Here is a 57,671-nt window from a genome sequence, read left to right as displayed (position 1 = left end):
CTGATCAATTGCGCTGAGGCGCGAAACGACACGCACGTCAAAGTACGGAACGTCCCATCCCTGAGCTGAACCCGCGTTGGTAGGCCACGCGCCGGGCGCCGAGCCTCCGCCGGCAGCCGGATCGGTCTCCCCGACAGGCGTGCCGGCCGCCGGGTTGCCGGCTTCCGGGCCGGTGCTCACCGGCGGGTCCGGGGGATGTGGGATGTCGCTCTGGTCCATGTCATCGTCCCAGATCTCGGTCAGGAGGCTGATAAGTGCCATCAGGAGAGCGATGATCAGGCCGACCAGAAGCCCGGCGACCAGCGCGATTATCAGGGGCAGCCCGAGTATCCATGCCCACCACGGCCATTCATCCCAGACCACCCCCAGCGCCGACCCGAAAAGGACCACGAGACCAAGGCCCTCGATGTCGCTGCCAGGCTCGTACTCAAGAGGCGGCCATGGTTCGCCCTCAGCCGGTGAGGCCTCGCTCGGGTCAGCGGCAGGCAGGAAGCGGTGGGTTCCGGCCGTGGTCCAGACCCCTACGCGCCCGCCCTCGAACGAGGTCTGCTCCCCGACGCGCCACACGGTGCTGGTTGGACGTTGATCCCCGGGTTCCGAGCTCAGGACCAACCACGCCGGCTGCCCGAGGTCACGCACGTCGATGCGGCGCGGCCGATGGGTCTCATCCAGCTCCCTGCCCTCAACCGCAGCCGCATAGAAGAGGCTGATCGCCGCCCATTGCCCCTCAATCGGCCGCGAGCCCTGCGCGGCCAGCGGTTCCCGAGCTGCAAACAGAAAGTTGTAAGTAACCTGAAGATAGCCGTCGAGCCGGGTCGCTGTAGCTCCAGCAAAATCACTCAGGCCTGCGGCAGTGGCCACGCGGGCGTGTGCCCCGGCCCAGTCGATCTCACAGTAAACGGCCGGCGAGGGGGGCTGGTGTTGTCCAAAGCGCGGACGGTTTGCATCGGTGGCGAGCAGCTCCCACGGCTGCTCGTGGTTCATAGCTGACGCGAGCTCGGAAAACGCCCGGTAAAGGTAGTCGAGGTCTCCGCCATCCTGTGGCGCCGCTGGGTTGGCCCAGCCGGCGAAGTCAAGGAACAGCTCGGCATCCGGCTCCGCCGTCCCGCGGTAATCCGGATTGCCAATTGCGTCAGCGCCTCCGTCGCTCTCCGGCCGCAGCGGCGCGTCGTCAGGATTGGGCGCACCCGCCAACTGCCTGACATTGGTAACGTCGGCGTCAGCCGTGCACAGAGCGGTGCCCCGGTGGTGCGGGTCAGGCGTCAGGGCGGCGACGTCACCCGGGTGCTCCCGTCCGGCCCAGGGAGCGCTGCTCGCGTGCGTAAGCCATGACTCGGCACGGATGGGGAAATAACGCTCGCGCCTGTCGAAGCGAATGTGCGGGAGGGCACCGAAACCAAGCGCGCGCAGGTCTTTGGCAGTGACTTCGGTCACGACTGCTCCTTCCCTTTCGGTTCGTCGCGTTTACGGGGCCCTCGCTTGCGTGGCTGCCGCGGCTTGCCCTCGTCGTCGGGCGGCCTGTCTGCCGGCGGGTAGCCCGGCTGCGGATTGTCCTCGTCCACCGATTCGGTCAGCGGGTCGCCGCCACGTGGCGGACGTTCCTCCTCGTCTGCGGTTTCCGGCTGACACAGCGTCGCGTCGAGTGAGTTGAGTATTCGCCGATCACTCAGCAACGGCGCCACCAGCTCGCGCAGCGCGTGCGCGGCATCCTGCTGTACCGCGGAACCGGCGCCATCCTTGACCAGCTGACGGGCCTTCGCAGCCAGATGCCCGAGCTCGGTCCAGCGACGCCCCGCGAGGGCCGAATGGAGCTGAGCTCCCAGCGCAGGCGCAGCGGCGGCAGCGGACGGCGACAATTGCCCATGCACCTTCGCCGTGATCTTTTGAATGGCCTGCCGGAAATCCGCGAGCTTCCGGCGGTCAAAGCCGCGCTCGCGGAGCGCCCGCTCAACCGTCGCGACCTTCTGAAAATTCGTGCAGCAGTCGCGGTCCGGGGGGTCAGGTCGGTGGTGCCACAGCCACACGTGGGAGACATCACCGTCGAGCGTGTAGCCACCATCGCTCGGCTCGGGCCAGTGGCCGATACTCACGCCGTTTGGGCCCAGCGGGCGCCCCGGCCCCGGGACGTCCTGACGCACGTGGACCACCTTGCCATCCAGGGCGACCCAGCTCGTGCTGACGCCATCATGCCCGCAGTCGGCTCGGTGCCACTGTCCGTCAAAGAGCGGCAGCCCGCTCGCGGAAGCGCCACGCCAGTCACCATTCTGATCGAGGATCGTCGTCTGCAACTTGCCGCCCGGCGCTGCGAACAGTGCGAACGTCAGATGCCCCTCGATCAGGTTGTTGCGGCGAGTCTGGGCGTGCGGGTCGAGCCGGAACGTGACGCTCGCTCGAAATGCGCCGAGTTCGTACAGGGTCCCCGACGGTGGGACGTCGATGCGGGAACCGGCATGTTTGAAGCGCAGCGCGCCCGAGTTCGGCTGAACAAGCCTGGCGATGCCATGGTTGCCAAAGCCCGAGACGTCCCACGGCAGCCCGGTTGAATAGCGATGATGAAGAACGAGGCGTTTCATGACCAATACGGATCCCAGGGGGCGTCGTACATGCCGGTGAAACCGTGGCTTCCAAACTGCGCCGAGCCGAACGGCGTTTCATAAGCCGCCATCCACCACCAGCTGTCGTCGCTGGTCTCGTCGTCCTGCAGATACCGGAAAGGATCCCAGTCAATGCCGACCTGGGGGCCGACAGCGAAGGAGCCCTCCACGGGGCTTATCTGAATCTCGACCGCGAGCTCGGTCGGCCACCCGCCGACTTCCAGTCGCGCGCGGCGGCGAGCCGCCATCTTCCGATCGCCCAGCTTGACCTTGAAGATGCGGGTCGTCAGCTCTCCGCCGCTGACCGTGGCCTGGAAGTTGCTTCCGCCTCCCTCGAAGGCCTCGCCCATGGAATGCAGAATCGCCTCCACCGGCTCGGAGCCGTGCGGCGTCAGCGTCAGGTGCCAGATGTCGCTGAGCGAGTACAGAACATCGCGACCCCAGATCACTCCCAGGTCCGTGGAACCGACGTCGCCGGCGTCAACGTCCATGGCGCTGTCCCACCTGACGGAGCTCATCCGGCCGAGGCGAAGTGTTCCGGAGGCCAGGATTCGCGTCGCGTCCAGTTTCCAGCGCTTCGCATCAATCGGTCCGTACCGGATCGGGTTCGCAAGATCGCTGGATTCCAGCTCGTTGACCAGCTCCGGGTTGCGCCAGCCGCTGACGAGCACCAGGCGTGGCGGGATCTGTCTTAGCTGCGCGCGAGTATAGGCCGCCTCGACTACTTCAGCGACCCGGAACCAGACAGAGGGCTCGGCGATCATCTCGCCAATCGCATGGTCCGCGGACGGTGGCGCCGGCAGGAACTCGCCCGTCGACTCGAGCTCCACCACACCCGGGCCCAGCAGCGCGATGATGTGGTCGGGCGTTCCCGAGAGCCTGAGGTTGCTCGTGTCGCGCCCGCGGTCAGTCGTGGTCCGGCGCGAGCGGGCGATGACGGAGATGCTGCGGTTCGGGCGGTTCGGGTCGAGTCCGATGTCGAGGCGGGACCACCCGTGCAGTTCCGGGATCTCCTCGAGAACGTCGGCGCGCTCGGGCATGCGCATCGAACCAAGCACTCGCGTGAGCGGAAGGCGGGTGCGCGCCTCGGCGTCGGGGATGCCCCAGCCAGACATTGCGAACGAATTCACAGCGATACGCGCGGCGATCGCGGCTACCTTGCCACGGTCGTCGACCGCGACGGCCGGGTCCAGGTCGTCGAGCTGCTCGAGACGGACCTTCGGCCCGGCGGTCGGAGCACGCAGCCGCGTGCGGTGCTCGGCTCGATCGTCGGCAACGATCGCCACCCTCGCTCGCACGGGGCCGTCGGCCACCAGCCGGGCCCCCGCCTCGCCGCGCGCCCGATCGCCGATACGGTACCAGGCGAGCAGCGGCGGCGGCGTCGGGTCGGGCGGCGTCCCACTTTCGACGGTAATCGCCAGTTCCGTCGCCGAGCCGCCGGTCACAACGCTCCCCCGCCCTCCGCGCCAGAAGACCGGCCGGCCGGCCCAGTCGTCGCTGAACGAAGCCTCCGCGTCGACGATTCGGGTTGCGTCGGTGCCCTGGCCGAGAGTTCCCAGATCGCCGCCGAAGCGCAGCGTTACTGTCTCGGGCACGCCTGCGACGACGTCGAGGGGCTTCCTGCGGGTGTCGGAGGCGCTGCCACGCGCGCCTTCCTGTGCCGCAAGGCGAAGAAGCGCGCCGCCAGGCAAGGTGGCGGCGATGCGCGCGCCGACGCCAGGTCCCGTAGGCGGGCTCTTCCAAGCGTAGCGGTCGTTTCCAGCCACATCGACGACGCTCGGCACGGGCAGCAGGTCAATACGCGCGCCCGGGCGAAGCGCATCAATCTCCATCACCATTGCGGACGATGCGGTCACTGTGTCGATGAAGACCCGTACCTGCTCGAGGAGTGGACCGGTTGCCCCTTCCACCGCCGGCACCTCGACGTGCAGCTCGCCGGGTCGCTGCTGCGGATCGGACGCGTCCGCAAGCTGGCCCGGCTCGACGGTCAGCATCGAGATGTCGAGCTCGGTCGTGGCGGCCAGACGCCCGACGCGGGTGTTGATGCTCGTGCGATCCCCGCTTTCATCGGGGATCGTCAGGCGAATGCGCGCGGCGCAGGGCTGCGCCATCTCCAGGCGCGCAGCGAAACGCTCAACGTATCCAGGGGCCCGCCGCAGGTCGAGCCGCCGCAGCCCGGCCACGTCGACGGCGGCGAACGCCGTCTGACCGGCGGGCGGGAGCCCGATGTCGACTGTCAGTTCGGGTCCCGGACCGGCGACCGGCAGATTGGTCTTTTCCGGGGGACCAAACCGCACAAGCAGCCGCCCGATGGTGTCCGTCGCGGTCGGCTCGACTTCGAGCGCCACCGTGGGACTTTCGCCCGCGACAGGCGCGCCCTGCCATTTGCCGACCACCGCCCGGATCGGGGCGTATTTGCGAGCATCGTGAATAGCCGCCGACTCGCCCGGTATCCGGTCGCGCGGCAGGACGAGTTCGAGCGCGAGATCCGTGGGCAGGCCCTCGAGGACGACGGCCATTGCGCTGGTGGGGCCGATCTCCGGAACTGCCACAACTCTTGCGTGCAGGCTCGCCATTGCGCTCGCGCGCCAGCCGGCGAAGACGCGGCTGAATGGGGCACTGTCGCTAAGCGGTGGCGCAAGTGCCGCGAGCCCGGTGGTCGGGTGGAGCGCGAACGTCGCCTGCTCGGGCAGGCCGCCAAAGATCGTCATGCCAGCCGACGAGAGCTGTGTGGAGGTCTTCACCTCAACCGCGGTGGCGCCCGCGTCCCAGCGGAAGTGCATTCCCTCGAGGTTGCCACGCGTCGGACGCAGCTTGGCCAGACCGTTGGGCGGCAGCTCCGCAACCGTCGCCTCGAGCGTCTGCATTCGCTGCCCCGGCAGCACCTCGTCGTAGGAGTCGGTGCGGGCCAGCAGCTTCATGCCCGCAGGCGAGGGCGGGGCGAGCTGCGCCTTGTCACCCCACGTGATCTGCAGAAAGCCCGGATCGCCCGGCTCGCCCGGCACCGCCGTGTTGGGATCAGGCAGCACGTCTGAAATCGTGACGCCGGCAGCCATATCGACAACGGCCTCAGGCGTGGTCCAGCCGCCCGGCGCCAGTCGTGCGCGGTACAACACCCATTCCGTGAAATGCGAGAAGCCCGGGCTGGGCGGCGACTCCACCGACACGGATGCTCCGGTGTCCGCTGTCACTACCGCCGAAGCGGCCCCGGGCGGCGACAGCGTTCCGTCGTTACGCCGGGCAGCCACGGAATAGCGCCAGCGGCGGCTGGACCCGGAGCCACCGGTCACCCGAACGGCGGGGCGGGCGCTCGGCACCCAAGGAGTCGTCACCTGCGCTGCAAGCTTCACGTCCGGAGCCGGAAACGTGATGGCGACGCGAGTTCCGGTCACCGGCGCGTCAGTGTCGACGGTCAGAACGCCGTCGACTTCCAGCCGCGCAAGCTTGTTCGTGAGTGTGATGAGATTAACCCCCAGCAGTGAGGTGAGGCTGTTGAGGAGCGTCGCGTCCAGCTTGTCGAGTCCGGCAGTCGTGCCGAGGTACGCCTTACGCGAAGTGACAGGGCCGTCGGCGATCCAGACCACCGCCGGTGCGCCGCCGGGATTGTCAATCATGGCCTGAGCGGGCGAAAGCCTGCCATCCGGAGACGTCGGGATTTTGGCAGTCACGGTGAACTCAGCGGGCGGATCGAGGGCGCTGCCGTTCGCGGCGAGGCCGAGCGAGAGAACTATCACCGACAACCGTTCGGCGGCTGCGTCCGGCAGCACCGACCGCTCCGGGCACAGGACGACTTCTACACGAGGCTTTTCATACGACGCGACGGCTGTGGCATCGAGTTTTAAGGTGAGCTTGACCACGAGCCAGCTGCCGTCCAGCGAGACGTCCGCGCTGACGGTGTGCTGGCCGGAGACACTGCTGCCGCTGGGCGCTTCGAAGTACACCGGAGCGGGCGTCGCCGTGCCAGCGCTGAAAGGCACCAGCGTGTACTGCCAGGGCGTGGTGTCGGACGCGCGCGCACGCGCGTAGGTGGATATGACTTTGCGCGCCTCGCCGGGGGAGGGCAGCAGCGCCGCCAGCTGCTCGATGCCGCTCATGAGGCGCGATTGGCTGCGGCCGCGCCTGCAGCCGAAGTGCCAGGCATCGAAACTTGGATGAGTGGTTCACGGGCAAACCCATTCCACGGAGGAAGCGCCGCGCCGGCCAAATTCCACCCAGATCGATTCATTGGAACCGCCATCCAACAGGGAACCGCCGTCCAACAGACGACATCGGGCTCACCGACGGCCCGTGCACTGCGTGAGGCAGAGCAACAAAGTTGCCCCAAAGGTACTGCCAAAGCCTATCAGCGCGGCTTCTATCCACAGCGGCAACGTCAGGGCGGCTATGCCCCCGCTGAAATACGCTATTATCGCAAACAATAGGGCTGCGGCGGCCAGGATAAGCCACACCCACCAGGGGATGCGACGCAGGCAATTCCAAACACAGCCAAGCATGTGTCTCTCCCGGTTTCGACGTCCCCATTCGGGATACTCAGGCTTGGGTTTTTCCCAAGCATAAGCACGCCTCCCGCGAACATCGGTTCACGTTCCGAGCATCACACATCACCACAAGAACAACAGTGACGCTTTCATGCGCGCGTCACATTGCGGTTGAACGCTTCACCACAAAACTCGCTCGAGCCGGTCGCAGAATCTTAGCAGACCGACCTCCCGGCACATCCGTCAAATTTTCGACTCGGCCCGAGTAACATCCTTTGCTGCCCGGGGTGAGTCAAGGCTGGTCCTTCGCACTGTTCTTCGGGGGTAAGTTCTGAAGCCAATGCCCAGTGCGATGCTTCGTTTGGCCGCATCCCCCCGCGGATTAGCGCCAAACTGCGCCCTTCCCCAGTGACCGTTAGCCGACCGTCTCGTTCTGCCCCGTCTAACAACCAGGAGGCGAAGTGGGAGTTAGGCTATAGCCAACCTAGCTTCTTGTTCGCTCTCATTGCTGGCGTATACATTAGGCTAAGTAGGTGATGAGGAGAAAGGCTCATGGAAAACGCGGAGCCATCGCGGATTACCGCTACAGCACTTTTCTCGTCTGTGCTGCATCAAGTGTCCTTTGAGCGCGAAGGGGAACCGGTCGCGCTTAGCAGCTACGACATTCCTATGACATTCGCTCAACCTAATAACGAGCCCCGAGTCGAGAAAGTCTTACTCGATCCAACCTACTTCGAGCCAGCGCCTCCCAGCTCGGATCCCGATGACTTCACCGTCAGGATGCGCGTCGATGTCGCGGAGAGTGATACTCCCTACAGCAGCTTTTCGTTGTGCAGCTGGGAGCAGGGAAAAACGACCGCTGAGTGCGCGGTCGAGGACGACGGTGGAGTATTCACGATCCTGGTACTCAGTCGGGGTCAAACTCTTCAGACGAGCTCCTTCGTGATCCGATTGTCTGCATCACAAGATCATCATGGTTTCTACATTGGGATTGATGAAGAAGGAGAGCCTGATTCCGCCATCCTTGTCCGCACCAAAGCGGGAGATGTGAACGTTCCCATCCTTTTCGACTAGCAAGGGAGTCATGACCTCCAAGCTGTGGAAATCGACTTCACTCCGGAGTCACTCGTCCGAAGCAATGCCAATCATCTGTTATTTGCGAGGCGGCACATGGAAGAAACGCTACAATCATATCGATGCACTGCCACAAGTGAGTCCTTCGGACATGAGCGTCCCGATGCCAGCGCTCCGGTCTACCAATGGAATGGCGAGGATTGCGTTTTACAGGTGGGGGCGATCGCTTACACATCTCTTTACCCAAACGAGGATCGGAGCTGGCTGAGACTGTTCGCCGTGCCGAACGGCCATGGATCCACTTATCTCGGTTTTCATAAGGGTGTGAAATTTGACCTTGAGGAGATCGAGGAAGGCGACAGTTAAGCCCATACCTCCATTCCCTGTTCGAAGGCTTCGCGTTGCTTCGACTAAAGAGCCGCGAGCCCGGAATTTGCGGCGGCGGGACGCGTGTTGCAGTGAGGCTTTGTGAGAGCTCCGACTGTCGAATTATGGTATGGATATAACGCGAGAGAGGAGGAAGGCATGGCCTGGTCGTCGAAGCAGCAATCTTCCTACGCGGCGTTCATGCACAATTATGTGCGCAACTACAGTCAGCCGATCGACTGCGCAGATCTCGCTTTGGCCGGTCTCGCGACCTTTGCCGGACAGAATGCCTTGCCCGTGCGATTGTTCGACTATGAGGAACGTCCGAAACGGTGGCTGGCGTTCGACCCTGCAACTGATGACTGGCAGAGATACAGTCGGCGTATCAGGTCTGAAATGGGGGCGATCAACGTCATCGAAAACAGCAGGGCCATAACGCTGGAGCACGCGCGCGCGGGGGACCTAATCATGACTCAGAATCATGGCGGCGGCTCCACCGGGCACACGCGTATTATCACCTCGATCCAGCTCGAAGAGGGCCAGAATGATTATCTGGTGGAATGGTACCAAGGGAACCTGCCGCCCGTTGTCCCTGAAAGGCGCGAGGCTTTGTTTCGGACTATTCCCAACGTCTACGGTGCCTCGCCGCGTCGCTGGCGGTTCGATCAGTTTCATTGATGATGAGGCTCTTGCTGCAGCCAACTAATTGCCCGCGCCGCCTTCCTAACTCAAGATAGAACCGACGGGCAGAGAGGGGATGAGATGAAAAAGGGAATGATCTGCTGTGCTTTGCTGGCGACCGCCTCGTGCGACTCGAGCCCGCGGTCAACGGACAATCAAATGGAGATAAATTCGCCCGGCAACGCGGCAGCCCAAAACCAGGACAGCGTCGCTGTTCCAAAGGCCAACGGCGCCGACGATGTCGATCTGTCAGCCTATGTCGGAAAATATCCTCCGGAGCCAGTAAACGGCGTGCGCTTCCTAGAACACCGGCAAGTGCGTGGGCCGGTTGAGGCGGTCCTTCCCGATGTCAAGATCCGGCGCTGGATCTTCGGAAACACGGGCCCGCAGACGCCTATCGCAGCGCGTGGCACTCTGATTATATCCCATGGGTGCGAAGCGCATAATTGCTCCGATCGGAACTGGGCCGTGCTCATCGATCAGTCCGACGGCTCGGCACAGGTCTGCTATTTCGAGCTTCAGGAAATGGGTGACCAATCGCGCTGGTACACCAGCCAAGGCTCTGAGCTCAGAAATGAAGAATGTCCGTCTAAATGAGTGCCTGCGGAACCGGCCACAACTTTCCCGCCAATCCACGACTCGGCCAAATCAGTCATTTACTGCCCGAAGCGACTCAAGCGGCTGTTCCAGCACTGCGCTCCTGGAGGACAAATTCCTCCTTTGAGGGCTAGCTGGGGTCGGTGCTCAAACCTATTGTAATGGAAGTATTCCCACTGCCGAAAGCGCGAAGGCGGCGCGCTTTTCCCGGCGCGTTTCGCGCGGGAAGAAAGACTCCAGCTCTGAATCGAGCGATCAAGCAATTAGTTGAACCGGGACCAACTCACGTGCTTGACGATGGGCGCGACAATCACTGACCGCTTCGCTGTCGCCAAGCTACCTTGCATCCTTATTTCTCAGCCGTCCGGCTTCTTACATTGTCCGGCGGTTTGCACATTTACACCGGCAGCCGACGCTTGGCAGGCATTCCCGTAGGTTTTCCCGTCGCACCCGCAAACCGGGACGTATTCCTGGGTACAAACCTCGGGCGGCGTCGTACACGTGCCCTGTGCGTCAGCCACGCCACACTGGCCGGCTTCTGTCTTGCAATAGTCATTCGCGGAGGAGCATTGTGCGCCCGCTATCCCACCGCAAACACCCCCTGTTGGCACGCCCGCAGCAAGTGGCACCCCGGCGGCATTACTGGTGTTTGATCCACCTGCCGATTCCTGGCTCGAATTTGAACTCGCGTCTGTAGCGACTTCATTGTCGGCAGATCCCGACTCTTGCTGACAAGCCATCGCAGCGCAGCACCCGGCCAGGAGCAAAGGAGAAAGGCGCATGATCTTCATGATAGGACCTCCTTTTTGCTTTTCCGAGCTGGCAACGTCTTACCGCATTTGAAGGAGTGTTGACAGTCCTCAGTCATCAGACGGACTCTGACGCGCGCACGCCTTCCACTCGCGATTCTACCTCGTTGTTAACTCTCCTCGGAGATCAACCAGGGGCTCAATTACTGCACCGATGTTTTGCCTTGGCGTATGCTGCCTCACGTCGTTGATCTTGTTGTCAATCACACGAAGCAGCTGTGACCGCTGAGCCGCGTCGAGCCCACCACTCAATTCCATGTGCGACGCCTGGGCCCGAAGGACAGTTGCGAACAACCCCGGTGGTGTGGCGGGATCAGCCGTCAACAGTGAGCCGTAGGTCGCGAAGCTTCGATCGTATCGGGCCAACGAGTCCGCCGCCGCAATTCTGAGGACGACACTGGCTTTGTTGTTAAACAACACTTTATTTCGGATCATTGCTCGGTCCGCTGCTCTGGCCGCAAGGGCAGTGACTGCTGCTTTTTTTGCCGCAGGCGTCGGACTCTCCAACAAGTCAATTAGACAGGCACGCGCGAGATCTGGCTGCGCCAGTCCGCAAGCGTTCGCAGCTTCAGGCTCGGTGATGAGGTCAGAACGGATTGCCTGTGGAATTCGAGTAAGGATGCTTGCGTGAGACAGGCTTGCGAGACCTTTCAGTGCAGGCTTAGCGACCAATGGACGGGTATCGGACGCAGCTGCTTGCAGAGCAGTTTCAACCAGTCGACGTTGAGCGTCGACCGCCGCCGCCCAGGGGCTTGAGCTTGCGCCGTGGGAATGATGCCCAAGCAGGGCAACCGAAGTAAACAGAACTTCGACCGCGTGAACGGCCACTGCGTCATCAGAGTCACTAATGAGCCGCGCTGCCACGCTCAACGCTTCCTGTTCGTTGATGAGGGCAAGTTTCTTCAAATCTGCGACCCGTGATCCCGGATCCCTCGTCGGATCAGCAGCCGCAGTCCGCAGCGCCGCCACCTCAGCGGCTTGGGCCGCCTGGAATGCGGCCACTCTCGAATCGCCAACATTCTGAGACGGGGCAGACACGGGAGCGACCGTCAAACCTGCAATCATGATCACTTTACGAAGCGCCATTCTAACTCCGGGCAAGTGGGAGGCCAGTATAGCCCATATCGTCGTAGCAGTAACCAAGGTCAGTGCCACCGTGCGAGCCCATATAATCGAGCTGGGACTCAGGAGTTGTCGGCTGGACAATCGTGCCGCTCAACCCAGACTTCATCGAGTGGCCTGCTGCCGGCCAGTGGCCGTCCCCCGGCCCCGCGTACCAAGGCCACATCGTGTCTCGCACATAAACGCCGCGCGGATAATAGCCTGCATCTGGCCCCGATCCAGGATGAGTGCCTTGCGCGGAATAGGACAACTCGTTCTGTGGATCGAAGTGGGCGTGTTTCCACTGCCAGTGGGCCCAGAGACGATCAACATTGCCGTGGATCAGAAAGAAGAGCGGGTCCGCAGGTGCAGACGGACCGGCGAGCCAACCCCCGACCGAACGGTGAACGGGATTGTGAAACCGGTTCTCGAGTTGAGGCTGGAAAAACAGATAGCGCTCGTCCAGCGCGTCCGCTGAAAGACCGACATTGATCCCGTCGGCTGGTCGCTCACCCGGATCCCGCAGAAGCCGGCCAAGTTCGTCGTCCGCCCAGCTGCCCATTTGGCCGCCCGGCGAAAATTCACCTCCAACCTCGGTGACACCCATGAATTCTGAAGTGAAGATCTTGCTCGAAGGGAGATCATATCGCCAATAGGGTACTGTCACACGGGGGTCGATCTCCTGCAGCCGCCGTTCAAGGTCGAGGAGAAAGGCTCGATGCCACGGCAGGAAAAGCGGCGATTTGTGGATACCCAATCTGGCAGCCGCGCCATGCAGTCGCCAATAACTGCTATATGATGGACTTGGCCCATCCTGGTCCTTGAGCTTCGCGAGAGCAGCCATGAAAAGACTGATTTCAAAGTCCGTCAACCGATCGGCATTCTTTCTCACACGGACCATGACTGGCAGCGTTGCGAGCGTAGCGCCGGATTGGTCTCGGACCAAAATCTGAACATCCTTGGCGCCCTTGGACGCTCGCTGACCTGAAACCCAAAAGTTCGTCCAAGCGCTGGTTATCGTAACAGCAATGCTTGCGGCCGGGTTATGTGTCGCCGCTAGCGGACGATCTTGCGCGGTCTGAAAGGCAACTAGGCCGCCGTCGGGAGTCCCCCCGGCTTCAACTGAGACCTGAACGCTCGCGTTTGCATTGCCAGCGCTTGCTAGCCTTACGCGCGCTTCGACCGGCGCCCAGCAGACGTAGTCGTCTGCTCCGTCGGCAGTTCTGCGAACTTCGATTGAGACCTGTGCGGAAGACTGAACCGAATGAAAGACCGCAGTGCACACGAGAAGCAGAGCACGGCCTAACACGCTCTCTTTCACACAGGTCACAAGACTACCGTCCGACCCTGGGCATGGTCAGTTCCCGGGAGCAATGACGCTCGCTGACACTGTCTGCGCAGTCGGATCCGCAGGGCGCCTGAATCGGGTCAGCACCGCGTTGGCGGTGCCGGGAGCCGCGGAAGAAACGAAAGAGAAGTTGAAGCTCGTTCCCCAACGTATGGCGTTGGCCTTTGGATCGGCTTCATAAGCAGCAGTGCTCCAGACGAGACGACCTCCGTCTGCTCTTCCTGTCCAGGGAGAAGTCGACCAGATCTCACCTTTTGGGGCCATCGATTTGAACCAGACGGAACTCATATCTACCCCGCTCACCGGAACCGAGAATCCGTTGAACGCCAGGTCACTGTTCATGTTGTAGACGAGGTAGTCGTAACGATAACGTCCATCCGCCAGGCGAGTCGCCTTTGAGCCGACCAGTGCGAACGTGCGAATACCCGATTCAAGTCCTTCAATTTCAGTCAGCTGTGCACCGGCTTCACGCCAGGCGTGGGCAGCAGGCTGCAATCGGACCTCCTCGCTTGCGTTACGGAGCACCCAGCTTCCGTTTCTCAGAACTGGTTTTACCTCTCGATAGGTCACATTGTTTCGGCTGTTGCCGGCTACCGCATCATCGGCCGCGACGTAATGAGCTTCGACAAAAAATCGAGCTGTCGGCGCCGCAAGCGCGCTTTCTTCAACGAGAAGAATTCTCTCCGCCGGAATGCTGGATGGATAGCCGGTCAGATCCTGTGCCCTGTTGCCGTCGAAATCCCCGCTCGCTGGATTGTCTATGCGGCTGCGGGGTCCCAGGTTCGCCGGGTTCGCATTTAGGTCCTCGGTATACAGATCGGAGCACCCGGGGCGAAGGCGATTGCCACCCGATCCCGGCTGGCACGGCATAGGAACTTCGCGCAGACCGGAGCAATCATCCTGGTTGGTTGCGTAGAACCCATGCTTCACCCACGATGCAGCCATCTGTTCCATTCGACCATCCTGCAGCCGGTATAAATTGAGGGTGATCGCCGGATGGCGCTTGTCCGGCAGCCGCATCCAGTTCACCGGCTGGTCGCCGATGTTGCACGCATTCGTGGAGGCTGTGATCCCAACCTGAGTCGTTCCCAAGCGGCTGTCCTCACGCGCATCATCGACAAAACCAACGATCACATCAGGACCCGCGGCAACGCCGGGGCTCACGGAGGCAGCGCAAACAGAAACAGTCAACAGCAGTGCGAAAGCTTGCCGCATGAGTTCCCTCCTTCATTGAACGTCGATAAAGAAGACGTGATCCTTGTCGCTGAATGCTTCGACGGCACCATCGAACGTGTACCGTTTTGCCGACACTCGTATGAGGTACCGCTTGCCCGACGCAGCCGGAAAAACGAGTCTGTATTGGCGCGGCACTGTAGTTGGTGGCGGGTCCGTCCAGCGCCTGTGGCCTGCAAATGACAGGTCCCTGAAGATAACGTTCCGCCCGTCCGTAAAGATTCCCGGGGCAAGCTCGCTTGCACCGATCCCTTTCACTTCGTCGAGAGAAGGATAATCCGTCGGAGGGGGAGGCTGAGCACCTGCAGCGACGGTGACTTCCTGAACAGCAACATTGAACCGGACGTCATCGCGTTCAGGCACGGCCCCGAGACCGTTCAAGTAGGTCCAGGATAGATGGACCTCTCGATCCATCAACTGACCAGCTCCGTCACGATTGACGGTTGACGACAAAGCAAAATTGTCGGGAGCGAACGCATCCCCAATTCGTGTGGAGTCGAGCAGCGCAGACTCCGGCGCAGGCGCCGAGGTGTAAATGCGTGGCGCATCTGTGGGAGGTTGCATCATGAGCGCCTGAAGCACCGACCAGTCTGAAGTTCCCAGCTCGGTTCCCGGAGGTTCGCCTGACAGATCGTTTCCATTTGGCGGGGGCAGCATCCACGGATGAATCTTGCCGTCACCCGCGCGCAAAGCCCACGGCGTGCGGAAAGCATTTTCCGGTGCAGCATCTCCAGGAATGCTGCCCAACCGACCAACTGAATCCGAAGCGAACCTTGCCGTGTTCAGATTAGTGAGCCCGTGGCAAGCTGTGCAGTTACCGCTTGGGTCAGAGACCATACGACCGCGATCAATCGTTGCTCGATGCGCGGTGTTATAGCCTGTTCCAACGACTCGGTACGGGGCCCTGAGCCCCCTCAGGCCTTCTGGAAAAAGATCGCCGAGGCTGAACGCGGTCTGCGCAGCCTGACTTCGATAGCCCACCCGCGCCTGTTTGATATACGGGGTGATAATTCTAGGCTCTTTGTTGTCGTGGCAGGCGGCACAATCCACAGCGAAGGTCGGATCGTAAGTTCGAGCCGCTACTGCGCGGCCGGCGGCGTCCTGATACCCGCGTCCTCCGGGCGCGACCGTCGGACCGCTCCACGTAAAGGACTGGCTTGGAGCACCGTCGAAGAAAGCGACCTCACCCGTCTGTCGGTTGAATCCGATGTACCCGAGCAGTGCATATTCCGGATTATCCTGAAGCCAGTAACGGTCTGCGGCTAATGCTCCAGGACGCGGCATTGTTTTGCGGGCGAGAAGAAGCCATTCAATATTTCCGCGTACATACCTGCCAACTCGGGAAGCGGTCCCGCAGGGAGTCACACCTCCCGCAAGTGACGGCTTGTCACATTGCGGAACAGTGGTTGTCCATTTGGCCACTGACCCCGCGCTGTCGCGGTGTTCAAACTGAAGTGCATTGCCCGGTGCGCCTGGATTGGCCTTAAGTTCGACCCGGTTGCCATCCACCTCGACGAAGAGGGCGGCGACCTGAGCGGTGTAGCCATTATCGAGCCCAAAGCTTCCCAGTCGCGATACGTCGAACTGCGGGATCAGCCCGAAAACTGACCGTACTTCGTCAGCGTAGCGGAGGTTCACGTCGCTCTCTTTGGACGCCGGAGCCCAGAATATCTCGCTGTTCCATGCCGCCGCCCGCTCGGCAATATATGCCAGTCGAGGCAGCCGCCCTGAACCGGAAAACAGCTCCAGCCGTTCGCCGCTTGCAAGCTTCTGGCGATAGGTCTGATCTAGCCCTTGAAGCACTTGTTGGGCCTCGATGTGCTTACGCAGCTGCTCCCTGTATTCCTTCACCCGCGGATCGTTGTCTGGGAGCTGCTCCATCGGCCAGCGAAACGGCGCAATGACCGGAGCTACTTGAGCGCCTTTAGCAGTGAACGTTATCTTGGGCGCGGCAGGTCCCGGGGCCACGTTTTTGAGCTCACCGCGAATGAACTGCTCGTAAGTGGGAGCGGTCTGGGTTCCGACTCTTTGGGCCAAAAGGGCAGTGCCGAAAAGGAGCGCCGCGGTAACCAGGGCGAGATTCGCGCACCGGCGGACGAGAACATCGGGGCGGCCTAACTGATCAGCTTTGAGTGCCATCTGAATCCCACGCAGAACCGTTGCCGCTCACAATTGCGGTAGCTGCTGGTCAGGTGGATTCGGCAACGCTGACGACTGAATATCCGCCGAGTTAACGGCAAATGCAAGCCTGCAAGCGCTGCCGAAGCGAGATGATCTATGGGCCGCGCTGAAGTTGGCGGCCGCTGGTTGGTTCTCACTGATCGCGAGTTGCTGGCATTTCGCAAAACAAATGTATTGACTCGGTCCTGACGCTTCATAAGCTTCTGTACTTCAGGGGAATCAAAGCAACGGATGCTCGGCCGTTGCGGAGACGTCCGCAACACCAACGTCGGACTCATATGAGTCGGCGAATGGCTGCTTGCCTGCGGGGCATTTATGAATTGCTATAGTATGTTTTTGGGGGCCGTTGCCTTAGTTGGGACTGCGGATGTCGCTGCACAGGCGCCTGGTAGACCGCTTGATGAGACCCGACTTCGGGCCGCAATTGCGGAGGCGGAGCAGGCGAGGGCAGCCGCAGCCGAAGCGCTGCAGAAGGCTGACGATGCGATCGCCATCCTAAAGCGCAGTTTGCCCGCTGAACCGGCGGCGGTGAGTTCGCCAAAATCAGCTACGGAGCTTCGTGCGGCTGAGACAAAGCGCGCGCCGGTCCCTCGTCCAGCAACGATGCCAGCCTGTGATGCGGGCGGCTCGCAAGGGTCTATCGGCGACTACATGGTGCAGACGGGGGCTGCGGACCGACAGAAGAAGGAAAGCAGCTATTCAAACGAGCCCGGCACTAACGCGGGAATCAATGCCTTCGTGTACCATTGCCTTGGGCTGACCCGTGCCACTGACTACGAGACCATCACTAACCTCAGTGCACAATTCACAGGAACCAAAGGAAGTGAGCAGATTGAGGCTGTTCTTTCTCGTACGGCGCGAGCACTGAAGACCGCAGCCAGCGATCGGGAGACTGCTTACGCAGCGACCTACAACCGCTACTGGGTCGGTGGGTTTGGTCGCACTGGATCAAGTGGTGACGCGCCATTGATCGATCTTACGGAGTCCAACTTCGCTTCGGGCGTAGGCATCGTCGGAGGGTTTGAATGGGGTCGCATGCCGGCAGTGCCACAAGTGGAGCTTGTCGCTGCGGTTCACAGGGGCCTCGCGAAAGCGCGACAGGAATGTGTCCTTGCAAACAGCCTCGTCGACCCTCTGACCAACGCCGATGGGGCGCCTGGCGACCGACCCCGTCTTGCGCCTGATCCGATCTCCAGGTGCGTAGGTGACGAGCTGGTGAAGTGGATGTCTCAGCCCAAGCGAGCAAATCAATACTGGACCGACATTGTCTCGCCGCTTTGGGGTTACAAGGGAACACCAGAGGCCTTCGCAGGAGTGCAAGCCCGCTACGCCTTCCAGAAGGTGAGCTATCGTCCGGTCATTGACCCAAAAACGGGCGCAGTCATCGTGACGACGCTGCCGCCAGCAGAGGAGATTCATCCCAGGCCGTTTTCGGTCAAACTGTACGGCGGGCTTAACCGGCCGTTGATGCACAACGATGAGAAGCTGGCGACGGTTGGTCCAGCCGCTTCGCTGACCTACCGCCGAGAAGTGGACTTCATCGAGGGAACTTCCGGCAAGACGATCTGCACGCCTGCTGTCGATGGAGCTACGTTCCACATATGCAAGACCGACCAGAAGCTTGCGGCCCCGTACACCACCACCGGCTTTGTAGCCGGCATCGGACTCAACCTGCAGTTACGGCGCTATTGGTATCTGCCGGCCATCGCGATAGCTCCCCGCTTTACCTATGCCTTCGACACCGAACGTCCAGGTATTGAGGTCCCGGTATTCCTTCTTACTGACCCGGAAGGGAAGCTGAACAGCGGCGTAAAATATACGTGCCGGTTCCGCGGCGAAACAGAGGAAGGTCTGGAGCTCAAGAAGTCGTGCAACATCAATCTGTTTGTCGGCACCAGTTTTGAGATCAACAGAACGCCATAACCGACCCGGAGTTTGACAGCGGGGCCATGCAACACGTGTGGGGCGCGCCGGCGGCCACCGGTAACGAGTGGTATGTTAACCGGCGGGGGCTCCACCTGACGTTTCCTTTCGTTAGACCCACGTATCGTAACCGGGCAATTGGTTGCCAGCGACCAGCCTAAGTTTCCGGTTCGGCCTCTGATGCGTTGGCGGTTGCGGCCGAAGGACTGTCAGCGGTGGGCAACGCGTCGAGACCGCCGGGTACGCTGCCGCCGGCTGCAATGAAGCGTCTGATAATCTCACGGTGAAGGAAAAGGTTCATTCTTTCGGAGCCCTCGAGTTTTCCTTCGTAACCCCATGCGCGCGCCAGCCGTTTTCGTGCGTCCAAGCCGCTGTCCAGTCCGAACAGCTTCATCAGATCGACAATGGATTCCTGCCAGTTGAGATCCTTCGGCGCCGCACTGGCTTTTTCGCGCAGGAGCGCATCAACATTGACCGAAGTCGTTGGCGCATACTCGCGCGCGAAAAGCCTCTCCTGGGCGGCCCAGGAAATATCTTCGCGGTGTGACGTCTGCTCAAGATCGAAGATCAATGTCTGTGGCTCCGGATATCCCTCAAGATAATATTTGACCTTGAGCTGGAAGTCGCCCGGGATCTTCATCGGACGAAGGGACAGAACTGCGACACTTCGTGACGTAAAATGATGACTAACCTGCGAACTGTACGACCCCTTCTTGCCAAGTTGGATCGTCTTGCTCGAGTGCCGGTAGATCGCTTCGAGCAACCAGTTGAAAGGTGTGTAGCTAACCGAACTCGAGGTGATGTGCGGGATCGTCGGCCGGCTAGTATGAGCGGGGTCAGACGAGTAAATGTTGGCGTAGCCGGACGTGTGGATATCCCCGCTGATGACCACTACAGCGACCGGATCTTTCTTCGCATTTTGCAGGCCGAAGAGGTAATCGAGCATAGCGTCCGCCTGAGACGCATTCTCCGGGCTGCTCCAGGAATCACGGATGTCGTCGCGAATATCTCCAACTGACTTCCAGAACCTCGTCTGCAGCCCTTTTCCCCAGCGCGTCATACCGGCAACTTTATCGACCACCCACATAACATAGGGCCAGGCCTTGACCGTGTAATTCTCCAGCAGCGGACTACCGTGGGAGAAGACCACCGGACTGATCACGAAGAGCGTCGACATTGCTTCGCGGTTTGCCTCAACCCATGCTCGAATCCGCCCACTCTGCTCTTCTGTGATCAGCTGACTTCGGCGCCAATTGCGGTTGGTTCGCAGGTCAAGAAACAGAAAACCCCAGCGTCCCGCCCGAAACGCGAAGTCCAGGCCGTCCCGGGGATTTTCGGCCAGCGGCGGAGGATTCCGGCTGGCTTGCATGATGCAGAAAGTTTTGAAAGCAGCCTCAAACAGTCCCTGCCACTCTGGCTTGAAGGTGGGCGAATCTCCCTCAAACGACTTTTCTTCAGACCCCCAACCATCGGTGATGTCGTGATCATCCCAGATCATCACAGCCGGCAGACGGCACATCACGCGGCGATAGTAGATATTGCTCCAGTACAAACGATACGCTTCGAGATAGAGCTTTAGGCGACCTTCTTCCGCCGGCTCACGTAGAATCCGATTCTGCCATTCGTCGGCGTAGACCTGATCGCCCACCAACAAGGCGAAACGGACGTTGCGATTGCTGTGACGGGAAATGATCTGAGGAATGTCGGCCCAGATCGCGTGGCCGTCGAACCCGTCTTTTCCGGCAACCGTCGGGTTGTGGCAGCTCATGACTACGAAATCTATCTGCGCGTCCGGATCTTCGGACAAAGTCCAAAAGTGCAAATCGTCGTCAGTGAGCCCTGTGATTGCAAATGGGACTGAAGCGGCCGGGTTGGTCCAGAAGCGATAGAAATATTTGGTGTCCGGCGTGAGCGCTCCGAGATCAGTCCAGCCGGTGAACATTCTGTCGGCATCAAACTTGATCGGCTCCCTTGCTACTGGTTCTGCGAACGGGTTTCCAGGATGTGCTGTAACCCAAAGTTCCGGCGGCCCGCCCTCGAGGTGCAACCAGATCCGGATAGTTGACGATGTGACGTAGCCCAGAAACGGCCCCAGAAGTATCTCCTGGGCCGGAGCTGTCGTCGATTGCTCCTCTTCCACCAGCTTCTCGTTCATTACACTCCCCCCGCTATTCCGCCTCGGTCCAGCGCATTCTGTCAGCGCGTTGTGATCTCGGAGGGCGGATCAAGGGGCCGAGGTGGCGTGGTGCAGCCGACCAGCGAATCCATGCTGGACAGCACGGCAGTCCCGCGCCTCGGCAGAAACTGCAGGCGGCTTCGCAGCTCCACGTGGAGAAGCGGTACCCGATAGTCGCAGTGGTTGGCGTTGCGCGGCGTGTTCTGGTCCATTACGAACGCGCTCATCCGGCCATCTCCGAGTGCAACAATCTTCCAGTATCCTGACGGCACTCGGTGATACGTCGGCCCCGCCGGCATTGGTTTCATCAGCCGCTCGTATAGCGGGCCAGTATAAACGAAGACTGGTCCGCCCGTCTGCAGGGTAGCACTGCGTTCCCGTCCTTCGAGCCGCTGCCACGGTCCCTGATTGAGGGCCGACGCCTGCGGCGTCATGTTCGAGTTATAATTCGTGTCGTCCCATTGCGGCGTGCCGGAGAAGGCGGCGAGCGGCGCCTGGTGACCGTGGTCGATGCGAAGGGCAGATGGGGCGCCGGCATACTGGGACTCAGCGAGGGTTTCCGACGGGTCGAGCCAGTTGTCGATGCGGTAATTTCGGTCCCCCTGAGAGGTGGCGATTGTCTGTGGCGTAATCCGGTAGGCGACCCAGTCGGCCATTTTTGTAAAATCGTTTGAAGACAGCGTGTAGATTTCACGGACGATCGTGTCGTTGGTCGCCGGTGCTCCAACCGGGCATCCCCACAGGCAGTGGAAGGTATAGAGCTCGCTGTCAGCAGCGATCGCCGGAGCGGCGAAAATGAGTGCCGGCAGAATTGGCGGGAACAGATGACGCATCGATGTCTCCCCGAATAAGGGATCGTCGGCACCCCGGGACCATACACGGATCACGGCGCCTGTCACGGACTGTTTGCACGCCACTTACTGGTAGCCCCCCTCGGCGAGGGCAGACTTCATGTGAAGCGATGGTTCGACTCGTTTCCGCTCCGAATAGCGCCCACAGAGGGGCCGCTCACCAAGAAGTCACGTTGCAGTCGCCGCTCGTACCTCTCGTTCATTCATACGAACTGCGAGCTGGCCGAGCTGCCACATGATCGTGAAGAGCTCGTGATCAGCGAGAAAGGTCGTTTTCGAGAGGTTTCCGACGCGATAGAAATTCTCCGAGGCGCAGTCGCCGCCCCGCTGTTTCAAGTGATGAAAGCTCTGGCGTGCGCTCGGAACAACGGCTGGCAAAGCCTTTCCTCCGGACCGCTGGAGCGTGTCTCCCACATAACAGTCGACGTTGTGAGCCGCGAAGAAAGCGAGCTCATCCAGACCGTCAAGTAAGGCGTCCTTACCAGTGGGAAACTTGGCCAAGCTGTAGAAATCTAGCAAAACAGTCTTGTCCACTCCGACGGACTCGAACATCCTGCTATAAAGCCGCTGAAATGTTGAATCCTGAACGGCAAAAACACCGTTCATTGCGGTCGTGGCGAGAAAGCTTTTGCGCAGATCCTTCTCGCTTACCGTCTGCAAGTCGGCAGAGGTGCCAGAGTTCACAAGTATCATCGACTTCCTGATGCCTGGGGAGCGCCCCCTCTCGCTCAGCATCACCTCGTAGGCGGTCTTGTAGGCAATGTTGTCGTAAAGACCACCATCTGAGATTCTTAGAAACGACCGCGGTCCACCCTTTTGAGTCGCATGACAAAATGAACTCTCGCGCAGGTGCGAATCCTCTTTGCAAAGACCCGTGGTTGCAAAAGCAGTGTAGAATCCCGGTACCGTCCCGCTCGCTGATGCTGCGAACGCGATTGGCACATCGGCAATGCGATTCACAGGAGGCGTCCAGTCGTTCCAGCAGGCACCGAAGTGCTTCACTTGATAATAACTGAGGAATGCGTCGGTGAAGACGAAGGGCGAGTGCGCCGGCATCAGCGCCGCATTGAGATACACCCGTGGGAGAGGCACCGGATTTGAAGCAGAATACACGTTGCGAAACGTGCTTCTTCCAAACAGGTGCTCGCGCATTGCGCGACTCCAACAGGGAACCCGGCCCCGGCTCATTTTCACAAAAGCAAGCCCGAGCCGCTCACTCACGGCTTCGCGAACACTATAGTATCGATCTTTTCTCTTGGCGCGGTCGACAACGTAAGCGGCGACAGCCCAGCTGCCCCCGGAGTTGGACGAGATGAAGTCGAGTTTGTCGAGCGGGCTGGACTGCCGCAACGCCGCGGCGCGGTTATTCCCAAGTTCCTCAATACCGGTCAAAACACCCAACGTGAACGCTGCAGCGCGAGCACCGCCGCCGGAAACGGAAAGACCTACAAGCCGCTCGTCATCATCCATATCTTTTAGCGACAGACCTTCGCCGAGAATCGCATCAACAGAGGGTGTTCTCCTCAGGAAATCCATCGTCTGGACATCGTGAACGTCCGTGCTCTGCCACCAGGGAATAGACTTGATCCCAAGCTGGGCGCATCCAGCCGACAGAACGGCCATAACCAGCAGAGCTGGCCCTGCAATCTTAGGGAACACAAGCATCTCCACTGGGGGCACCGACAAGAATTGCGGCTAGCGTGGGAGGTCGGCGGAGTAGACGCATGGCGTCACCTCTAATTGTTGCCGAGCAAATGAGATTTGCTGCCGAGCGGCCTCGGAGTCAAGAAGCGCACGGTGGAGCGCCGGAGCCGCTCGGGTTCGGATGTTATGTCAAATGGAAGTTGAATCCTCAGAGCTCTAAAAGGCGTTTCGCTTCAGTATGAAGTCTCCAAGGGGCGCACTAGTTTCTCCCCGTTTCAAACCAAATGCCGAAAAGGCTATTGACCTCAGACCCTGATTCGATCAGCCTCACAGCCGAGGGGAAACTCAAAGCAACGGGTGCTCGGCCGTTGCGGCGAAGTCCGCAATGGAACGCTGGCGCATGTGCGCGGGCGAACGAGGAGCTGCGCGTGAATGAAACTGCGCGACCTACGGCAAGCCGACGCTGCGCCGCGGCGAAAGGCCTGCCCCTTGCCCTTATCATGCTCGCGGCCTGCACGCCGCAGCCACAAAATCCGAGCCCTGAATCCAAGTTCCTGCAGAGCCAGCTCGTTCCCGCAATCAATTCGTGGGCCAAGAGCAACTCACAAGAAATGCGCTTATTTGCGATCCCAGCGGTGCGCTCATTCGACTATCTCTGCATAGTCCCAGAATATCAAGACCATTCAAAAATAGAATCCGAATTACCGGTTGTCCGTGAGTATAGGGGACGGGCCGGACACCTTGTGCCCGAGATGAGAATGGCGCTTGTAGGTACCAAAGGCGCCACTGCTCACGTGGGATACATAGTTTTGAACGACCTAGATCTGACTCGCCATAGCTGGAAGTGCCATAAAACTAATAGACTGGTCGCAAAGCGGGAAAAAAGCAAGATCAGTGTTCCACTTGCGTCACTGGAGGAAGAGCTATGACTGGGACAATAGTGAGCTATGTCATCAGTAATCCAGATCAATTGAAGCAGCTTTATAGTCAGATTGTGGCCGATCTTGCAGCTGAGGCTGAGGCTATAGCCGCGGCGCATGGCGCCAACACAAACGAGACTAATGCGATCGCACACGCCTACAACAGCGCGCATTTGGCGCTCTCGGGTGGCGATACAGTAGCCACGCTGCTTGGTGCTCTGAAGGAAATGCCGGGACTCTTCGACCCGAATAGCGACATAAATAAGGACCTTTACAACAACGAGGTGGGTCGTCGAATTGCAGAGTATATCGAGTTAAACAATCTGGACCCTAGCGCCGTTGAAGCGCTCGTACTCGACGCCCTTGATAGCGGGAAGTTGGTCGTCGATCCGAATGCTACCCCGCCGACGATTCCTGATTGGCGTGGGCCAACCTGGGATCCGAACGGGCTTCCAGAGACGCCGCCGAACTACATTTCGGAAAAGTTGGAGGATCTGTTCGACGATCTCTCCCGCTTCATCGCCGACCAACGTGAGAACCTCCCTGATTGGTTGAATGATCTCTTTGATCTATTGGGCGACATCCTGTCGGACCCGATCGTTCTCGACCTCGACGGGGACGGAGTTGAACTCACAGCGCTTGCGCAAAGTACGACCATGTTTGACCTGGATGGCGACGGGGTGGCCGAGCGCACTGGCTGGGTGAGCCCGCAGGACGGGCTTTTGGTACACGACGTCAACGGGAATGGTGCGGTCGATGGCGTCGCCGAACTATTCGGAAGCGCCAACGTCGACGGCTTCGATGAGCTGAAGACGCTCGACGCCAATAATGACGGCCGAATTGACGCGAATGACGCGACCTTCGCTCAGTTGCGAGTTTGGAGGGACTTGAACTCCGACGGCCAGTCGAGTCCCGACGAGCTCCAGACGTTAGCAGAAGCAGGGATCGCGAGGCTCAACCTCGGCTTCAGCCAAGTGGATCAGGACGTGTCCGGCAACATCGTTGCTCGCACCGGCACGTATGTCCGCACCGACGGCACCGCACGGGGCCTGGCCAGCGTCAATTTCGCGCTCGAAGAGTCTCGGCCGACCATACCCGCAGGCGCCGACATGAGCGGCCTCGGATTGCTACCAAATCTGCCGGGCCTACTCGGCTTACCGGATCTCCGGACTGCTATGTTCTTCGACCCGGTACTTAAAGAGATGGTGCACAACCTTGTGTATGACAACCATGACTTCAGTACGTTCGCCGAATTCCGTGACGGCGGCTTTCTTGACGTGCTTTATCGATGGGCTGGTATCGACGCTTCGCTTCCAGTCGGCCCCGGTGATCCAACGCACTTCGTTCAACTTGTGGCAGCCTTCCTAGGCCGGCCGTTCGAGGATCTTAATCAACATCAACTGGAGCGACTGGAAGAGCAGGTATGGCCTCAGCTGGTCCAGAGTTTCGGAACTCAGTTCCTTTTCCAGGCGGCGGAGCTCCCGGAACTCGTGCCGTTCGTTCATTTGCTTAATGATCTCAGCACGCTGGATTCAACCTCTCCAACTCTTTTCGAAACCATTGCGACGATGACCGAACTCGCTGTGAATCATTCGATGACTGCGGCCCCGGCATATGACTACCTTGACGGATTCACAGGGCTCACGTTCCACGCGTCCACAGGCCAACTCACAGGCGACTTCGACGCTTTCGTCGCCGCGTTCATCGCCGACCAACCGCCGTTCATCATCTATCCAGGAGTCGGAGGAGGGGGTGGTGGCGGAAGTGGCGCTTTCAGCATGGGGAGCGATGATACGGACGACCCGTTTGGGCCACAGATTCCTTGGAATGACTGGTTTGAGGACCAAGGAACGCTCATCTTCGCAATCGGCCAGCTTACGGGGTTTGGCCCCGACTACGTACTCAACGTCACGGGATGGGAGTGGCTGGTCGGCGGATACAGCGTGCACGAAGGCACGGCTGGAGACGATCTGCTCGACTTCACGGTTACCACATACGAAAAGCCTCCGACATGGAATTCGTGGTCCCTGGGACTGGAAAGCGGGCCCACGACTGATCAAATGCTTTATGGCCATGAGGGCAACGACGAGCTTCGGGGCAATGATGGTACCGATCGACTGATCGGCGGCACCGGCAACGATCTCCTCAAGGGCGGCTCCGGAAGCGACTTCTATGTATACGCGAGCGGCGACGGACTCGATCGGATCACCGATGCCAGTGGCGCCGACGACACGATCTATTTTTCAAGTGAGCTAAACAGCGCAGATTTGCGCGTTACTCGGCCCGCGGGCACGAACGACCTCCTGCTGCACTTTGGTGATCCAGCGCAGGGAATCGTCCTGACCACCCAGTGGAGCTCGTCCGCCGGTGCAATCGAGCATCTGCATTTTGTCGGCGAGCCCGGACTCAGTAGCGGAGACATCGCCAGTCGATATCTCGCCACTTTGGCGACGCCAGGCGCCGACATGATCAGCGGCAGCTGGGCGAGCGAGCGTCTTATCGGGCTTGATGGGAATGACACTCTTTCAGGCCTCGATGGTGACGATTCTCTCGATGGCGGGAACGGCAATGACACGCTTAATGGTGGGAATGGTCACGATGCGCTGATTGGCGGCCAAGGCGACGATACCGTTGATGGCCAATATGGCAACGACGTCCTCATCGGCGGTACCGGCAATGACACACTCAGCGGTGGGGGTGGCAACGACACCTACATCTTTGCGCGAGGCGATGGTCAGGACATCGTCCGGGAATATGTAAATTTCTATAGCGGCAAGCAGGGTAGCGACGCGATTGTGTTTGCGGCCGGCATTGCGCCGGCCGATGTAACCGTCACCCAGGCCGGCAACGGTGCGGACCTGGTGCTGACGATCGCCGGGACGACCGATCAGATCACGATTGACGATACCATGATCTCCGGCGACCATCGAATCGAGCAGGTGCAGTTTGCCGACGGCACGGTGTGGACACACGCGCAGCTGGTGCAGATGTCGATCGCCATCAACGCCGGCAACGACACATTCTACGGCAGCTACGACGGTGAGAGCATCGACGGCGGTGCCGGCAACGACACAATGTTCGCAAACGCTGGTAATGACACGTTAATTGGTGGCGATGGCGACGATGTGCTTGACGGTGGCGATGGGACCGACATTGCGAGTTACGCTGGCGCTTCCGCGGGCGTCACGGCTAATCTGAGCATTACGACATCGCAGAATACGATCGGTGCTGGAATCGATCGGTACGTTTCGATTGAACAGCTGATCGGCAGCGCATTTGCGGATACGCTGACAGGCTCAACTGCGGCGAACACCATCACTGGTGGCGCGGGCGATGATACAATTAGCGGCGGCAGCGGAACAGATATTGCCAAAGTCGCTGGTCTTAAAGCGACATACACCCTTCAAACGGTCAACGGCCAAGTGCAGCTCGTCGATAACGACGCGTCTGGCGATGGAAATGACGGCACGGACACCTTGGTGGGCATTGAAACTGTCCAGTTCAAGGACCAGTCGATGGGCATCGTCTCGCCCATCATTCTCGACCTTAAGGGTGACGGCGTTGACACCGTCACCGCATCCGTCAGCCGTGCGAAATTCGACATGGATGGCGACGGGCGGCGCGATGACACGAGCTGGATCAGCTCGACTGATGGTTTCCTATTTCTCGATCGCGATGGAAATGGCACGCTGACCGATGTCGGGGAGATCAGCTTTGTCGCCGATGTTCCGGGAGCTGCGTCGGATCTCGACGGCCTGAAGGCATTCGACAGCAATAATGACGGCGTTCTCTCGGCCGACGATGCGCGCTTCACGGATTTCAAGGTCTGGCGCGATTCCAACGGGAACGGACATGTCGAGCAGGGAGAAATCTTGGGATTGAGTCAAATAGGCTTGACCTCCCTCGGGCTGACCGGCGTCGCTCACGATGGAACAGCAGAAATTGACGGTGTTGCGGTCCTGAGCCTTGGCAATTGGACCCGCAGCGATGGTTCATCGATGGCATTTGCTGATGCGATGCTGACATTTACTCCCAACGGCGAACCGAGTGCCAATCCCACATCTGTCGAAGCCGACAGCGACAATTTGGAGAATGATCCAGCGGGCCCTCCGGGTTTGTTGACGACCGAATACGCTCGCGAAGCCATAGAAGAGGAGAGCTCTTTCGCCTCTCTCAGCATCGCAAGAACGTGGCAGATGTCCGACGCGGTCTCCTATTCGGCGTCCAGAGGCGAGGTCTTTGGAATCGGCAGCTTCACTCGCGCCGACGGTTCAACAAGCGAGCTCGCTGACGCGGTATTCAAGACCGTCTTGGCATCTGCGGCGCAGTGGCGTGCGAACATGGCCACCAACAGCAGTAGCGTGGCGCTGGCCGCGGTTACCGCAGCGGGGCTAGTCTCGATCCCCCCCGCCGCCCAAGGCCATGTCACCGCGCCAGTCTTATCACACATCCTTGGTTCGGCGGCTGCGGAGGGCGGCACGATCACCTCGGCTCAAGCTGCTGGCAGCGGCAGCGTGAACAGCGGCCACTTGCTGCAGGAAGTGGCTGATCATTATGGAGCGGTGAGATTCACCGACCGCGGCGAGATCACGGAGGCGCTGTCATTCGCGTATGAGCACGAGCTGACCGGCAACGAGGCCACCGGTCCCAGCCGATCGACCGAGCTGCTCGCAGGCACGGATGCGCCAACTCCGCTCGAGCAATCGGCCACGCCCGCGACCGGTGTCATGATGCCATCGGCCGAGCAGCTCCAGGCTGTCGGCTCGGCACGCGAGCCGGCGCCCGAAGGTCATCAGTCCGTCGGGTTCGTCGCAAAGGCCATCACCGATTCATTACACGGCGGCGGTGACGGTCCTGACCTTGAGGCCTTGATTAGTGCGTTGGGAGCCGGCGAAGGCACAAATTTCGCGCTGACTGCGCTCGCGAGCGCGGCGGCGGCCGCTTCCGCATGGCCAGCGTCCGGAGCAACCGGCCTCAGCTCGGTTCACGGTTTCTTCGACATTCAAGCATTGGCTGTCCACCAAGATGCGCTCCCGCACGTCTGACCGAGTCGCACCCCATCAGGCGACAGCAACTCGTTGTTAATCGCTAGGCGCCCTAGGTGGACCTCGGCGGCTCCTCGGCCGCTGAGCGGACATTAAATCCACCGCTTCACACGAACGGCCGTGACCGGATGTTATGTGAATTCAAGTTCGGTCCTGCGTCTACTTAGCCCTTTTCACTTGGTCGCTGCCGCATTTGGGGCATGTAATCGACGAGGTGGGCAGTCCCGCCTTCCGACGGTCCTTCACCTCATCCTTGGTGAGTACCTCGATTACAAATCCTTCGCCGCAGTTCTTGCAGCGATATCCCACCATCTCTGGCATCCTAACCTCCTCGGCACATGATAAAGGATCCGGCGCCCAGCGCTGCTGCTGCGGGTAGAGCGAGAAGTCGCGCTGCGGCGCATGGATTAGCTCCATGAACTGGGCCGAGCCGCCGCAAGATAAACTCCGGCCCACAGCGGCTCAAGCAATTATTAAGCTCGCCAGGCAGTGCGAGGAGCGGAGTTCAATCTGCCGCGACGGCACAAGTGTTTGGCAGTCTGCCTTCATTCGGCGCGCCCCCACCCCCGGGCGGCTACCCTCTCTTTTGTTGCCTCTAGCTTCGGGGAACCTTGATCCGGCCTAAAGAGAGACGATCTTCTTGGGATGAAGATTTTCATCAGTTCCCTCGTCCGAGGTTTCGAGGACTTTCGCGCCGCGGCCGTTGCTGCCGTAAGATCGCTCGGACACGAGCCAGTCACCGCCGAGACGTTCCCAGCGGGCGTGTCTTCCCCACGAGTTGCCTGCCTGGAAGGCGTGAGACACGCAGACATGGTCGTTCTGATACTGGGAGCCCGGTATGGCAGAGTCCAACCCGTCTCGGGCCTCTCCGCCACACATGAAGAGTATCGGGAGGCGAAGGATCACCGACCGGTGATCGCATTTGTCCAGGAAGGCGTTGAGCAAGAACGCGCGCAGGAGGAGTTTGTACGCGAGGTAAAGGACTGGTCCGGAGGCCTGTTCGGAGGGGATTTCCGGACCGCGGAGGAGCTTCGGGACGCAATCACGCGGGCAATCCACCGGTTTGAGCTCTCGGCCGCGGCGGCGCCAGTGGATGCCGGAGAGATGCTCGCCCGTGCCTTGGAACTGATACCCACGGAGAACCACAATATCATCCGACGCGGCGGACCCCTTCTGCATCTCGCCGTTGTCGGCGGACCGGCTCAGACGATCCTGCGGCCGGTGGAAATCGAGCGGCCTGACTTTGCGCGCGGATTGTTGAGAGAAGCAACCTACGGCGACAGTGCCTTGTTTGACCCCGCGCATGGGTCCGAGAGCAACTTGGCGGGTGGGACGCTCAAACTGAGCCAGGAAACAGGCGCGACAATTGTGGTCGATGAGCGGGGCTCGGTCCGCGTCAGTGTGCCAATCGCATCCGGCACGGGCATGGTGGGAGCTCTAATCGAGGAGAACGTCGCTGACGCGCTTGGCCGTGCGCTCACCCAATCGGCACAGATCCTGGCGAAGATCGACGAGACTGAGCGACTGTCACGCATTGTGGTCGCGGCGGGGATCTCCTCGAACGGGGCAATGGGTTGGCGTACCCGCGCCGAGGACGCGGCGAGCCCTAATTCCATGACCATGTCGATGTTCCACCAGGGCGACCGGGAGCCAGTCCACTTTCAGCCCCCAGATCGAGCGAGGGCCGCGCTTTCGTTCGATCGCGAGAGGATGGCCGAGGATCTTGTCGCGCTGCTCAGACGGCAGTGGAGCTGAACCGCGACAGTGGATGTTATGTGGAACTCACTGGCTCAACTCTGCCCTTTAGCGGACTGGGTACCGCGGGCGGATCGATGCACGTTCTGAGCGCTCGTTTTGCTGCGGAGGATTTTTTACCAGAAGCCTTCACTCCCCCATTCGCTGGAGTGCCGATTCATGGCATCGTACATCCGCCTCTAGCTTGGCCATGGGATACTCCTCTTCATTTTCCTCGGCCAAATAGGCGGCGGCGATTTCCCGCTTTTTCCTGCACTGGTCCTCAAGCGAGGCTCCGCCTTTCACCATCATCCGGTATTCCCGCTTTGCCTTGTCAGAAGGCTTGTCGCAGGCGGTGAGCAGAACGGCTGCAGGGAAGATCACCCAGCTGTAGGACTTATACATATTATAGTTGATAAACTCGCTTGGCTGCGATTGCCAGTGAAAGGCGCATGGACATGCGCAAACTGGTGGGGCGGAATGCAGCCAAGCTGCGCAAAGAGAAAGGGCTGACGCAGGAACGCCTGGCTGAGATTTCAGGGCTGAGCCAGCAGTACATCAGCGGGCTCGAACAGGGTCGCCGAAACCCCACAATTGTCACAGTCCATGAATTGGCCGTCGCCCTCGGTGTCAGCCACCTGGATCTCTTGCAACCCTAACTAATCACAGGTGACGCCGTGTCACCGTAAGGCACGTCGGCGGGCCATCCGCTTGACTCCCAATGAGTTAAGTCCTTTTCTGTGACAGCTCGGTAAAACAGGGGAGGGTGCAGTCATGCGACTGCCGAGCCTTGTTGCGTTGCTAATGTCATTGCTTGGCGCCGCATTCGTGGCTGTGCCTACCCTGGCTCATCCCGGCGGGCTCAACTCCGAGGGCTGTCACAACAACCGGAAGACACGCGGGTATCATTGCCACCGAGATCCATCGGCACCGCCGTCACGTGCGCTTCGCGCCGTTTCGTCACGCTCACAGCGTGAATTTGCAAACTGCTCGCAAGCTCGTGCTGCCGGGGCCGCGCCGGTCCGTGTGGGGGATCCAGGTTACGGCCGGCACCTGGATCGCGACGGCGACGGAGTCGGCTGCGAATGAATTGATAGCTCTGCCCCGTTTCCGCTTGGCAAGTGCGACAAATCAGGAGAGAGTAGCGTGTGGATCCCGAAGAAGGTGCAAGACCGACTGGTCGCAGGGCTGCGACGGTACCAGCCAATCGTCCGCAAACTAAAGGAGCGGGACATCTCCGAGGCGGACACCGTCACCGTCGTGAAGGACATGCTTTCGGATATCTTTGGATATGACAAATACACGGAGCTCACGAGCGAGCAGCAGATTCGCGGTACCTTTTGCGACCTTGCGATCCGGGTCGGAGAGAAGGTTCACTATCTGGCAGAAGTAAAGTCGGCCGGGACGAGTTTGAATGACAACCACCTGCGGCAAGCGGTCAACTATGGTGCTCATCACGGCATTGAGTGGATCCTGCTCACCAATGCGATCACTTGGAAAGTCTATCGGATAAGGTTTGCTCAACCGATCGACTGGGACGAGGTCTGCTGCTTTGAGGTTGGGGAACTCTCGTCCCGCGCAAATGATGACATGGCAAAACTTTTCATGTTGTGCCGTGAGAACGTCTCAACCGATGTTCTTAAGCAGTATCATCGCCAGTCCCAGATCCTGAACCGATTCGTGGTCGCAGAACTGTTGCAGAGCGACGCATTGCTTTCAACACTCCGGCGGGAGTTCAAGCGCCTTTTCAATATGAAGACCTCTAACGAGGAACTTCATTCGATGCTCTTGAACCTCGTGATCAAACGCGACGCGCTCGACGGTGATGCTTCGAAGGCGGCCAAGGTCACGGTCAAGAAAGCTGTCTCAACAATATCTCGCAAACAAGCAAAGGTTGAACCTCCTCCAATCGCCAACGCGCCGACGGAGTAGGTCCCCGTGACTGACACTATCCTCGACGACGCGCCTGGCAGCAGCTCGCCCGAAAATTCCGCTCTCAAGATGTTTGCCGATGTCCGAAGGCGCTTGGTCGAAACCGGAACGCGAAACCGACTGGTGCACGTCAACCGCGCCAGCAGTCGTGGTAACGTCCTCAATATCGTCAACGAACGGTCAGACGAAGTATTCAAACTATTGTCCGCCGGCAAAGCGCTGCGCTTCAAGGCGCTGGGACGCGACAAGACCGAAAGCCCAGATGAAATCGTGCTCGCCGATACCGACGATAAGTCGATTGGCGACGAGCGATACACGGACAACTATCTCGAAAGCCGGCTCGGCCCTGATTCCCTGCAAAAGAAGCTTCTGAAGCTGCACCGCGAAGCGCAGACAGCTGAGGAGGAAAGCGGCGTCAACATCCTTTATCTCGCCCTGGGATTCCTCACGTGGTTCGAGGACAAGACTGCAAGCGTCCCGCGGGAGGCGCCCTTGGTTCTCCTGCCGGTCGAGCTTGTGAGGAATGCCAGGACATCCACTTTCGACCTGCGCCTTCGCGAAGAGGACTTTCCGACTAACTTACCCTTACAGCAGCGGCTCAAATCGGACTTCGGGATCAACCTCCCGGACATCGAAGTAGCTGAGGATTGGTGCCCCACGAGATACTTTGACCAAGTCCAGGACTTGATTGAGCAAAGGGACCGCTGGACGATCGATAGAGACGGCATTCAGTTAGGGTTTTTCAGCTTCAGCAAATTGCTGATGTACCGAGATCTCGACGCACGCTCCTGGCCAGAGGACGCCCTCACGGATCACGAACTCACTCGCGGCCTGCTCTATGAGGGTTTCGACAATGACACTCCGATGTTTGGGCCTGATGACCGTCTGGATGAGGTACTCCCACCAGAGAGGCTGTTTCACGTCGTCGACGCTGACGCCTCACAGGCGAAAGTCATCGAGGAGGTTCGATCGGGCCGGAATCTTGTCGTCCAGGGACCGCCTGGAACTGGCAAGTCGCAAACGATCACAAACATCATTGCTGCGGCCGTCAAAGATGGAAAGCGCGTCCTCTTCGTTGCGGAGAAAATGGCGGCTCTATCGGTCGTCCACGATCGGCTGGTGAAAGTTGGTCTCCGCGACGTTTGTCTGGAGTTACACTCGCGCAGCGCTAACAAAAAATCCGTGCTTGCCGAGCTGGCATATACGCTCAACGCGGGGTTAGCAGTGCCCGGGGTTCCTGGCCCGCCGACGGCGCTCCGGGAAGCTCGGGATCGCCTCAACCAGCTGGCTGAGGAATTGCATCGCCCGATTGGTGACACCGGCGAGTCGGGCTTTTCGGTGCTGGGTCGACAATCCCGATTCCTGGGCATGGGTGCGCCGCCACCAACTCTCGACGGCACTTCATTTATCTCCATTTCGCGCGAGGACGAGGCCGCCATCGCGGATGATATTCGTCAATATGTCGATTTCGTGGCCGAGATGGGTGGGAGCCCGCATCCGTTCGAGGGTGTGCAGAACCTCGACATCCAGCCGGTCGAACTTTCACGTCTCCAGCCCGAGCTAAGTGGTGCGAGTGCGATCGTGGAGGAGCTTTTAGCGCTGGTCCGGGATCTGAAGGTCGAGCTGAAGCTCGATTTCCCCGAGACATTTGGAAGCTTGCCAGCTCTTCGCGATCACCTTGGGCGCCTTGGGGAGCTTCCCGGCAATTCTGCAGGCATTGCAGTGTCCATGCTCGGAGTGGCTGACTTCGATCGGCTCTGCGAGGGACTTGAAGCCGGAGGAGCCTGGAAGGAGATTCGGGACGAGCGAGTGGAAACCTTTGTCGATCACGCTTTTGAAACGCCTGTTGCTCGGCTGCGCGGACCCTTGGCGGCTGGCGCAGAATCTTTTTTCGCTCGGTGGGGACGTGCATATCGAGGAGCGTCGAGAGAGCTCGCGGGACTTCTAAAGCGAGCGCTCCCAAAAACGGCCCCCGATCGCATCGAACTCGTCGACCAGATTCTCGACGTCGGTGCACGGAAGCGCGCCTGGGACCATGACCAGGAGTATCTCAGCCGATGCCTTGATGACGAGTGGCGGGGCGAACAAACCGACTTTGCAGGGCTCCTGACCATCGCGCGCTGGTGCCAGCGGCTTTCGGATTCCGCGTTGTCTCACGATAGTGTTGCCAGCTTGGGTTTGGCGAAAGAGCCAGGGCGTTTGTCCGACCTGCGGCAACAAATTGCCAGTGTCGAGCAAGCCGCGATCACGGCGGTAACTCGTGGATTTGACCAACTTCAGTTTAACCCGATTGCGTTAGGCGGCACCACCGTCGAGGATATCCCGCTGCCCGCGATCGCAACGCGTCTCAAGCTGATGAGCGACACGACGGAGCGCTACGGTCTTTGGGCCAAGGTTTCGCGACTGCGCTCGAGACTTGCTGGGCAAAAACTGAGCGCACTCACCGAGCGAATTGATGCCGGCGAACTCACCGCTGATGCTGCCATCACGGAATTTAGATTCGCGCGGGCAGAGGCTCTTTGGCGCCTGGCCATCGCCCAGTCGGAACCGCTTCGCAACCTCGCACTCGAAAAGCGGCATGACCTTGTCGCTAACTTTGCCGCGTTAGAACGAGAGCGCTTGTCGGAGAACGTCACCGAAGTTCTAGCCGGCCATCTGGCCCAGGTACCACAAGGCGCAATGGGCGAAATGAGGGTCATCCGCGGTGAGATCGGAAAGAAGCGAGGTCACATCGCCCTTCGCCGATTGTTTGAGCGCGCAGGTAATGCAATTCAGCGGATCAAGCCGGTTCTGCTGATGAGCCCGATCTCGGTTGCTCAGTTTTTGCCGCCCGGCACTTTGACGTTTGATCTGCTTGTCATTGATGAAGCGTCCCAGGTGCGCCCGGAGGATGCTTTGGGGGCGATTGCGCGGGTAGGTCAAATTGTTGTGGTCGGCGACAAGAAGCAATTGCCGCCTTCGTCCTTCTTCGATCGGTTGATCAGCGAAGAGGAGGAGGCAGAAACTCCTTCACGTGAAAATGACGAGGATCTGCTTGGAGGAGCCGCAAAGCTTGGGGCGCTCGAAAGCGTTCTGACGCTTTGCGAGGCTCGTGGGCTTGGCTCGCGAATGTTGAGTTGGCACTACCGCTCACGGGATCCGTCGCTGATCGAGGTGTCCAACAGAGAATTCTACGAAAGCGGACTGATCCTGCCGCCCTCACCCCTGCAACGGGATCCGGCTTACGGGCTCTGCTTTAATCGGGTCGATGGAGTCTATGACAAGGGCGGGAAGCGGGACAATCGCAAGGAAGGCGAAGCAATCGTTGCGCGGGTCGCCGAGCACGCACGAGAGAACCCCACCCTATCTCTGGGCATCGTTACATTCTCCTTTGCGCAGCGCAATCTCATCACTGAGCTGCTTGAGCTAGCGCGACGTTCAGACCCGGTCCTGGATGGGTTCCTGCGTGAGGGCCAATCAGAGGATGTGTTCGTCAAGAACATTGAGAACGTCCAGGGCGACGAACGCGACGTCATTCTAATTAGTGTAGGCTATGGGCCGGCAGTGCCCGGCGGCAAGCTCACCAGCATGACGTTTGGACCCGTGAACAGCGAAGGGGGCGAACGCCGTCTCAACGTTCTGTTCACGCGAGCGCGCGCGCGATGCGAAATCTTTACCTCCTTCGAGCCCGGCGACATTGATCTCAGTCGAACCAGTGGTGAGGGTCCTCGCATCCTTAAGCGCTTCCTGGAATTCGCCAAGAGTGGCTACATCCATGAGCAATCACTGACTGGATTGGATGCGGACACTCCGTTTGAAGAGGATGTCGCAGATGTAATCCGAAGCTTCGGTTATTTGGCCGATGCACAGGTCGGCTCAGCAGGCTTTCGTGTTGATCTCGGCGTCCGTCACCCTGATCGCCCTGGCCGTTATATACTGGCGGTGGAGTGCGATGGCTCGACTTACCACAGTGCCCTTTGGGCACGGGAAAGGGATCGACTCCGCCAGGATGTTTTGGAGCATCTTGGATGGCAGTTCCATCGCATCTGGAGCACGGATTGGTTTTACCAGCGCGCGCAGGAAATCGAACGCCTTAGAATTGCATTGACTGCTGCTCACGAAGCAAACGACGCCGGGATCCGATTGACCGGCGCCAACCTGCCCCAACATGGAAGCGCGGAAGTAACATTTGCTCCTGCCATCATCGAGGTTCCCGAAATCGTGGCCCGCCAGATGCCGTTCTATCAACGAGCGCAATGTGCCCGGAAATACGGTGAACCACATGAAGCGCATCCGTGGCTCCTGTCTCAGCTCGCCCTGGAAATTGTAGAAGCTGAAGGTCCTATCCATTTAGAAGAAGTCGGGCGGCGGATCGCTTCCAGCTTCGGGAAGGAGAAGGCGGGCTCGCGCATTATTGGCGCGACTGCACGAGCGCTTTCGTCCGCAATGATGCGCGCTAGCCACCTTCGATCGGAAGAGAATTTCTATTTCACTGATGGGCAAGCCGCGGCCCCGCCAGTGCGCGATCGATCCAAGGAGAGTGGCGCAACGCTAAAAGCGTCATCCATCTCAATGCTTGAGATCCGCGAGGCGCTGCGGATCGCTCGTGAGGACAACGCAGGCGGAGATGACGCAGAATTGATCCGGACGGCAGCAAAGTTATTAGGATTCAAACGCGTGGGTCCGGATTTGCAGGCACGCCTTAAGGCCGCGCTAGTAAAGACCAGCTGAAGTAGGTGCGCCTGTTCCGACATCTAATGATGAGTGATGTCACGTCTAACGACGGTTCGGGGCCTCCCTTCACCATCGGCCAAACACGCGCAGCCCGCGCAGAGGAATTAGCGAGCCAGAGACATCAGTAGGTCATCAGTCCTCAAGGAAATCCAGCCAGTCCTGTTCGAGGTTCATCAGGTCGACATGCAGATCTTTCGTACGGCTCACGGGCCTCTCACACTAATTGATTGCCTGAACTCCGGGTGCCCTGGAAAAACTCGCTGCTCGAGAGCTGGTTCAACGCATCCGCCCCGCGTGCGGACGGTAGCCGATCCGCGAAGGTTCAAAGATCCGGCCGTTTTTAGCCTCCTTAATCTCGTCAGGCGACCTGCTTGATGGTGACGCCGGCTTTCTCGAGCAGCTGATAAAGAGTCGCGATCTTGGTTCGGCCGCCACGGCTTGGGCAATAGGTGAAAATGACGCGCTGCTTGGCGCGGGTGAAGGCAACGAAGAAACCAGCTGTGGCCTCGATTTGATCTGCGTCAAAGCTCCACCACGCGCCATCGTCCAATCCGACGAAGATCACCGTGTGATATTCCAGGCCCTTGCTCTTGTGGATGGTCATCAAGGGCACCGCCTGAAGCCCCTCGTAGGTATCGAGCGCCTCGCTCCAGCTCGCCGCATCCTCCGACGATGCATAAAGGTGGAGCGACGCGGCTTCGATCACCTTGTCGAACCAGTCGCCCTGAGCATAAGCCGGATGGACCGCGATCAGCCGGTCGCGCCCGACGAAGTCGAGGACGTCACCGACCAACTCGCGCGCCTCCTCGGGAGATTCCGGTGGCTCTTCGTATGTCTTCGTAAGCTGGCAGACGAAGGTGTCGAGCAGTTTGGCGAACTTCGCCTGTGCAGCGTCGTCCTCCGGGTGGATGCCTCGCAGCAGTCCGAGCATATGCTGGCATTCGCTCCAATGTCGACCCGCACGACTGGTCATGGCCAGACGCAGGATCGAAACCAGCAGCTCCGAAGCTTCCTCGGCGAGAAGGTCCTGCAGCATCACCTCTCCGACCAGGCCAGCCTCGTTACGGAGCGGAATGCCCGCTTTCCGGAAGGCTGGCTCCAACACCTCGGCATAATCGACCGCCCTCTGGCGGACGAGCAGCACGAAATCCCGGGGCGAGAGATCGTGCGTCTTCATCTCTGACTGGACTAATCCGACCAGCTTCTTGGCTTCGACTTCGGGCGATGAAAAATCGAAGATCGCGCAGCTCTTTCCGGAAACGGTCGCGGCCGCCTTCGAGACTGGCTCGACCGCGCGGTCGTCGAGCGCCTTGGCGAGCATATGCTGGATGCGCACAAGGTCAGGCGACGAACGGTAATTGTTGTAGAGCGGCGTTTGGATGGCGTCGAAATCCGCGTTGAAAGCCGCGAACGGATTGTCCATCGCCATCGCCCAGCGCATGATCTGCTGCTTGTTGTCGCCTACCGCAGTGACCACCGTATCGGAGCCGAGGAAAATAGTTCGCACAAGATCATATTGGACCTGCGTCGTGTCTTGGAACTCGTCCATGAACAGGTGCGAGTAAGTTAGGCGAAGTGCTTCCGTCGCCATCGGATTGAGGCGGAGGATCAGCTCCGCGAGCCGGCCGAGCATGGGAAAGGAGAGAAAGGTCTGCTTTCCCTTGTGAAGTGAGGTCTGCCAAAATAGGTCGGCCGCCCATTGAGCAGGCGTTGGCTTCGACCAGCCGGCTTCGGGCAGCCGCGCACCAAGGAGGTGTCGCCGCTCGAAGGATTTGACGCGGATCGCGCGGATGTCGTGTTCCGTGCCCACCGATTTGGGCGGGGAGCTCGCCTCCTGCTCGAGGAATCCCCGGAACATCGGGTCGTTCGGAAACATCAGCTCATAATTCGGACGGGGCCGCCAGCGCTTGGGCAGTGCCTGGCCAAACCGGTCCACCAGCCCTTTTGCGAAGGCGTCGAAGGTCAGGGAATCGAAGCGCAGCGCATGGTTGCGGTGGCAGCGCTGCCACACGCGTGCGGCGAGGTTCCTGGCGGCATCGCTCTTGAAGCTAGTCGCTAGGATACGCCGCGGCGGCGGCGCGGCCCCGGTCTGGAGCAGAAACGAGGCACGCTGCGCCAATAGCTCCGTCTTTCCAGCGCCAGGGCCAGCGATCACCGAACGATTGTGGGCCGAGCGGACGACCTTCATCGCATTGGCTTCGAGTTCGTCGACGCCGATCGGTTGCCAATCCTCCGAGCGGACGCGGCGGGCGAGCAGCGCCATCCTCAGTCCCGCCGCAGCTCTTTTTCGACGTGGGTCAGCAGTCGCTTCAGCATCGGCGGCATGTCGGCCTTCAACGCCTTGTCCTTAATATGGGTGAGCGCCGCTAGATGCGTCGCCGGCTTACTCCGGGTGAGGAAATGATATCGATAAGCTGGCATCAGCGCCGGATAGTCCTTGAGCGGACCGGTATAGATGCTGATCCCCTTGCCCGCGGTCCCGAGCACGGCTTCAGCCGCCTTTTCGGCAGTCATCTTCGGCCCGCCTCCCGCCGGAATCGTCGCTTGATAAGCGTCCGGGAACCGCTTCAGCATGGCAAGATCGAGATCGAGCGGCGTTGAGAAATAGAGGCCGTATGGCTCAAGGTCTCTGACCCAGGTTTGCAGCGTCTTATGGTCCTCGGTGTATTCCCAATCATGCATCTCGGCGAACTCCTCGTCGCTGAGAACGCCGGAGTTAGTGTCGAGCAACTCCGACTTCGAGGCGCCGAACTCGACCAAACTTTCGATCGCATTCTTGACCCGGCCCCAACCGGCACCGGAGCGGCCAAGATCCAAATCGAGCAAGGTCGCGTGCGGAATGCCGAGACCCTTCAATAGCCGCCAGAAATGAACAACGTGACGGCCGGCCAAGGGCACGATCGCTGCGAAAGCAGGATCGATTAGGAGGTCGAGTGCTTCGGCCAAACGCGGCAGCACGATCCGCTCGGAATCGCCTTCGACGAGAATGACGAAGCGCGCAAAATAAAGCTCGGGATACGCGAGGAGGGCGCCACGCACAAACTTGGCTTCCTCGTCGCTGCCGCGTGGCATCTTGATGGACTTGACCGACGTCACTCGCGTCTTCGGGGCGCAGCGGCAATAGCGGACCTCGCGCGGATCGACCCGGCTGAGCACCGCCGGCGAGTGGCTGGTGATGATCGCTTGTGCGCTGCCTTCTTCAGTGAGCGAGCGCACCTGCCGGACGATTCGGGCGAGGAAGAAGGGGGAGAGATGGTTCTCCGGCTCCTCGATCGCGAGGATCGTCAAGGCCGGGATTTTCAGCTGATCGTCCATGAATCCTTCAACCTTCGCGGCGACAACCTGCCGCTCAAGGTCGAACACCGCCGCGGCCAGCGCGAAATAGAAGAGTGATTGCTGGCCATCGCTCAGTGCATCGAGGCCCCGTTCGCGCCCGTCGGGCCCCTGTTCGAACAGCACCGCCACCTTGTTGACGATCTCATCAAAGCGCCGGCTGACAAGGCTGAGCCGTGGCTTGGTGTCGACCACCTCGTCATGGAGATCGCTCCACCGGGCCTTTAGAGCGTCGCTGATCGCCTTGATCGCGGCTTCGGCTTCGAACGCCGTGGCCAGCTCGTCGCTGGCCTTTTCGACCGCGGTCTCGGTTTTCGAAGACCAGTCGATCGCCCGCAGCAGCCGCGCACCGAGCGCGCCGGTACTGGCGCGGATTTGCGCCGCCGCATCACGGCTCGCGGGAGTATAATAAAGCTGGATGAGGCCGCGATCGGCGGCTGCGACAGGGTGGCAGACTGTCTCGTCCGGCGTCTCGTCGAGAGAGTCGACCCAGGAAAGCTGCTGCGCGACCTCACCCTCGAGCGTGCCGTCGTCCTCCCAGCTAGCGTCGAGCCGGAGTCGACAGACTGGTGCCTTGCCCGTCCTCTCGATCTGCATGTGCCGAAAAGGCGGCGCGATCGTCTCAGAGGTCGCCGTTCCGTCGATCAGCTCGGGGAAGGCGATTAGAACGTCGATGAACAGGCTTTTGGAGGCGATGTTGTCAGGACTCTCCTGTGCGCCAATGTGGAAGTCGGAGCGCTGGACGGTACGCTGCGCGCGCGTCAGTCCGAACAATTTCGCCAACGCCTGCAGGAGGGCTGTCTTGCCGGCGGCGTTAGGTCCGATGACCGCGACGATGTCCTTCGCCAACGAGACCGTGACGGGCTCGGGGCCGAAACAGCGGAAGCCGGACAGGGTAACGCTCTCGAGACGCAATTGAACCTTTCTGTTCTGACGACTTCGATTGTGGCGCGGCTGCGGCATAAATTCTAGCAAGATCGGGCAAAATCTCGCCTATAATTTAGATACTAGGTGGATTGCTGGCGGCTGACCGGGGCCCGGCTGGTCAGCTTTGGGAGTTTGGAAGCGCAATCGCGCGACCTTGACTTGAACAGAGAATCATCTATCTCACGTGGAAAGCGTGAGATAGATGATCTATGACTATCGACATATCGGCATTAGCAGGGGGCAGCATCCTCTCGGGCGCACCGAGCGGGCGTGCGCTCTACACGAAGCTGGTCGAGTTGCTGCCGGCCGAGCCAGCCGCGCCCGAGCCTTTGTATCTCGATTTCTGCGCAGTCGCCGTTGCGACTGCAAGCTTCCTTCGGGAGTCGGTACTGGCATTCCGCACCTTCGTGCGCGGTCGCCGCTCCAACTTCTACCCAGTCCTGGCAAACGCAACCAACGATGTTATCGATGAGCTAGTCGAACTCGTCCACCCGCGAGGTGACGTGCTTATGACCTGCAGACTCGCAGACGATGGACATGTGTTGCGCTGGAGTTACGTCGGCAAGCTCGACCCAATGCAGCAGTTAACCTTCGATCTCGTCACCCGGCTTGGCGAAACCAGTGCGAGCCAGTTGATGGAAATCGACAAGGGCCAAGTCAAAGCTACGGCTTGGAACAATCGTTTGGCCTCCTTGTCGACTCTTGGACTCATATGCGAACAGTCGCATGGAAGAACTAAGATTTACAAAGCAATGTTCTCAGGGGGCGGCAATGGGTGCTGATTTCAAGGAAAAGACGAAAAAGTCATTCGAGAAATGCTGGGATAAAGCTGCAGTTGCTGCGAACACGCCCGACTTGTTCAGCAAGGCGCCGGACCACGCCCCCAATCGCTGGGAGGCCGAGCCGATCGGCAACGCTACAGTTGCCGTGGGCGAGACAATTCTGGTGCGCATCGAGAGCGGTGCTCTGATCGGCCGCCGCGGTCTGTCGCCGGTACTGACCATCACCAAACCGACCGCCCGGCTGATCGACTCGATGACGCAAGGGTGCAAGATCGCCCGCGCCGCCGTGGTAGCAGCCGATCCAATCAGCGGCGTTCTCGAGGTCACCGTTAGCTAGAGGCAAGTAGAGATGGCCCTTCATCGACGCGCGTTCAAAAGCTACTGGAGTACGCCCGAGGCAATGATGTCGCTGGGGTGTACTGGCTGTCCCGACCTGGACCTTTGCGGCGGACAAACCATTGCCGGCGCCGGCTTCAACTGTCTCGATCATTGCTGCGGTAAGCGGGACACCTGCCAGATTGTCTGCCCCAACGCCGAGGTATTCGTCGATCGGTTGCGCGAGGTCGAAGGGCTCGATTTGGCCACGCCGCAGGCCGCGCCGCTCGCCCCACCCACGTGCCCAGTCTATCTACCGATGTTCTTCCACGGCAGCGGCGTAAGCGGGCGCCTCGCTGTCCCGGCAGTCGCAATACCCCTCTATCGTTTTTTCGACCGTACGGCCGACTGCCGGTTTAACTGTGCGGAAGATGCCTCGCGCTTCTACCATGTCGAATCGGGGACCGCGCTGTTTTTGTCCGGCGTTGCGCAGGACCATGAGGTCGAGCGCTGGTGGATGCTTGAGGCGCGCGGGCGTATTAAAGCGATCCGCAATCTGCGCCGTCTCGGTGTTGCGATGGTGACGACCCCCAACTTCTCACTAATGGTCGACCGGCCGCGCTGGGACGACATGCATTCAATGACCAGGATTGCGCAGGTCTTTCACGAGCTGATCTCGGAAGGTCAACCGGCAGCCCTTCATGTCAATGGACGCACGCGACATGATTTTGTGCGCTGGGCCGATTATATTGTCGCGCACCCGGAAGTAACCCACATTGCCTATGAGTTCACAACGGGCGCCAAAAGCTCGCTGCGCATGCTGCAGCACGCCGCATGGCTCATTGAGCTCGCTGGTGCCGTAGGACGCCGGCTCGGCCTCGTGGTGCGCGGGGGGGCGCAGATTGTGGGCCTTCTCTCCCGATATTATGAGCTGAGCTACATCGACAGTTCGCCCTTCGAGAAGGCACAGCACCGCGAGATCGCGATGATCGACCCGGAGGGGCAGCGTCGCTGGCTTAAGCGCCCGACCTCCGTCGGCGAGCCAGTCGATAGCCTCCTCTACGAGAATATCCGGGTCTCCGAGCGGTGGTTCCAAGCTTTGGTGCCGATGCTCAAGCTTGCTGCCTGACTTGCTCTCACCACCGTTTGACTACCGTGTGGTCGACGGGCTTGGCCGTGCGCATCAGCGTGGACGCCAACCTCGACTCAACGGACTTATGTTTCGTGGCGGCGCTGCCGGCCCCGTCGTCGAGTTTGCCCATCTTGACGCGGTGGGTGATCTTCCCGGCCTCCGTGCAGAATCATGGTTCGACGAAGCATCCCTCGGTCCGCTTCTTGCAGCTATTGTCACGGGTCGGCAGCAATGGCTTGCGCAGGATGGTCGACAAGGGCTGATAATTGGCGACGGCTTCGCGCACGAGACTGTCCTCAACAGTTTCAAGATCGATGCGCACAAGGCGGCGCTCGGTGCTGGGTTCGGCGGGTCGGCGGCGTTGCTGATCGCCGCGCTCGGCGAGTTGGCCGGCAATGTCGTCGATCATTCGGAAGCCACCGGCAGTGGTGTTGCGCTATTTTCTGCGAACCCTGGTGTGTTCGAGCTTGTTGTGGCCGATCGCGGCATCGGGGCGCGCAGGAGCCTGACCCAGAACCCCGAGCACGCGGGCTTGCACGACGAAGGTAGTGCGCTTGAGGCAATGGTGGAGACCGGCGTATCTCGGTTCGCACGGGGCACCGGACATGGCAATGGATTTCGGCCAATTTTCGAGAAGCTCGCCGATATGACTGGTCATCTTCGGTTCCGATCGGGCGACTACGCGCTGACGCTCGACGGCAGGTTCGGTGATCGGGTGGCAAGACAGTTGGGCCAAAAACCCTTGCTGCATGGCTTTCTCGCAGCCGTAACGTGCCAATGTGCGTGGAACACGGCCTCGGCTGAGCGCGCAGTGCGCTCTACGACGCACCGACCCTAAACGAGTCTTTCAAGAAGCGACCGCCGACGGCTCTACCTTTAGCTTGAGGCCCGCGAGCGAAGAGGCCCGCACAAGCGCCTCCACACTTGTGTCCTCCAGCAACATTCCAGCGCGTGTGCAGAGCTGCTCAACAGCGACCTTTTTCCCCATGTGTGCCTTGAGTCTCGGCCATGCCGCACCATGCACTCATGTCCGTGCCGCAAGTCCAGACGCAGCTTTCAGCCGGCGCTCTTTCGACTGGACTGGTGCCGCATAGCGAGCATTGCTGTTGGCCGTAATGACGAACGTGGCCGCTCGACCTTGAGGTCCAGCGGCTTGGGTCAGTGCAAGCCGACGCAGTTCCGCACCGGTAGCAAGGAGACCCACGATGGCAGCCTCAACAAAGCCTCGAACGAAGTCGGCAACGGTCAACCGCCTCCTCTCGCGCGAGAAGGGCGCAACTCTCGACGAAATTGCAAAGGCGACCGAGTGGAAACCGCACAGCTGCCGCGCCTTTCTCACCGGCATGCGCAAGAAAGCGCGCGTGATGCGGCAGGAGCGCCCCGATGGGGCAACCAGCTATCGGATTGTTCAGGAGCGCGCCCAGGAGCCGCTCAGTGAGTAGTTTCGAGCGGAGGCTGGCAGATCTCTACGCCATGACGCCGGCGCAGTTACGCGCTGAGTGGAGAGACTGCTGGCGTAAACCGGCACCGGAGATCGGCCCCGACCTGCTGCGTCGAGGAATCGCGTGGAAGAGACAGTCCCGCGTTCACGGAGATCTCCCATCGCAGGCGCGGCGCGAGATCGAAGCTGTTCTCAGTCGCCTGAGTGCCGGCAAGCCTGCGGTTGATGACGAGCGCATCTCACTCAGACCCGGAACCAGGCTTGCGCGTGAATGGCGCGGTACGATGCATCAGGTGGTAGTGCTTGAACGGGGTTACGAACATGAAGGTCGGAACTACAGCAGCCTTACTCAGGTCGCCTCGGCCATAACCGGTGCGCACTGGTCGGGACCGCGCTTCTTCGATCTCAAAGGTCGTAAGGCGCCGCAGAAGCCATGACGCCGAAGCGCTGCGCCATTTACACACGCAAGTCGACCGAAGAGGGGCTGGAGCAGGCGTTCAACAGCCTTGATGCGCAGCGTGAAGCGTGTGCGGCCTACATCCTCAGCCAGGCTCATGAGGGCTGGCAACAGGTCCACGAGCACTATGACGATGGCGGCTGGTCCGGCGGGAACATGGATCGACCAGGACTCAGACAGCTGCTTGATGCTGTGTCCGCCGGCAATGTCGATGTGATCATCGTCTACAAGGTGGACCGGCTGACCCGCAGCCTCGCGGACTTTGCGCGCATCGTGGACACGCTCGACAAGGCTGGCGCCTCATTCGTCAGCGTCACTCAGGCATTTAACACCACCAACAGCATGGGCCGGCTTACGCTGAACGTGCTGCTCTCCTTCGCGCAGTTCGAGCGGGAGGTCACCAGCGAGCGCATCCGGGACAAAGTCGCTGCCTCAAAGAAGAAGGGTATATGGATGGGTGGCCCGGTGCCGCTCGGATACAGGCTTGGCGATCGGAACCTCCTCATGGACGACGATGAAGCGGAGATCGTCCGCTCCATCTTCCGGCGCTACACAGAGCTGCGATCAGTCACCAAGCTCGTCGAAGAGCTCGCGCAAAAGAACGTTAGGACCAAGGTGCGGCAGTACAGCAATGGCCGCACCGCGGGCGGTGTGCACTTCCAGCGTGGTTCATTGTCTCAGCTGTTGCAGAACCCGATTTACACCGGGAAGGTGAGCTACAGTGGCGAGCTGTACGATGGCGAGCATGAAGCCATCATCGCTGCAGATGACTGGGCCGAGGTCCAGCAGATCCTTGCTGCCAATCGCCATGAGCGGAAGCTTGGTAAGCAGACGCGATACCCGAGTCTGCTGACCGGAATGATCAGCGATCCTGACGGACGGGCGATGACGCCCGTGTCCACGCAGAAGGGCAGCCGACGGCATCATTATTATGTCACCCGATTGAAGCCGGGTGAAGACAGAGTGCTAGCCTGGCGAGTGGCGGCAGGCGAGATCGACAGAGCCGTGATCAATGCAGTCGGCGGCTGGCTGAGGTCGCACGAGCGTCCCTGCGAAATACGGCGGCTGATGTCTGACCGCGAACTTGCCGACGATCTGTTCGGCTTCTCAGTGCCTGAGCAGCGGAAAGTTCTGGTCGACCTTGGTCTGAAGGTACAGCTCGGGAAGACGGAGCTGCGCCTCAGGATTGGTGACGAGGCGCAGCCTAGTGTCAGCTTGCCCATGCGCATGGTCCATCGTGGAACTGAACTGAAGTTGGTTCTGGAGAGTGGAGGCTCACAGAGAGCCCCAGACCCTGTGCTTCTCAAACTGGTGGCCTTGGCCATGAGCGCCCGAAAGTCGCTCTTCTCCAGCAAAGCCGATCAGCTCACTTCGCACTACAGCAAGCGGCACCTTTGGCAGCTTCTCCGGATCAGCTTCCTGGCTCCGGATATCATCGCCGCCATCGTCGAGGGGCGTCAGCCGCCCTCGTTGACAGGTCGCCGGCTGCTGCGCATGACGGACCTGCCGGTCGACTGGGGAGGTCAACGCCGCGTCCTCGGCTTCAACTAGGGTCAGAACTGCATCGGTGGCTGGGAAATGACCAGTCACCATTCCACCAGCAGTGCAATTAGCTTACCAAAATTGGCGACCGCTGGGGTACGACCTTCCCCAATCAAACGTTCGGCTCCATATCCGGGGCATGACCACGACGCCGTCGCCCAACAATACTCCGAACGTGCTGCACGTCGTTCCCGACGTAAACGTGCTCATCCACGGCAAGGCCTTGCCCGACCTTCCTTGGAGCGAACTTGGCCGCAACGAGATCGAAGTGCTGATCGTAGCCCCCGCTGTGCGCGAGATCGACAATCTCAAGACGCAGAGCGGCCGTCCGAACAGGCTCGCGCGCAACCTCAGCAGCAGCATTCGAAAGCTCGGGCCCGGCGAACGCGCCGAGGTTCGCAAGGCGAACCCGCACGTCGTCAAGCGGGTTGAGCTCAAACCTGTCGTGAAGGCCAGGAACGGCCTGCGACTCGACCATGCGGATCAGGCGCTGATCAACTATGCACTGCACCTGCGAGCCGAGGGCCTCGACGTGCTGCTCCTCACCGACGACACGATCTGCGGCGCAACGGCGAGCGAGTTCGGGCTTCCCGTCAAGCTTCTGCCCGAGCATTGGCTTCGAGACGCGGAACCGGACGATCGCGAGAAGACCATCGTGCGCCTCCAGGAAGAGAACCGGCGACTGCAGGCCGCGGAACCCCGCATCGAGCTGGCGTTCAGGGCTCCGGACCGGGAGGCGCTGCGCACTCTGGAGGCCGAGGTGGTCCGCTGGCTCCCGCTCGAAGAGAGCGAGGTGGCGGCGCTGATGGAGGAGGTCGAACATCTCTGTCCGCCAGCGACCTCGTTCGAGCGGCCTAGCGCGCCGACCGACGCTTTCGGTGAGGCCTCGCGGCGGCTGGCCGACGTCGTGCGCATGTCCGGGCTTCTGCAGCGCGAGGTCTACGAGCCGGCGACCAACGAGGAAATCGAGCGCTACAAGACGAAGGACTATCCGGCTTGGCTGGCGGAGGTGCGAAGAGCGCTGGAGTCCCTGCATCACGACCTGCAGGGGAGGACGCGCTGGCCCTCCGTTGTGGTCGAGGCGGCGAACGTCGGCACCCGGCCCGCGCTCGACGTGAGGTTGCGAATGGCGGCCCACGGCGCCTTCACCATAACCTGCTCGGACGATGGTGACGAAGAGGAGGGCGAGGAGGCGCCGGTGTCGACTGAGCCGTTCCGCCTGCCCCTGCCGCCGGCGCCGCCGCGCGGGCGGCTTAGGGCGACCGGACTCCTAGGGCTTGACTGGGCGACGGGGCAGATCGACGCCTCGTCGCTTCGGACGCTCGACATCCCGCGGCTTGGCCCGCCGCCGGCGCGACAGGCGGATGCCTTCTACTGGCGTTCCGGCCGCAATGGGCCGACGAAGCTGAAGGAGCTCGAGTGTATGTCCTGGCGCCACCATCGCGACGACGCCATGCAGTTCGAGCTGACGATCAGCTCCGACGAGCTCGTCGATAACGGGGGTGCGCTCGAAATCGACGTGCACGCCGCCAATCTGTCCGATCCTGCGTCGGCAAAGCTGCCCGTCCGTATCCGCTTCGCCGACGCCGCGACTCTGACGGAAGCCGAGAAGCTGGTGCAGGTGCTCGGCGGCGCGGCGCGGACGCACAAGCGCCTGTAATCTGCCCTCGACGCCGTCCAGTCGGGCGACGCTTCGCGCTCGGGCAGCGCGCTTGCTCACTGGCCGACCAACGCATGCCACATCCATGAGCGAGGCGACCGTAAGCATTCACCCAAAGCAGACATAAGGGGCCCTTAATCGCTGGCTGCCTCTGAGTTTCCGAGTGGAAGCAGGCCGGCATCGTAGGTATGGTGTGTCTGCTGGCAGACTTGCGCCGCGTCGCCAGGGCCAGGTCCTCTAGATGCAACCAACGCTGCTGCATCAAATGGCTACTGCAACCGGTGCCAGCAAAAGGGCCTCTCAGAGAAACTCGACCGATTCTACTCCGCTGCGAGCGGCCAAAGTGGTCTCTTGGACCGACTTGCAGATGCTGGCGGGGTGCACATGTCGCGGACCACACGCGACTATTCGGCTTTTCCAGAATGACACTAAGTAATTGTACAGGGGAGATAATTTGGAGTGGTGCCACGCATAGGACTCGAATTTGCGACCCCAATTTGTTGCATCTGCACAAGGCGCTGAAATCGGGGCACATTTTGGGGGAAGCGGAGCCAGAACCGTCTCTGTTTCGGTCAGGCACCTGTCCTTGGCGCGGGGCTAGCGTCGCGTTTGGAGAGTTGTTCGCGCAGATGTGACGGCTAAACTATAGCGTGGCTGGAATCCGACTAGGTGAACACGCAGCGCGCGACGTCCTGCTAGTCCGCGCCATCGAGAGCGAGGACGCTGCAGCCACGGTGCTGACTGGGGACGATCGGCAGTACGCAACGAGCGTAGCGCTGAACTCAACCCGATTAGGAGAGACGGCCGATCGGCGGCAGACGGCGGCATTTCTGGCGCAGCGCGCCCGCCTGGCGCTCGAGAGGCTTGTCGGTCGCTACCCAGCGCTGCAGCAGGCCGGAAATCTGACCCGCTGGCCGCAATTCCTAAACTGGGCATTGCCACTGGGCGCGCTGGTGATTGGACTGATCACGAATGCTATCGAAGGTGATCAGCTCAACATTCTGGCGTTCCCCCTTCTCGGAATGCTCGCCTGGAACCTGGCCGTTTACGTATGGCTACTTTTTAACTGTGCCCGGCGGCTGTTCGGTGGCGTCAAACGCAGTGGCGCGCCCGCTCTTATCAACTGGATGCTGCGTCCAGCGAGTGCGCACTTGGCGGGTCATCCAACCCTCGAACGAGGCGTCATGCGCTTCGGTCGTGACTGGGTTGCCGTGGCAGCGCCCCTCACCCGCTCCCGATTCACTCGAACGCTCCACTTGAGTGCCGCCACGTTCGCTTTGGGGATCGTGGCCGGGATGTTTGCTCGAGCGCGGTACACCGCCAAATATACGGCTGGTTGGGCTGGGACCTGGGCTGGCGCCGAAGCCGAAATTGCGGCCTTGCTAAAGGTGGTACTCGGACCTGCTAGCGCGCTGACGGGGATTTCCTTGCCCACCGTCGAGCGACTGCGTGAGCTCAGAGGCAGCGGGGAAAACGCGGGGGACTGGCTTATCCTGTGGATGGTCACCGCCGCTGCATTCGTGATCCTGCCACGTCTGCTCTTGGCTCTGGCCAGCCTGGTGCGGAGCGCTCACCTCAAACTTCGACTTGCGATCCCTCACGACTTCTACGTCCGACGAGTTTTGCGGGACGCCGTCGGCCGGGCGCGCACGGTCCGCATCGTGCCTTACAGCTTTGATTTAGCAGCTCAGTCGAGAAACAAGCTCAGTCGACTGCTCGTAGACGCACTGGGGGAGAAGACGACGATCGAGATTGAACCATCGATTGCCTATGGCAAAGAAGACGAATGGATCGAAGCCCAGGCGGGGAAGTTAGCTGATGCAGACCAGATCATCGTCTTGTTCAATCTTGCTTCAACGCCAGAGGCCGAAAACCACGGAGAGTTGGTGGATCGGCTTCGACAACAACTCAATGTCCAATCGGAGTTGATGGTCTTCGTCGATGACAGCAGCTTCATGCGCAAGCTGCGCGGCCAAGCGTCCGCACCGCGGCGCCTGGAGGAGCGGCTACTGGCTTGGAGGACCGTGCTCGCACCATGCGAGATCGACCCGATCCGAGTCAGCCTTGACTCGACCGATGAAGATGGGGCCGCGCGGGCGCTCGAGCAGGCCCTTTTGCGCAGTACGAGCGTCAAATGAACAGCGAGCCCTCTGCTGCGGTCCCTTCAGCCGAGACGATCAACCTCAGCCTGATCAGCCACACAAACGCAGGGAAGACCACCCTCGTCCGGACGTTGCTGCAACAGGATGTCGGCGAAGTTCGCGACGCGGCACACGTTACAGAAGTCGCGACGGGCTACGTGATGGTCCAGGACGGGCCCAACACACTCATGCTGTGGGACACTCCGGGGTTTGGCGATACTGCCCGTCTAGTAAGTCGATTGCGGGCCTCTGGTAATCCGATCGGATGGTTCCTGACTCAAGTGTGGGATCGGCTCCGAGACCGACCACTTTGGTCAAGCCAGCAGGCCGTTCGAAATGCTCGAGACGAGGCGAACGTCGTCCTTTATCTGGTGAATGCGAGCGAGGACCCGGCCGGTGCGGCATATGTGCCGCTCGAGATGGAAGTCCTCGCCTGGGTCGGAAAGCCCATTGTCCTGCTGTTGAACCAGACCGGGCCACCTGGCGAGGCCGGCAAAGCCGAAGAACAGCGATGGAGAGAGCACCTCGCGGCGACCGGGTTAGTGAGAGCGACGCTCACTCTCGATGCGTTTGCTCGTTGTTGGGTCCAGGAGCGCACGCTGCTGCGCACGATCGCTCCGCTGCTTGATGACCACAAGCAACAAGCAATGCATGGTCTGATTGCCGCTTGGACCACGCGCAACCTGGAGCGCTTTCACGCTTCGATGAGCGTACTCTCGGAGCAGCTGGCCAGCATTGCCTGCGACCGTGAAGAAATCGGTGATCGCAAGTGGCACGATCGCGTGCGGGGCGCGGTGACGAACCCTACCGGCAGTGACAGTTCTCCCGAAGCGAAGCGGGCGATGGGGCGATTGGGCGAGCGAGTGGATCAGGCCATCCGCAGTTCAACCGATCGCCTCATCGAGCTGCACGGCTTATCGGGTCGCGCCGCCCAGGAAGTGCTCAAACGCATTCGCGACGATTACACTGAAGCCGGTCCCGCGAGGGAAGGAGTTGCCGCCATGCTCGGCGGGCTGGTCTCTGGCGCTGCCGGTGGACTGGCGGCCGACTTGGCCGCGGGCGGACTGACGCTGGGTGCGGGCATGTTGGTCGGCGGCATTCTTGGCGCTGTCGGCGCGGGCTCCGCAGCCCGCGGGTACAACTTGGTGCGGGGTGACGAGAGTAATTCAGTGCGATGGTCAGAAGAGTTCTTCGCCGGGCTCGTTCGATCAGCTTTGCTTCGATATCTGGCCGTGGCGCACTTTGGTCGTGGGCGCGGCGAATGGGAAGAAGGCGAGCACCCTATCGCCTGGCGCGACGCAGTCAGCGAAATCGTAACTGCTGAGCGCGGGAAGATTCGATCAATATGGAGCCAGGCACGAGCCGTTGAGCCGCAAGCGGTGGTTCCGCCCCTTGAGGAGCTTCTCAGTCGTGGCGCGGGTCGATTGCTAGCCAAATTCTATCCGGAGACTTCGGACCTGTTCAGCGGGGAAGGCCGTGCTGAGTTCATTCCCGACAAAGAAAAGGGCGCCCGCCTAATCGGCGAGCGCCCTCACTAATCCACCTACGCGCGTGCTGGCCCCACTCACGGCGTTCAGACAGTCCGGTTCCTTACGACCAGCCGATAGAGAAACAGGAGCAGGATGGCGCCTGCGGTAGCAATCAGGATGTTGACGATGTTTCCGCCGCCAATGCCGAGCTGAGTTGCGATGAATCCCCCGATCACGCCGCCCACAATGCCGATGAGAATGGTGATGAAGATGCCGCCGGGGTCCTTGCCTGGCATGATCAATTTGGCCAGCACGCCAGCAATCAGACCGACTATGATCCAGCCGAGAATACCGTAGTCCATCGCTTCCTCCTCTTTTGTGGCCACTCCATTGCCTTGGAGCCAGCTTAGTGGAAAGGCCCCTCGCGATTGCGGGATCGGATCTGCTTCAGTCGGTGGCTATGACTGCGTGGCTAAACGGTCAGTCCAGATGCCACGACTGACAAGCCATATGTCCGCCCAGCCCGACATGTACCCGCCAAGCCAATCCATCAATCGTCTTCATCGCAATCACCGCAAATTTAGCTTTCGCCGGAAACGACCGGAAAAGCGGATGTTTCCTCGCGAACCTCGCGATTGCGATGCGAGTGGGGTTAGTTCAGGCGGAGTGTCTGCTTTCCACCAAAAGCGGACCGATTGTAGGAACCGAAGCACAGGGTGCGAGTTCTTGGCGTTGAGCGTACCTTCTATTAGCCCGCCGAGAGTGTTCCCCTCTCCGGCGGGCTTTTATTTTGACCGCCCCGACCGACCAGGTTGACTCCCACAACGGCCAGCGCCTTGCATGAGGTCCGAGAGGAACTGCGCCACATCCTCTTCCACATCAGGGATGCGAGCTACTTCTCCGTAGTCGCGTAATGTCCGCTTTCCACCCAAAGCAGACATTAGCGCCGCCCAGGAATGCTTACCGCGCCGGCCACTTCCGAGTGGAAGTATTGAGACGCTGAAGGTATGCTCAACCCGGCAGAATGCGGCTGGCGTTACCGCGGTGCAGCCCTTACGGATGCAAGCAACGCTGCTGCATCAAACCCCCACTGCAACCGGTGCCAGCAAAAACGGCCCTTAGAGAACCTCGGCCGATTGTCGCCTGGAATGCCGGGCCAAAGTGCTCTCTTGGTACAGCCCACCGATCGTGGAGGGGTGCACATGTCCCGGACAATACGCGACAATTCGCCGGTCTGTGATTTTAGCTAGGTTACTGTGTTAGAAGGATAATTCCGAGTGGTGCCGCTTGGGGGACTCGAACCCACGACCCCATCATTACGAAGGCAGTGGTAGAGAAACGAAAATCCTATATGCTTCAGCATCTTAGCTTCCGTTTCCGCCGGCCGGCCGCCGCGGACCCAAGGACGACCCAAAGGCACCGGGGACGGGATCCGAAGCCGCATTGAGCCAAAGTGCTTCTGGTCCAGTCCGGTCTCGCAAAGCGTCCTCCTCCGGACCCACGCGAAGCCTGGATCGGCATACTGTTAAAAGGTTGGCTCTAACGTCCCGAGCGGGTGGAGAAGCGAGGCGGAGCTCCAACCCACGCTTCACCGCTGGCGTTCGTTGCGTGCCATCAGCGGTTTAGAGCCATTGGTGTTCGCAACCAGCTTCGACCGGCAGTCGGCCAGCAGCTCACGGCACTTACTCAGGCTCGCGTTGAGCTCGGCGTTCACCCGCTCCAGATTCTCCAGATCTTGCTTGTCTCGTCGTGAGGCCACGGAAACTTTCGTCCTTCCCCGCATTAACTAATGTGAAGGTTAGTGCCTCGGCTGGTCGAATGGTTAACGGGTGTTGCCGTCAGGCAACTGAGTGAGACACGAATCACGCCATGCGCCGAATGTCCCGCAATGGAGTGGAAGCGGACATTTGCCGAGCACTGCGCAAAGCGTCTTGTTTTGCCCGGCCGTGTGGTAGCGCTAGGTGCGATGCGGCTGAACCAAATGCCGCAGGCGCCAGTGCCTTCGGGTGGAATGAACGGGTCAGGTGCGGCGTCGGATTTTCGGCGTCAGCATGCCGACCCGACTCTGGTAGTCCTCGTAGCCACGACCAAACATGCCGACGAGGTCGCGCTCTTCGTAACGGATCGCGATCAGCATGTAGACCGACATGCCCGCCGCAAGCAGGAGATGGCCAACGGTCATCTGCGGCGTTGCCCAGAACGCGACAAAGAAGCCCACGTACAGCGGGTGCCGGACGTATCGGTAGAGGAAAGGCTCGCGCATCTGCGGCGGTGCCGCTTCGCGCCCCCGCGAGTACAGATACGCCTGCTGGAGTCCAAACAATTCGAAGTGGTTGATGAGGAAGGTGCTTAGCAGGACGATGGACCAGCCGACTCCGAACATCGCCCACAGCGCCGTCTGCGCAGCCTGCGCCTCGACCTCCCAGACAACGGCGTCGATGGGCCTCCAGAACAGGAACAAGATTATCAACGCGAAGCTGGCGAAAAGCACGAAGGTGCTGCGCTCGGCTTGAGGCGGCACGATCCGAGTCCAGGTCCGCTTGAATCCCTGCCGGGCCATGATGCTGTGCTGCAGCCCGAAGAGGGCGATCAGCGCCGCGTTGGTGATCAAAGCGGCGGCCGGGGGCGCCTCCGTCCCGCGATCAACGGTGCGCGGCACAAACGGAAGGTCGCCGACAAACGCGATCAGGTAAAGAAACGTGGCAAAGAAGATCGCATAAGCGAGGACGGCGTAGAGGAGCGTTGCTGCTTTCGACATTCGGCCTCCAAACTTCGGAATCCCCTTCTTCAACCTGTCGGGACATTCGCCAATGACCGGCGGTCCGGAATAATTGATTGAAACACCGGGAGTGATGTATTGCTGGTGGATGCGGATGCACGCTCCCGCCGCGCAGCTGGCGCGCATCGGCTCGACGGTCGCAGATCCTGTCGGTACACTGGCTCGTGCCGACTGCCTCACCGCCTATCGGGAGCCGACGGTCTCGCGCGCGCTGAACATCATTCACACTCGCTATGCGGAAGAGCTGCACGTTTCGACGCTCGCCCGCGAAGCCGGCGTTTCTCGCACCGTGCTCGCCGACAAGTTCACCAGGGTGCTCGGTCAAACGCCGATGCGGTACTGCTCTCGGTGGCGCCTGCGCGTGGCAGCCGGGATGCTGAGGGAAGGGCGCCGCAGCGCGGCAGAGATTGCGTTCCTGGTAGGCTTCGGCAGCGAAGCCGCGTTCAGCCGCGCCTTCAGGCGCGAATACGGTCAGCCGCCAGTGACCTGGAGCCGCTGCCCGCCATCCCGCTCGGCTCCTCTTGATCTGCCGGAGCAGCAGGTCCGATACTGCACTGCGGCCGACGGCACGCGCCTCGCCTGGTCTGCCGTGGGTTCGGGATTCCCGCTGGTGAAAACCGCCAACTGGCTCAACCATATCGAGTTCGACTGGCACAGTCCCGTTTGGCGGCATTGGCTGGCCGAGCTGACCCGGGAAAACTGCCTCATCCGATATGACGAGCGGGGCAACGGGCTTTCCGACTGGGACACTCCAGAGCTCTCGTTCGATGCCTTCGTCGACGATCTTGAAACCGTGATTGACGCCGCGGGGCTGGATCAGTTCGACCTGCTGGGAATTTCCCAAGGCGCTCCGGTGGCGATTGCCTATTCGCTGCGGCACCCCGGTCGGATTCGCCGCATGGTCCTCCTTGGCGGCTACGCGCGCGGCTGGGCACGTCGCCTGGAAGGCGAAGATCTGGCTCGTCGCGAAGCGATGGTCACCCTGACCCGCACCGGCTGGGGCAGCGACAATCCGGCATACCGGCAGATGTTCACCAGCCTGTACATACCGGGCGGAACTGCAGAGCAGCTCGGCTGGTGGAACGAGCTTCAAAAGGTCTCGACGTCTCCGGCCAACGCGGAACGGCTGCAGCGCGCCCTGTCGACGATCGATGTCGCGGCCCTGCTTCCGCACGTGACGGTGCCAACCTTGGTCGCGCATGCCACCCGGGATCAGGTGATCCCACTGGAAGCTGGGAAACCGCTCGCGCACGGTATCCCCGGCGCCCAATTTGTCGAGTTGGACAGCGAAAATCACGTTTTGCTGGAGCATGAGCCTGCATGGCCCATCTTCGTCGCTGCCGCTCGCGAATTCCTCCGAGGGTGAGGTCAGGGTCGCGGGCCTGGTAAAGTCCGGTTTGGGTCGAAAGCAGATAGGCGGCTAATGTCTGCTCAGGGTGGAAAACGGACGTTAGGATAGGGCCGGTGGGCCTCGAGCGTTGAGCGCTAGCCCGAGGCGCCTTATAATAAAGAAGCGTTTTCAATCAGCCGCTTAAGCGAAGTTGGATCGGCATCTGCTGGTAAGTCGTGCGATTATTCCCCAAATGTCATCCGCTACCAGTCGGAAACGACAGTCTTGGGCGCTAATCCGCGCAGTCGTCCATCTTTTTCGGTCTTAGCGCGAGACAGGCAATGAAGGCTGTTTCGGCAAAGAAGGATAGCATTATGACACTCATTGGAACCGTGAACTTGTTTGACGAAGTCAAGGGCTCGATGGGCGACACTCGGACCTAGCGAACGAGCGCAAGGTAGCACCTTTTCCATGACCTACGTCGTCACCGACGCCTGTATCCGCTGCAAGTACATGGACTGCGTCGAGGTCTGTCCCGTCGACTGCTTCTACGAGGGCGAGAACATGCTCGTCATCAATCCCAACGAGTGCATCGACTGCGGTGTGTGCGAGCCCGAATGCCCGGCGGAGGCGATCCTGCCGGATACCGAGAGCGGCCTCGAAAAATGGCTGGAGCTGAACGCGACCTTCTCGACTCAATGGCCGAACATCACCCGCAAGAAGGACAGCCCAGAAGACGCAGACGAACACAAGGGCGAGGAGGGCAAGTACGAAAAGTTCTTCACGCCCGATCCGGGTGCAGGCGACTGATCGCTGAGGAAACTACTCCGACCCGCTGAGCCTTCGCTGGAGAGCACCGTCAGGTACCTGGGCGTTAAAGTAGACGATGCTCTGGTGCTGTCGGAGGCGCTGGAACTCAAAAACGTCCGTTTTGGGTGGAAGCGGACTCTGCCGCTGGTGCGA

The 57,671-nt window shown here is 60.5% G+C and carries 39 protein-coding genes (1 of these 39 running past the window's edge); 22 read left to right on the top strand and 17 right to left on the bottom strand.

Annotated elements, in window-relative coordinates:
* The 3 genes in view from H0T81_RS10570 to H0T81_RS10560 are tightly spaced (each overlapping or abutting the next) and all read right to left on the bottom strand, a layout consistent with a single transcriptional unit that may run on beyond the window.
* On the bottom strand, nucleotides 1-1,434 hold the 5' portion of the coding sequence (locus tag H0T81_RS10570; RefSeq protein ID WP_294012809.1) for a hypothetical protein. 198 nt of this gene lie to the left of the window's left edge; only the first 1,434 of its 1,632 coding nucleotides appear in the window; the start codon lies at nucleotides 1,432-1,434; the stop codon falls past the left edge of the window.
* Nucleotides 1,431-2,573, bottom strand: a complete 1,143-nt coding sequence (locus H0T81_RS10565) for a hypothetical protein (RefSeq protein WP_294012806.1) — start codon at nucleotides 2,571-2,573, stop codon at nucleotides 1,431-1,433. Before H0T81_RS10565 ends, H0T81_RS10570 begins: the two co-directional genes overlap by 4 nt.
* Nucleotides 2,570-6,688, bottom strand: a complete 4,119-nt coding sequence (locus H0T81_RS10560; protein ID WP_294012803.1) for a hypothetical protein — start codon at nucleotides 6,686-6,688, stop codon at nucleotides 2,570-2,572. The genes H0T81_RS10565 and H0T81_RS10560 overlap by 4 nt, the downstream gene beginning before the upstream one ends.
* 936 nt (nucleotides 6,689-7,624) lie before the next feature.
* Between H0T81_RS10560 and H0T81_RS10555 the strand changes: the two genes are divergently transcribed.
* The 3 genes from H0T81_RS10555 to H0T81_RS10545 all read left to right on the top strand — a co-directional run bounded on the left by H0T81_RS10555 (nucleotide 7,625) and on the right by H0T81_RS10545 (nucleotide 9,790).
* Nucleotides 7,625-8,146, top strand: a complete 522-nt coding sequence (locus H0T81_RS10555; protein WP_294012800.1) for a hypothetical protein — start codon at nucleotides 7,625-7,627, stop codon at nucleotides 8,144-8,146.
* A gap of 525 nt (nucleotides 8,147-8,671) precedes the next feature.
* Entirely contained in the window at nucleotides 8,672-9,190 is a 519-nt protein-coding gene (locus tag H0T81_RS10550) for a hypothetical protein (RefSeq protein WP_294012797.1), read from the top strand.
* Between the two features lie 84 nt (nucleotides 9,191-9,274).
* Nucleotides 9,275-9,790, top strand: a complete 516-nt coding sequence (locus H0T81_RS10545) for a hypothetical protein (protein WP_294012794.1) — start codon at nucleotides 9,275-9,277, stop codon at nucleotides 9,788-9,790.
* A 356-nt stretch (nucleotides 9,791-10,146) separates the two neighbouring features.
* On the opposite strand, the gene H0T81_RS12785 is transcribed toward H0T81_RS10545, so the two are convergent.
* The 5 genes from H0T81_RS12785 to H0T81_RS10525 form a co-directional block, all read right to left on the bottom strand.
* Entirely contained in the window at nucleotides 10,147-10,530 is a 384-nt protein-coding gene (locus tag H0T81_RS12785; protein ID WP_366474262.1) for a Kazal-type serine protease inhibitor family protein, read from the bottom strand.
* 168 nt (nucleotides 10,531-10,698) lie between these two features.
* Complete coding sequence (locus H0T81_RS10540; RefSeq protein WP_294012791.1) at nucleotides 10,699-11,685, bottom strand: hypothetical protein; 987 nt, start codon at nucleotides 11,683-11,685, stop codon at nucleotides 10,699-10,701.
* 1 nt (nucleotide 11,686) lies between these two features.
* A complete protein-coding gene (locus tag H0T81_RS10535) occupies nucleotides 11,687-12,592 on the bottom strand; it encodes a tyrosinase family protein (protein ID WP_294012788.1) in 906 nt (301 codons plus the stop codon).
* Nucleotides 12,593-13,057: 465 nt separating this feature from the next.
* A complete protein-coding gene (locus tag H0T81_RS10530; RefSeq protein WP_294012785.1) occupies nucleotides 13,058-14,263 on the bottom strand; it encodes a hypothetical protein in 1,206 nt (401 codons plus the stop codon).
* A gap of 12 nt (nucleotides 14,264-14,275) precedes the next feature.
* Nucleotides 14,276-16,420: a hypothetical protein gene (locus H0T81_RS10525; RefSeq protein WP_294012782.1), complete on the bottom strand. Its 2,145-nt coding sequence runs from the start codon at nucleotides 16,418-16,420 to the stop codon at nucleotides 14,276-14,278.
* Between the two features lie 378 nt (nucleotides 16,421-16,798).
* Between H0T81_RS10525 and H0T81_RS10520 the strand changes: the two genes are divergently transcribed.
* Nucleotides 16,799-18,385 (top strand): hypothetical protein, encoded by a 1,587-nt coding sequence (locus tag H0T81_RS10520; RefSeq protein ID WP_294012779.1) that lies wholly within the window; start codon nucleotides 16,799-16,801, stop codon nucleotides 18,383-18,385.
* 157 nt (nucleotides 18,386-18,542) lie between these two features.
* Here H0T81_RS10520 and H0T81_RS10515 read toward each other — a convergent pair whose 3' ends face one another.
* The 3 genes from H0T81_RS10515 to H0T81_RS10505 form a co-directional block, all read right to left on the bottom strand.
* Nucleotides 18,543-20,540, bottom strand: coding sequence for a DUF3597 family protein (locus H0T81_RS10515; protein WP_294012776.1), 1,998 nt, complete (start codon nucleotides 20,538-20,540; stop codon nucleotides 18,543-18,545).
* 41 nt (nucleotides 20,541-20,581) lie between these two features.
* Nucleotides 20,582-21,394, bottom strand: coding sequence for a DNA/RNA non-specific endonuclease (locus H0T81_RS10510; protein WP_294012774.1), 813 nt, complete (start codon nucleotides 21,392-21,394; stop codon nucleotides 20,582-20,584).
* A gap of 186 nt (nucleotides 21,395-21,580) precedes the next feature.
* Nucleotides 21,581-23,035: a patatin-like phospholipase family protein gene (locus H0T81_RS10505; protein WP_294012772.1), complete on the bottom strand. Its 1,455-nt coding sequence runs from the start codon at nucleotides 23,033-23,035 to the stop codon at nucleotides 21,581-21,583.
* Nucleotides 23,036-23,996: 961 nt separating this feature from the next.
* Here H0T81_RS10505 and H0T81_RS10500 point away from each other — a divergent pair.
* Both H0T81_RS10500 and H0T81_RS10495 read left to right on the top strand, forming a co-directional pair.
* The gene (locus H0T81_RS10500; RefSeq protein ID WP_294012770.1) at nucleotides 23,997-29,021 is read left to right on the top strand and encodes a calcium-binding protein; all 5,025 of its coding nucleotides are present in this window, start codon (nucleotides 23,997-23,999) and stop codon (nucleotides 29,019-29,021) included.
* A 645-nt stretch (nucleotides 29,022-29,666) separates the two neighbouring features.
* Nucleotides 29,667-30,776: a DUF4062 domain-containing protein gene (locus H0T81_RS10495; protein ID WP_294012768.1), complete on the top strand. Its 1,110-nt coding sequence runs from the start codon at nucleotides 29,667-29,669 to the stop codon at nucleotides 30,774-30,776.
* A 129-nt stretch (nucleotides 30,777-30,905) separates the two neighbouring features.
* Here the strand turns inward: H0T81_RS10495 and H0T81_RS10490 are convergent, their stop codons facing one another.
* On the bottom strand, nucleotides 30,906-31,160 hold the full coding sequence (locus H0T81_RS10490; RefSeq protein ID WP_294012766.1) for a hypothetical protein: 255 nt from the start codon (nucleotides 31,158-31,160) through the stop codon (nucleotides 30,906-30,908).
* Nucleotides 31,161-31,207: 47 nt separating this feature from the next.
* On the opposite strand from H0T81_RS10490, the gene H0T81_RS10485 reads away from it, so the two are divergent.
* From H0T81_RS10485 to H0T81_RS10470, 4 genes are all read left to right on the top strand, one after another.
* Complete coding sequence (locus H0T81_RS10485) at nucleotides 31,208-31,414, top strand: helix-turn-helix transcriptional regulator (RefSeq protein WP_294012765.1); 207 nt, start codon at nucleotides 31,208-31,210, stop codon at nucleotides 31,412-31,414.
* A 115-nt stretch (nucleotides 31,415-31,529) separates the two neighbouring features.
* Entirely contained in the window at nucleotides 31,530-31,844 is a 315-nt protein-coding gene (locus H0T81_RS10480; RefSeq protein WP_366474246.1) for an excalibur calcium-binding domain-containing protein, read from the top strand.
* A gap of 57 nt (nucleotides 31,845-31,901) precedes the next feature.
* On the top strand, nucleotides 31,902-32,687 hold the full coding sequence (locus H0T81_RS10475; RefSeq protein ID WP_294012764.1) for a type I restriction enzyme HsdR N-terminal domain-containing protein: 786 nt from the start codon (nucleotides 31,902-31,904) through the stop codon (nucleotides 32,685-32,687).
* 6 nt (nucleotides 32,688-32,693) lie between these two features.
* Nucleotides 32,694-37,397: a DUF3320 domain-containing protein gene (locus tag H0T81_RS10470; RefSeq protein ID WP_294012763.1), complete on the top strand. Its 4,704-nt coding sequence runs from the start codon at nucleotides 32,694-32,696 to the stop codon at nucleotides 37,395-37,397.
* Between the two features lie 361 nt (nucleotides 37,398-37,758).
* Here the strand turns inward: H0T81_RS10470 and H0T81_RS10465 are convergent, their stop codons facing one another.
* Together H0T81_RS10465 and H0T81_RS10460 are read right to left on the bottom strand one after the other, a co-directional pair.
* Nucleotides 37,759-39,663, bottom strand: a complete 1,905-nt coding sequence (locus tag H0T81_RS10465; protein ID WP_294012761.1) for an ATP-dependent helicase — start codon at nucleotides 39,661-39,663, stop codon at nucleotides 37,759-37,761.
* A 2-nt stretch (nucleotides 39,664-39,665) separates the two neighbouring features.
* Complete coding sequence (locus tag H0T81_RS10460) at nucleotides 39,666-41,696, bottom strand: AAA family ATPase (RefSeq protein WP_294012760.1); 2,031 nt, start codon at nucleotides 41,694-41,696, stop codon at nucleotides 39,666-39,668.
* Nucleotides 41,697-41,869: 173 nt separating this feature from the next.
* On the opposite strand from H0T81_RS10460, the gene H0T81_RS10455 reads away from it, so the two are divergent.
* The 10 genes from H0T81_RS10455 to H0T81_RS10410 all read left to right on the top strand — a co-directional run bounded on the left by H0T81_RS10455 (nucleotide 41,870) and on the right by H0T81_RS10410 (nucleotide 52,668).
* Nucleotides 41,870-42,442: a hypothetical protein gene (locus H0T81_RS10455; RefSeq protein WP_294012758.1), complete on the top strand. Its 573-nt coding sequence runs from the start codon at nucleotides 41,870-41,872 to the stop codon at nucleotides 42,440-42,442.
* Nucleotides 42,432-42,779 (top strand): hypothetical protein, encoded by a 348-nt coding sequence (locus H0T81_RS10450; protein ID WP_294012756.1) that lies wholly within the window; start codon nucleotides 42,432-42,434, stop codon nucleotides 42,777-42,779. The genes H0T81_RS10455 and H0T81_RS10450 overlap by 11 nt, the downstream gene beginning before the upstream one ends.
* Nucleotides 42,780-42,842: 63 nt before the next feature.
* Nucleotides 42,843-43,886: a DUF4417 domain-containing protein gene (locus H0T81_RS10445; RefSeq protein ID WP_294012753.1), complete on the top strand. Its 1,044-nt coding sequence runs from the start codon at nucleotides 42,843-42,845 to the stop codon at nucleotides 43,884-43,886.
* A 28-nt stretch (nucleotides 43,887-43,914) separates the two neighbouring features.
* Nucleotides 43,915-44,727: a hypothetical protein gene (locus tag H0T81_RS10440; RefSeq protein ID WP_294012751.1), complete on the top strand. Its 813-nt coding sequence runs from the start codon at nucleotides 43,915-43,917 to the stop codon at nucleotides 44,725-44,727.
* Nucleotides 44,728-45,094: 367 nt separating this feature from the next.
* On the top strand, nucleotides 45,095-45,331 hold the full coding sequence (locus H0T81_RS10435; RefSeq protein WP_294012748.1) for a DUF3489 domain-containing protein: 237 nt from the start codon (nucleotides 45,095-45,097) through the stop codon (nucleotides 45,329-45,331).
* Entirely contained in the window at nucleotides 45,324-45,767 is a 444-nt protein-coding gene (locus tag H0T81_RS10430) for a DUF2924 domain-containing protein (protein ID WP_294012746.1), read from the top strand. The genes H0T81_RS10435 and H0T81_RS10430 overlap by 8 nt, the downstream gene beginning before the upstream one ends.
* Nucleotides 45,764-47,338: a recombinase family protein gene (locus tag H0T81_RS10425; RefSeq protein WP_294012743.1), complete on the top strand. Its 1,575-nt coding sequence runs from the start codon at nucleotides 45,764-45,766 to the stop codon at nucleotides 47,336-47,338. Before H0T81_RS10430 ends, H0T81_RS10425 begins: the two co-directional genes overlap by 4 nt.
* 130 nt (nucleotides 47,339-47,468) lie before the next feature.
* Nucleotides 47,469-48,989, top strand: coding sequence for a PIN domain-containing protein (locus H0T81_RS10420; RefSeq protein ID WP_294012740.1), 1,521 nt, complete (start codon nucleotides 47,469-47,471; stop codon nucleotides 48,987-48,989).
* A 650-nt stretch (nucleotides 48,990-49,639) separates the two neighbouring features.
* On the top strand, nucleotides 49,640-51,127 hold the full coding sequence (locus tag H0T81_RS10415) for a hypothetical protein (protein WP_294012738.1): 1,488 nt from the start codon (nucleotides 49,640-49,642) through the stop codon (nucleotides 51,125-51,127).
* Nucleotides 51,124-52,668: a DUF3482 domain-containing protein gene (locus tag H0T81_RS10410; RefSeq protein ID WP_294012735.1), complete on the top strand. Its 1,545-nt coding sequence runs from the start codon at nucleotides 51,124-51,126 to the stop codon at nucleotides 52,666-52,668. Before H0T81_RS10415 ends, H0T81_RS10410 begins: the two co-directional genes overlap by 4 nt.
* Before the next feature lie 35 nt (nucleotides 52,669-52,703).
* On the opposite strand, the gene H0T81_RS10405 is transcribed toward H0T81_RS10410, so the two are convergent.
* The 3 genes from H0T81_RS10405 to mddA all read right to left on the bottom strand — a co-directional run bounded on the left by H0T81_RS10405 (nucleotide 52,704) and on the right by mddA (nucleotide 55,357).
* Nucleotides 52,704-52,961 (bottom strand): GlsB/YeaQ/YmgE family stress response membrane protein, encoded by a 258-nt coding sequence (locus tag H0T81_RS10405; RefSeq protein WP_294012732.1) that lies wholly within the window; start codon nucleotides 52,959-52,961, stop codon nucleotides 52,704-52,706.
* Nucleotides 52,962-54,187: 1,226 nt separating this feature from the next.
* Nucleotides 54,188-54,358 carry a hypothetical protein gene (locus tag H0T81_RS10400; protein WP_294012729.1) on the bottom strand — a complete coding sequence of 57 codons (171 nt, stop codon included), beginning with the start codon at nucleotides 54,356-54,358 and terminating at the stop codon, nucleotides 54,188-54,190.
* A 261-nt stretch (nucleotides 54,359-54,619) separates the two neighbouring features.
* Entirely contained in the window at nucleotides 54,620-55,357 is a 738-nt protein-coding gene (mddA, locus tag H0T81_RS10395; protein ID WP_294012726.1) for a methanethiol S-methyltransferase, read from the bottom strand.
* A 115-nt stretch (nucleotides 55,358-55,472) separates the two neighbouring features.
* Here mddA and H0T81_RS10390 point away from each other — a divergent pair, with 115 nt between their 5' ends.
* Nucleotides 55,473-56,744 (top strand): alpha/beta fold hydrolase, encoded by a 1,272-nt coding sequence (locus H0T81_RS10390; RefSeq protein WP_294012723.1) that lies wholly within the window; start codon nucleotides 55,473-55,475, stop codon nucleotides 56,742-56,744.
* A gap of 435 nt (nucleotides 56,745-57,179) precedes the next feature.
* The gene (gene fdxA, locus H0T81_RS10385) at nucleotides 57,180-57,518 is read left to right on the top strand and encodes a ferredoxin FdxA (protein WP_294012720.1); all 339 of its coding nucleotides are present in this window, start codon (nucleotides 57,180-57,182) and stop codon (nucleotides 57,516-57,518) included.
* Nucleotides 57,519-57,671 lie beyond the last annotated feature (153 nt).

This window comes from Sphingomonas sp. (assembly GCF_013812825.1).
In the GTDB taxonomy this organism is placed as follows: domain Bacteria; phylum Pseudomonadota; class Alphaproteobacteria; order Sphingomonadales; family Sphingomonadaceae; genus Sphingomicrobium.
Note: the sequence above shows the minus strand (reverse complement) of the source record. Positions and strands in the feature narration are given on the sequence as shown.

Coding starts and splice junctions, on each gene's coding strand:
- H0T81_RS10460 (WP_294012760.1), bottom strand. CDS start 41,696: ATGCCGCAGCCGCGCCACAATCGAAGTCGTCAGAACAGAAAGGTTCAA.
- H0T81_RS10505 (WP_294012772.1), bottom strand. CDS start 23,035: ATGGCCGTTCTGTCGGCTGGATGCGCCCAGCTTGGGATCAAGTCTATT.
- H0T81_RS10550 (WP_294012797.1), top strand. CDS start 8,672: ATGGCCTGGTCGTCGAAGCAGCAATCTTCCTACGCGGCGTTCATGCAC.
- H0T81_RS12785 (WP_366474262.1), bottom strand. CDS start 10,530: ATGGCTTGTCAGCAAGAGTCGGGATCTGCCGACAATGAAGTCGCTACA.
- H0T81_RS10545 (WP_294012794.1), top strand. CDS start 9,275: ATGAAAAAGGGAATGATCTGCTGTGCTTTGCTGGCGACCGCCTCGTGC.
- H0T81_RS10435 (WP_294012748.1), top strand. CDS start 45,095: ATGGCAGCCTCAACAAAGCCTCGAACGAAGTCGGCAACGGTCAACCGC.
- mddA (WP_294012726.1), bottom strand. CDS start 55,357: ATGTCGAAAGCAGCAACGCTCCTCTACGCCGTCCTCGCTTATGCGATC.
- H0T81_RS10540 (WP_294012791.1), bottom strand. CDS start 11,685: ATGGCGCTTCGTAAAGTGATCATGATTGCAGGTTTGACGGTCGCTCCC.
- H0T81_RS10525 (WP_294012782.1), bottom strand. CDS start 16,420: ATGGCACTCAAAGCTGATCAGTTAGGCCGCCCCGATGTTCTCGTCCGC.
- H0T81_RS10450 (WP_294012756.1), top strand. CDS start 42,432: ATGGGTGCTGATTTCAAGGAAAAGACGAAAAAGTCATTCGAGAAATGC.
- H0T81_RS10490 (WP_294012766.1), bottom strand. CDS start 31,160: ATGTATAAGTCCTACAGCTGGGTGATCTTCCCTGCAGCCGTTCTGCTC.
- H0T81_RS10410 (WP_294012735.1), top strand. CDS start 51,124: ATGAACAGCGAGCCCTCTGCTGCGGTCCCTTCAGCCGAGACGATCAAC.
- H0T81_RS10390 (WP_294012723.1), top strand. CDS start 55,473: ATGCACGCTCCCGCCGCGCAGCTGGCGCGCATCGGCTCGACGGTCGCA.
- H0T81_RS10530 (WP_294012785.1), bottom strand. CDS start 14,263: ATGCGGCAAGCTTTCGCACTGCTGTTGACTGTTTCTGTTTGCGCTGCC.
- H0T81_RS10555 (WP_294012800.1), top strand. CDS start 7,625: ATGGAAAACGCGGAGCCATCGCGGATTACCGCTACAGCACTTTTCTCG.
- H0T81_RS10485 (WP_294012765.1), top strand. CDS start 31,208: ATGGACATGCGCAAACTGGTGGGGCGGAATGCAGCCAAGCTGCGCAAA.
- H0T81_RS10405 (WP_294012732.1), bottom strand. CDS start 52,961: ATGGACTACGGTATTCTCGGCTGGATCATAGTCGGTCTGATTGCTGGC.
- fdxA (WP_294012720.1), top strand. CDS start 57,180: ATGACCTACGTCGTCACCGACGCCTGTATCCGCTGCAAGTACATGGAC.
- H0T81_RS10455 (WP_294012758.1), top strand. CDS start 41,870: ATGACTATCGACATATCGGCATTAGCAGGGGGCAGCATCCTCTCGGGC.
- H0T81_RS10465 (WP_294012761.1), bottom strand. CDS start 39,663: ATGGCGCTGCTCGCCCGCCGCGTCCGCTCGGAGGATTGGCAACCGATC.
- H0T81_RS10515 (WP_294012776.1), bottom strand. CDS start 20,540: ATGAACGAGAAGCTGGTGGAAGAGGAGCAATCGACGACAGCTCCGGCC.
- H0T81_RS10480 (WP_366474246.1), top strand. CDS start 31,530: ATGCGACTGCCGAGCCTTGTTGCGTTGCTAATGTCATTGCTTGGCGCC.
- H0T81_RS10495 (WP_294012768.1), top strand. CDS start 29,667: ATGAAGATTTTCATCAGTTCCCTCGTCCGAGGTTTCGAGGACTTTCGC.
- H0T81_RS10510 (WP_294012774.1), bottom strand. CDS start 21,394: ATGCGTCATCTGTTCCCGCCAATTCTGCCGGCACTCATTTTCGCCGCT.
- H0T81_RS10565 (WP_294012806.1), bottom strand. CDS start 2,573: ATGAAACGCCTCGTTCTTCATCATCGCTATTCAACCGGGCTGCCGTGG.
- H0T81_RS10425 (WP_294012743.1), top strand. CDS start 45,764: ATGACGCCGAAGCGCTGCGCCATTTACACACGCAAGTCGACCGAAGAG.
- H0T81_RS10560 (WP_294012803.1), bottom strand. CDS start 6,688: ATGAGCGGCATCGAGCAGCTGGCGGCGCTGCTGCCCTCCCCCGGCGAG.
- H0T81_RS10445 (WP_294012753.1), top strand. CDS start 42,843: ATGATGTCGCTGGGGTGTACTGGCTGTCCCGACCTGGACCTTTGCGGC.
- H0T81_RS10420 (WP_294012740.1), top strand. CDS start 47,469: ATGACCACGACGCCGTCGCCCAACAATACTCCGAACGTGCTGCACGTC.